This is a genomic window from Paraburkholderia sp. BR10954, from assembly GCF_040965775.1.
GTDB lineage: Bacteria > Pseudomonadota > Gammaproteobacteria > Burkholderiales > Burkholderiaceae > Paraburkholderia > Paraburkholderia youngii.
Genome location: NZ_JBFRCK010000042.1, coordinates 1 through 53,900, shown reverse-complemented (window position 1 = coordinate 53,900; position 53,900 = coordinate 1). Strand labels below are relative to the sequence as shown.

General features: G+C 56.8%; 46 protein-coding genes and 1 pseudogene. 29 read left to right on the top strand and 18 right to left on the bottom strand.

Annotated elements, in window-relative coordinates; translation table 11 throughout:
- Positions 1-121: 121 nt before the first annotated feature.
- From AB4Y34_RS35875 to nifB, 7 genes are all read right to left on the bottom strand, one after another.
- Positions 122-1,285 carry a DegT/DnrJ/EryC1/StrS family aminotransferase gene (locus AB4Y34_RS35875; RefSeq protein WP_368718712.1) on the bottom strand — a complete coding sequence of 388 codons (1,164 nt, stop codon included), beginning with the start codon at positions 1,283-1,285 and terminating at the stop codon, positions 122-124.
- The gene (locus tag AB4Y34_RS35870; RefSeq protein WP_176369819.1) at positions 1,275-1,553 is read right to left on the bottom strand and encodes a hypothetical protein; all 279 of its coding nucleotides are present in this window, start codon (positions 1,551-1,553) and stop codon (positions 1,275-1,277) included. The genes AB4Y34_RS35875 and AB4Y34_RS35870 overlap by 11 nt, the downstream gene beginning before the upstream one ends.
- Before the next feature lies 1 nt (position 1,554).
- Positions 1,555-1,773 (bottom strand): putative nitrogen fixation protein NifT, encoded by a 219-nt coding sequence (nifT, locus tag AB4Y34_RS35865; protein WP_176112430.1) that lies wholly within the window; start codon positions 1,771-1,773, stop codon positions 1,555-1,557.
- Positions 1,774-2,100: 327 nt separating this feature from the next.
- On the bottom strand, positions 2,101-2,586 hold the full coding sequence (locus AB4Y34_RS35860) for a nitrogen fixation protein NifZ (protein ID WP_368718711.1): 486 nt from the start codon (positions 2,584-2,586) through the stop codon (positions 2,101-2,103).
- A 60-nt stretch (positions 2,587-2,646) separates the two neighbouring features.
- Entirely contained in the window at positions 2,647-3,009 is a 363-nt protein-coding gene (locus tag AB4Y34_RS35855; protein ID WP_176369817.1) for an iron-sulfur cluster assembly accessory protein, read from the bottom strand.
- A 68-nt stretch (positions 3,010-3,077) separates the two neighbouring features.
- The gene (locus AB4Y34_RS35850; protein WP_084598351.1) at positions 3,078-3,272 is read right to left on the bottom strand and encodes a 4Fe-4S binding protein; all 195 of its coding nucleotides are present in this window, start codon (positions 3,270-3,272) and stop codon (positions 3,078-3,080) included.
- Between the two features lie 67 nt (positions 3,273-3,339).
- Positions 3,340-4,938 (bottom strand): nitrogenase cofactor biosynthesis protein NifB, encoded by a 1,599-nt coding sequence (gene nifB / locus AB4Y34_RS35845; RefSeq protein ID WP_368718714.1) that lies wholly within the window; start codon positions 4,936-4,938, stop codon positions 3,340-3,342.
- A 403-nt stretch (positions 4,939-5,341) separates the two neighbouring features.
- Here nifB and nifV point away from each other — a divergent pair, with 403 nt between their 5' ends.
- From nifV to AB4Y34_RS35805, 8 genes are all read left to right on the top strand, one after another.
- On the top strand, positions 5,342-6,478 hold the full coding sequence (nifV, locus tag AB4Y34_RS35840; RefSeq protein ID WP_368718710.1) for a homocitrate synthase: 1,137 nt from the start codon (positions 5,342-5,344) through the stop codon (positions 6,476-6,478).
- A 41-nt stretch (positions 6,479-6,519) separates the two neighbouring features.
- Positions 6,520-6,858, top strand: coding sequence for a nitrogenase stabilizing/protective protein NifW (nifW, locus tag AB4Y34_RS35835; protein WP_176369815.1), 339 nt, complete (start codon positions 6,520-6,522; stop codon positions 6,856-6,858).
- Positions 6,859-6,872: 14 nt separating this feature from the next.
- Positions 6,873-7,721: an electron transfer flavoprotein subunit beta/FixA family protein gene (locus AB4Y34_RS35830; RefSeq protein ID WP_176369814.1), complete on the top strand. Its 849-nt coding sequence runs from the start codon at positions 6,873-6,875 to the stop codon at positions 7,719-7,721.
- Positions 7,718-8,836: an electron transfer flavoprotein subunit alpha/FixB family protein gene (locus tag AB4Y34_RS35825; RefSeq protein ID WP_176369813.1), complete on the top strand. Its 1,119-nt coding sequence runs from the start codon at positions 7,718-7,720 to the stop codon at positions 8,834-8,836. Before AB4Y34_RS35830 ends, AB4Y34_RS35825 begins: the two co-directional genes overlap by 4 nt.
- Complete coding sequence (locus AB4Y34_RS35820) at positions 8,833-10,146, top strand: FAD-dependent monooxygenase (RefSeq protein WP_368718709.1); 1,314 nt, start codon at positions 8,833-8,835, stop codon at positions 10,144-10,146. Before AB4Y34_RS35825 ends, AB4Y34_RS35820 begins: the two co-directional genes overlap by 4 nt.
- Entirely contained in the window at positions 10,143-10,445 is a 303-nt protein-coding gene (locus tag AB4Y34_RS35815) for a ferredoxin family protein (RefSeq protein WP_176369811.1), read from the top strand. The genes AB4Y34_RS35820 and AB4Y34_RS35815 overlap by 4 nt, the downstream gene beginning before the upstream one ends.
- A 60-nt stretch (positions 10,446-10,505) precedes the next feature.
- A complete protein-coding gene (locus AB4Y34_RS35810) occupies positions 10,506-11,009 on the top strand; it encodes a hypothetical protein (protein WP_368718708.1) in 504 nt (167 codons plus the stop codon).
- A gap of 1,030 nt (positions 11,010-12,039) precedes the next feature.
- On the top strand, positions 12,040-12,489 hold the full coding sequence (locus AB4Y34_RS35805; protein ID WP_309235198.1) for a CocE/NonD family hydrolase: 450 nt from the start codon (positions 12,040-12,042) through the stop codon (positions 12,487-12,489).
- Between the two features lie 611 nt (positions 12,490-13,100).
- Here AB4Y34_RS35805 and AB4Y34_RS35800 read toward each other — a convergent pair.
- Both AB4Y34_RS35800 and AB4Y34_RS35795 read right to left on the bottom strand, forming a co-directional pair.
- Positions 13,101-13,349: a hypothetical protein gene (locus AB4Y34_RS35800; protein ID WP_176369808.1), complete on the bottom strand. Its 249-nt coding sequence runs from the start codon at positions 13,347-13,349 to the stop codon at positions 13,101-13,103.
- Between the two features lie 286 nt (positions 13,350-13,635).
- A complete protein-coding gene (locus tag AB4Y34_RS35795; RefSeq protein ID WP_368718707.1) occupies positions 13,636-14,064 on the bottom strand; it encodes a hypothetical protein in 429 nt (142 codons plus the stop codon).
- A 1,498-nt stretch (positions 14,065-15,562) separates the two neighbouring features.
- On the opposite strand from AB4Y34_RS35795, the pseudogene AB4Y34_RS35790 reads away from it, so the two are divergent.
- A pseudogene (locus AB4Y34_RS35790) lies at positions 15,563-17,454 on the top strand (SAM-dependent methyltransferase).
- A 425-nt stretch (positions 17,455-17,879) separates the two neighbouring features.
- Here AB4Y34_RS35790 and AB4Y34_RS35785 read toward each other — a convergent pair.
- The 8 genes from AB4Y34_RS35785 to AB4Y34_RS35750 form a co-directional block, all read right to left on the bottom strand.
- The gene (locus AB4Y34_RS35785) at positions 17,880-18,449 is read right to left on the bottom strand and encodes a nitrogen fixation protein NifQ (RefSeq protein ID WP_176369853.1); all 570 of its coding nucleotides are present in this window, start codon (positions 18,447-18,449) and stop codon (positions 17,880-17,882) included.
- Between the two features lie 16 nt (positions 18,450-18,465).
- Positions 18,466-18,768, bottom strand: a complete 303-nt coding sequence (gene fdxB / locus AB4Y34_RS35780; RefSeq protein WP_368718706.1) for a ferredoxin III, nif-specific — start codon at positions 18,766-18,768, stop codon at positions 18,466-18,468.
- Positions 18,765-18,995 carry a CCE_0567 family metalloprotein gene (locus AB4Y34_RS35775; protein ID WP_368718705.1) on the bottom strand — a complete coding sequence of 77 codons (231 nt, stop codon included), beginning with the start codon at positions 18,993-18,995 and terminating at the stop codon, positions 18,765-18,767. Before AB4Y34_RS35775 ends, fdxB begins: the two co-directional genes overlap by 4 nt.
- 62 nt (positions 18,996-19,057) lie before the next feature.
- Positions 19,058-19,486, bottom strand: coding sequence for a nitrogen fixation protein NifX (gene nifX, locus AB4Y34_RS35770; protein ID WP_176369851.1), 429 nt, complete (start codon positions 19,484-19,486; stop codon positions 19,058-19,060).
- A gap of 51 nt (positions 19,487-19,537) precedes the next feature.
- Positions 19,538-20,899: a nitrogenase iron-molybdenum cofactor biosynthesis protein NifN gene (gene nifN, locus AB4Y34_RS35765; protein WP_368718704.1), complete on the bottom strand. Its 1,362-nt coding sequence runs from the start codon at positions 20,897-20,899 to the stop codon at positions 19,538-19,540.
- A complete protein-coding gene (gene nifE, locus AB4Y34_RS35760; protein ID WP_368718703.1) occupies positions 20,878-22,404 on the bottom strand; it encodes a nitrogenase iron-molybdenum cofactor biosynthesis protein NifE in 1,527 nt (508 codons plus the stop codon). Before nifE ends, nifN begins: the two co-directional genes overlap by 22 nt.
- A gap of 270 nt (positions 22,405-22,674) precedes the next feature.
- On the bottom strand, positions 22,675-24,321 hold the full coding sequence (nifA, locus tag AB4Y34_RS35755) for a nif-specific transcriptional activator NifA (RefSeq protein WP_368718702.1): 1,647 nt from the start codon (positions 24,319-24,321) through the stop codon (positions 22,675-22,677).
- A 730-nt stretch (positions 24,322-25,051) separates the two neighbouring features.
- On the bottom strand, positions 25,052-25,984 hold the full coding sequence (locus tag AB4Y34_RS35750) for a LysR family transcriptional regulator (RefSeq protein WP_176369847.1): 933 nt from the start codon (positions 25,982-25,984) through the stop codon (positions 25,052-25,054).
- Between the two features lie 657 nt (positions 25,985-26,641).
- Between AB4Y34_RS35750 and AB4Y34_RS35745 the strand changes: the two genes are divergently transcribed.
- The 3 genes from AB4Y34_RS35745 (at position 26,642) to AB4Y34_RS35735 (ending at position 29,301) form a co-directional block, all read left to right on the top strand.
- On the top strand, positions 26,642-27,355 hold the full coding sequence (locus AB4Y34_RS35745; protein ID WP_176369846.1) for a hypothetical protein: 714 nt from the start codon (positions 26,642-26,644) through the stop codon (positions 27,353-27,355).
- A gap of 297 nt (positions 27,356-27,652) precedes the next feature.
- Entirely contained in the window at positions 27,653-27,985 is a 333-nt protein-coding gene (locus AB4Y34_RS35740) for a hypothetical protein (RefSeq protein ID WP_368718701.1), read from the top strand.
- Positions 27,982-29,301 carry an acetyl-CoA carboxylase biotin carboxylase subunit family protein gene (locus tag AB4Y34_RS35735; RefSeq protein WP_176369730.1) on the top strand — a complete coding sequence of 440 codons (1,320 nt, stop codon included), beginning with the start codon at positions 27,982-27,984 and terminating at the stop codon, positions 29,299-29,301. Before AB4Y34_RS35740 ends, AB4Y34_RS35735 begins: the two co-directional genes overlap by 4 nt.
- On the opposite strand, the gene AB4Y34_RS35730 is transcribed toward AB4Y34_RS35735, so the two are convergent.
- Entirely contained in the window at positions 29,298-30,206 is a 909-nt protein-coding gene (locus AB4Y34_RS35730; RefSeq protein ID WP_176369729.1) for a LysR family transcriptional regulator, read from the bottom strand. The genes AB4Y34_RS35735 and AB4Y34_RS35730 overlap by 4 nt on opposite strands.
- 229 nt (positions 30,207-30,435) lie before the next feature.
- Here AB4Y34_RS35730 and nodB point away from each other — a divergent pair, with 229 nt between their 5' ends.
- The 17 genes from nodB (at position 30,436) to AB4Y34_RS35645 (ending at position 53,807) form a co-directional block, all read left to right on the top strand.
- Positions 30,436-31,113, top strand: coding sequence for a chitooligosaccharide deacetylase NodB (nodB, locus tag AB4Y34_RS35725; protein ID WP_368718700.1), 678 nt, complete (start codon positions 30,436-30,438; stop codon positions 31,111-31,113).
- Positions 31,114-31,543: 430 nt separating this feature from the next.
- On the top strand, positions 31,544-32,887 hold the full coding sequence (nodC, locus tag AB4Y34_RS35720) for a chitooligosaccharide synthase NodC (protein ID WP_368718699.1): 1,344 nt from the start codon (positions 31,544-31,546) through the stop codon (positions 32,885-32,887).
- On the top strand, positions 32,865-33,857 hold the full coding sequence (gene nodI, locus AB4Y34_RS35715) for a nodulation factor ABC transporter ATP-binding protein NodI (protein ID WP_368718698.1): 993 nt from the start codon (positions 32,865-32,867) through the stop codon (positions 33,855-33,857). Before nodC ends, nodI begins: the two co-directional genes overlap by 23 nt.
- 2 nt (positions 33,858-33,859) lie before the next feature.
- Positions 33,860-34,648, top strand: coding sequence for an ABC transporter permease (locus AB4Y34_RS35710; RefSeq protein WP_176369726.1), 789 nt, complete (start codon positions 33,860-33,862; stop codon positions 34,646-34,648).
- A 102-nt stretch (positions 34,649-34,750) separates the two neighbouring features.
- Positions 34,751-35,491, top strand: a complete 741-nt coding sequence (locus tag AB4Y34_RS35705) for a sulfotransferase (RefSeq protein ID WP_368718697.1) — start codon at positions 34,751-34,753, stop codon at positions 35,489-35,491.
- Between the two features lie 222 nt (positions 35,492-35,713).
- Entirely contained in the window at positions 35,714-36,304 is a 591-nt protein-coding gene (locus AB4Y34_RS35700; protein WP_368718696.1) for a NodA family N-acyltransferase, read from the top strand.
- Between the two features lie 80 nt (positions 36,305-36,384).
- Positions 36,385-37,020: a nodulation methyltransferase NodS gene (gene nodS / locus AB4Y34_RS35695; RefSeq protein WP_309235192.1), complete on the top strand. Its 636-nt coding sequence runs from the start codon at positions 36,385-36,387 to the stop codon at positions 37,018-37,020.
- 13 nt (positions 37,021-37,033) lie between these two features.
- A complete protein-coding gene (gene nodU / locus AB4Y34_RS35690; protein WP_176369723.1) occupies positions 37,034-38,779 on the top strand; it encodes a nodulation protein NodU in 1,746 nt (581 codons plus the stop codon).
- A 180-nt stretch (positions 38,780-38,959) separates the two neighbouring features.
- A complete protein-coding gene (gene cysC / locus AB4Y34_RS35685; RefSeq protein WP_176369722.1) occupies positions 38,960-39,556 on the top strand; it encodes an adenylyl-sulfate kinase in 597 nt (198 codons plus the stop codon).
- 215 nt (positions 39,557-39,771) lie between these two features.
- Positions 39,772-41,364 carry an efflux transporter outer membrane subunit gene (locus tag AB4Y34_RS35680; RefSeq protein ID WP_368718695.1) on the top strand — a complete coding sequence of 531 codons (1,593 nt, stop codon included), beginning with the start codon at positions 39,772-39,774 and terminating at the stop codon, positions 41,362-41,364.
- A 93-nt stretch (positions 41,365-41,457) separates the two neighbouring features.
- Positions 41,458-42,609, top strand: a complete 1,152-nt coding sequence (locus tag AB4Y34_RS35675) for an efflux RND transporter periplasmic adaptor subunit (protein WP_368718713.1) — start codon at positions 41,458-41,460, stop codon at positions 42,607-42,609.
- A gap of 11 nt (positions 42,610-42,620) precedes the next feature.
- Complete coding sequence (locus AB4Y34_RS35670; RefSeq protein ID WP_176369719.1) at positions 42,621-45,668, top strand: efflux RND transporter permease subunit; 3,048 nt, start codon at positions 42,621-42,623, stop codon at positions 45,666-45,668.
- A gap of 1,524 nt (positions 45,669-47,192) precedes the next feature.
- On the top strand, positions 47,193-48,146 hold the full coding sequence (locus AB4Y34_RS35665) for an IS5 family transposase (RefSeq protein WP_368718694.1): 954 nt from the start codon (positions 47,193-47,195) through the stop codon (positions 48,144-48,146).
- A gap of 219 nt (positions 48,147-48,365) precedes the next feature.
- Positions 48,366-50,054, top strand: coding sequence for an NAD(P)/FAD-dependent oxidoreductase (locus tag AB4Y34_RS35660; RefSeq protein WP_176369958.1), 1,689 nt, complete (start codon positions 48,366-48,368; stop codon positions 50,052-50,054).
- Between the two features lie 36 nt (positions 50,055-50,090).
- Positions 50,091-51,434: an amidase family protein gene (locus tag AB4Y34_RS35655; protein ID WP_176369957.1), complete on the top strand. Its 1,344-nt coding sequence runs from the start codon at positions 50,091-50,093 to the stop codon at positions 51,432-51,434.
- Between the two features lie 82 nt (positions 51,435-51,516).
- On the top strand, positions 51,517-52,884 hold the full coding sequence (locus AB4Y34_RS35650) for a carboxyl transferase domain-containing protein (protein ID WP_368718693.1): 1,368 nt from the start codon (positions 51,517-51,519) through the stop codon (positions 52,882-52,884).
- 578 nt (positions 52,885-53,462) lie between these two features.
- Positions 53,463-53,807, top strand: coding sequence for an SDR family NAD(P)-dependent oxidoreductase (locus tag AB4Y34_RS35645; protein ID WP_368718692.1), 345 nt, complete (start codon positions 53,463-53,465; stop codon positions 53,805-53,807).
- The last annotated feature ends 93 nt before the right edge of the window (positions 53,808-53,900 follow it).

Genomic DNA, 53,900 nt, shown 5'->3' with positions numbered 1-53,900 from the left:
GCATGCGTGCGCATGCCCCGCGCGGATCGCGCGGCAAACCGGTAATTCAGCGGGAAATTGCACGCGCAAGTCTCCTGAACGTAGCTTCGGTCGTCATGACGGGGCGCTTTTCAACAGCCTGCTAGAGATAGATCGGGGCCCCCGCACCGACGTTGGTCGCCGTGTCCTTCAAAGTTTTGACGATGTACTTCACATCCTGAACAGTAAGCTGAGTGTGCAGCGGCAACGCGAGTGCTCGATCCCCAATCCGCTCGGTATCGGGCAGGCAGCCTCGTCGACCTCCAATAGCATCGGCGGCCTTCATGTAATGAAACTGCTCATGCAACGGATGGCTGTAGGGTGCCGTTTCTACCCCGCACGCCAGCATGTCGTCAATCATTTGAGCACGCGCGCTGTGAGTAAACCGCTTGCCCAGATGCACAACGTAAAGCATCCAATTCACTTCGTCCACGTCCTCCGCCTGATACGGTGGTTTGATGCCTTCGAAGCTCTCCATCGCTTCATGATACCAGGCTTCGACCCGCTTCCGTTGGGCGAGCCGCTCCTCGAGCCCTGCCAGTTGTGCCAGGCCGAGCGCGGCGGTGATTTCGCTCATACCCGCCTGCAGCGGCACCTGGGCACCGAGGGAGACCGACTTTCGATCGGCGCTCAGACATCGCCTCAAGTAACGCAGTTCGTGCGCCAAGCTGTCGTCGTCAGTGACGAGCATTCCGCCCTCTCCCGCACACAACGCGGAGGGTGGCGAAAAGTCAAAAACCGTCACTTTACCGAACGACCCCACGCAGCGCCCACGGTAGCGTGATCCGAGCGCCTCAGTGCTATCCTCGATCAGGCTCAGACCATTCACATCGGCAAGCTCGAGCAACGATTGCCAGGCGGCAGGATGCCCGTTAGTATTTCCCGCAAGGATTGCACGCGTCCGATCTCCAATCTTCTCTTGTGCCTTCATCGCGTCGAGGCAGCCGCTCCAGTAGTCGATATCGGCAAACACCGGTGTCGCCCCAGCGAGGGAGATCGCATGCGCGATCTGATGCCATGTATGCGATGCGCAGATGACTTCATGGCCTTGACCGATGCCGAGCGCACGCAGCGCAATCCAAGTGCCGAGCGTCCCGCTCGCCACTGCGACCGCGTGGACACGGCCGCTCCATCCTGCGAATGCAGTTTCAAAGGAATCGAGCATTGGTCCGTCGCTCCAGCACGACGACTGCAGGACCGCGTGAACCAGCTCGATCTCCCGCGGCCCGCACGCTGGCTCAGTAAGTGAAATTGCCTCAGTTTCCATCGCAGACTCCGTCTTCGGCAAGGATGAGCATATTGGCCTCACTTGCGTCTGTTGTCACGGAGACACAGACACCTGTCGACGTCGCGAGATAAACGCGGCGGCCCCGAAACTGGATGAGGGGTTTCTCATCGACAAGCTCGACGGCGCTAACCCGAATGACTCGCACATCGGGATACAACTTCCGCCAGGTTGCCGCAGCCTCCGGCAGCGTCGGTTCGCTCAGAATTAACTCGGCGATAGCACTGATCTGATCTGCTGTAAGTGCCATGTCAGTCGCGCTCACCCGCGACGCGACGCGCTTCTACGGTGACAGGAAGCGTTGTATCGGCCGCCATCTCCGGCAGCTGGAATCGCCAGCCGTTCGCAAGCGTTATCACTCCGCCCCACATCTTCTTGCCATCGATGCAGACGATCTGCTCCTCGAGATCCTTCTTCGGCACGTAGGCGCTGAGTATGCCTTTCCTGTCCATGCGGATCATTAGTTTCACGTTGAGACTTCCAAGGTCGGTTAAAAGATTCGCACTGCAACAAGTAAATCCAATAAATCTAACGATCGGTCGACAGGCACAGCGCTCGTCGTAGGTGGATCTTGTTCTGCGACGAGCACCTCCCAGCTCTGATAGGCCGATATCGTCCTTCCGCTCTTACGACGGTCCAGCCGGGTGCGATCTCCCCCTCAGTGCCGCGACCGCCTGCCCGTCAAAATTAACTGATGGACCGCATCGCCAGACTCGCCAACACCACGTGTTCTGGCCATTTCGGCAAGCCGCCAAGCCTTAACCAGAAAGCGACTTTCGCACCGGCCTCAATAGACGTCACCGTTGCAAAGTTCCCGCAACTCCTTGACGCGGATTACCGACGACTAGACGGGCTCCGTCGACTTGCGAACCGTCCGGTGCGTCGTCACCATGCGCGTTACCCGAGCCGCGTCCGACGGTTCCATTGCGGTCAGTTCCCTCGGGGCTACGAAGACCTATCCAGCCGAGATTGGCCGCATGCTCGCCCAAACGGGCGAGCATGTCATGTGGAAGGTGGTCGAGCGTGCATAGCTCCTTGGCGCGCATGCCGACGCGATGGTCGATTTCGACGAAGTGAACTGCATAGATGTAGAACCGTTGCAGGAAGGTTTGGATTCCGATCACATACCCCACGTCGCCTTTGCTGACGAGCGATTCACCCATAGCCTTACCGGCGTAGGTGCCGTCGTTACGGATGGAGAAGCGCGAAATGACGCGCTCACCAATGCTGAAGCGAGGCGCAAATGTGACCTCAATGAGGTCATCGTCGTCAATTCCAGTCATGCTTTTCCTCCTTGTCATACCGAACTGCTAGTTCAAGACAACTGCTGTGGAGGAACGGGGTCACCCGCGTCCGATCGCACTCACATCAATCCGAACGACATCCGCACTGACCGCAACGGCAGACCGTTGGTCCTCCTTGATAAATGCGAAACCTGACCGATCTGGTGTTTCGATAAAGTCGATCTTCAGACCATCTAGCAAAACGCGGCTTTCTGCCGGCAAGAAAAGCCGCAGTCCATGGAGCTCGATGGTCTCGTCGCCGGTCCGAGCCTCTACTTCGGCACTGAATTCGGCGTCGTATCCAGAGCATCCGCCGGACCTGACAAGAAGACGAAAACCAGCACTCGATGGCAAGCCGGAAAAACGCACCACACGGCGCATAAACTTTTCCGCGGCAGCGGTAACAGAAAATTTGGTCAACATGATATTGGCATGGTACCAGTTAGCAATCCTTGGAACATTCCTCAATGTGCTGCCCGTGACTAGCGATGCTAGCTCACCACAATGCACCCGTCCACGGGACAAACGGCCAAGCACTGCGGAGTATCAAACTGTCCTTCGCATACGGTACATTTCTTCGGATCGATCGCGAAGACGCCACCTTTCTCGCTTATGGCGACATTCGGGCACTGCGGCTCGCAGGCCGAGCAGCCGGTACAGGTCGAGGCAATGATCTTCAGAGGCATAATGGCACTCCTTGTAATGATGGTTTGTATAGCGCGCGGGCAGCCGTTCCCTTTGTCCGTCTGCCGCTCAATCAGCAGCAGCCGTCGCAGTGATCGACGTCTTCTGCCGGATCCCAGGGGCGCCACGCTCCACGTGCACGGTCACGCCTTTCGTGATGCGGCTGCAATATTCGATGAACCATATCAGCGCGGCTTTCTCGATTGCTTCGTACGCGTACTGGTCCACCGGCTCAATGCCCGCCTGCGACAGTTCCTTGCGCGGACACAAACCGACCTTCGCAACCAGTACAGCGTGGCAATCGCTGATCGCGTGTATGAGCGGTGGCAGGCGATCTTCATCATCATGGCCGCCACGACAATACGACTCCACGCGGCGGCGTCCCACAAAGATCGCTCCGCCAGCGCTGACCTCGAAAATCTGGAACTCGGAGACATGCCCGAAATGTGCGTTCACGCGGCCGTCTCCCTTCGTCGCGACAGCGATCAGCACCTTCAGGTCGGCCGGCACTTCGCTCGCCTTCACCAAAGCCATTGCAGTCTGTTTCGCGTCGCGCTGCACATTGCGTTGCACTTCCACTCGGCGCTGATGTTCCCGACGGTAATTCGCGTCGGACCTAGTTTCCAAGTCGTTGATCCCGTCCAGCTTGAACTCTTCGCGACGGTCCTCACTCAGTAGACCTACTGCGTCCGCACGGCACTGACGGCAATGGCGCATTAACGTAGCGCCTCCCTTGCAACGGTCCTGCACGGCCATTAACTCGCTAGCAGTAGGGCCACGCTGTCCGTGCAGTCCGAAATACGTGCCATGCTCAGCGTCCGAGATGAGTGGCATGATGTTGTGCAGGAAAGCACCGCGCCTCTTCACTTCGCTGTTCACCTCGATCAGGTGTTCGTCATTTATGCCTGGAATCAACACCGAGTTGATCTTCGTCAACACGCCGCGCGCCGTGAGCATTTCGAGCCCTCGCATTTGCCGCTCGTGAAGGATCTGCGAGGCCTCCTTGCCCCTGACGCGCCGGTGGTCCCAAAAAATCCACGGGTAGATCAATTCACCGACGTTGGGGTCCACCATATTGATGGTGATCGTCACATGCTCAACAGCGTTGCTGCAAATCTCATCGACAAAGTCCGGCAACGCTAGTCCGTTCGTGGACAGACATAGCTTGATGTCCGGAGCGCGCTCGCGGAGCATACGGAAAGTGTCAAAAGTCCTCTTCGGATTGGCGAGCGAGTCACCGGGACCCGCAACGCCCAACACCGTCAACTGCGGAATCTTGGCCGCGACGGCCATAACCTTATTCACGGCCTGCTCCGGCGTCAGCTTCTCCGACACGACGCCGGGTCGCGACTCATTGGAACAGTCATATTTACGATTGCAGTAGTTGCATTGGATGTTGCAGGCGGGCGCCACCGCCACGTGCATTCGCGCGTAATGGCGATGCGCTTCTTCCGAAAAACAAGGATGCTTGTTTATCCTTTCCCATACTTCTGCCGGCTCGCGCTCAGGCACGTCCGATGAACCGCAGCCCGACTTGTCTGCGCGGCCGTGGGTGTCGCAGCCGTCGATCTGAACAAGCGCATGTCCGGTCACCCTCAGGGTTAGTGTCTTTTGGATGCCGACAGGCGCAGTCGAGGACAGCGTGCTGGCATTCGCGCAATCTTGCATGGATGTTCTCTCCAAAGCCTTCCGTGGTTCTCCGGCTTTATTAGCGAAATCCATGCCACTCACTCGAACTCCATTGGTATCGGTACGTGAGTTTGTCAACCAACTCAGTGTTCTTGTTACGCGTCTTGACCAAAACCCGACAACCAGGCCGTATTCTGTCGCTGTCACGACAAAAATAACGCACTGATCGTGAGCACAAGTTGCTTTTGGTAGGCCACTATCCGCTCTCAATCACAGGCACTGCCGCATTGCGCGTGCGGGGCATCCGCGATCTTCCGCGTGAAGGGCAAGCTTCGGCCGTTCGTGTGGCGCCGACAGGGTACAGCAAAGCGTTGTTTTGACCTGTAGGCCTGCACCTGGCACAACGCTTGCGATCGATGGCCGACAACTGAAGAGATCCGACATGAGCAACCCAATCATCAATGACACGACACTTCGCGACGGCGAGCAAACCGCTGGCGTCGCATTTCGCACGGAGGAAAAGTGCGCGATTGCCGCCGCACTGTCGCAAGCTGGCGTCGCCGAACTCGAAATCGGCATTCCAGCCATGGGCGAAGACGAAATGGCGTGCATTGATGCGATTGTCGACATGAACCTCGACGCTCGTCTAATGGTTTGGGGGCGACTCACCGACGAGGACCTCAGCGCGGCGTTACGCTGCGATGCCGACATGATTCATCTTTCGGTCCCGGTATCGGATATTCACTTGCAACACAAGCTACGGCAGCCGCGTAGTTGGGTGTTAGCGCGCATCGCACGCGTCATTGGTAAGGCTGCGAAAAGCCACCCCAAGATCTCCCTCGGTATGGAAGACGCCTCGCGTGCGGACCCTTCGTTCGTCTTTGAAGTTGTGCGATGCGCAGAGCAGCATGGGGCCCAGCGCGTACGATTTGCGGACACCGTAGGCATATTGGACCCTTTCAAGACATTCCACGCTATCGCAGCAATTCGCGCCGCCGTGGACCTGGAGATCGAAATCCATTCGCACGACGACCTCGGACTCGCCACCGCCAACACGCTAGCGGCCCTCTCGGCAGGGGCGACCCACGCCAGCACTACCGTCAACGGCCTGGGTGAGCGGGCCGGCAATGCAGCGCTTGAGGAAGTCGTCATGGGCACGCGACATCTGCTCCGACGAGACACCGGCATTGACGCAACTGCGTTACCCGACATCTCATCGCTGGTCGAACGGGCGTCTGGCCGCGCTATTTCCTCCAACAAGAGCATTGTTGGTAGGGACGTCTTTACGCACGAGTCAGGCATTCATACCGACGGCCTTTCGAAGCACCCCACGACCTACGAGGGATTCGATCCCGCAGAACTAGGCCGGCAACGGTCGACGATACTCGGCAAACATTCTGGATCCCAAAGTGTGCGTGACGCCTACGACGCTCTTGGCGTCACAGTGTCCGAGCGGCTTGTGCCCCAGTTGCTTGCACGTATCCGGTCATTTGCCACACAGTACAAACAGGCGCCGGGGACAGCCGATCTGCATCGCTTCCTGACGCAAGCACGTGGCACCCGAGTTAAGGTGTCTTGAGGCCGTCATCGGGTGCGCATTGGTCCAATAGGAGAAACGACGTGCAAGAGGTTATCGAACAACTGCATCGCCTGTCGTCCGCGGAAGACTTCCTGCGATTCTTTGACATTTCATTCGACGAGAAGGTAGTGAACGTCAGCCGCCTGCACATTCTCAAGCGTTTTTTTCAGTACATCGAGCAACAGAAGGCGCTACCGCGTAATAACACGGCGGCTGTCTTCTCTATCTATCGATGTTTACTCAATAAGGCCTACAACGACTTCGTCTTGTCCACGCCCGCAGAGCAAAAGGTTTTCAGAGTCTTTCAGGAAGCGGACGGACGGCGGGTCGTCTCAATTGACCAGCTGCGCGCGTCGCTGCCAGCACGCCACGACGCCTGACCCCGGAGTACCCAATGCATATTGTCGTTTGCATCAAGCAGGTACCGGACTCGGCACAGATCCGCGTTCACCCTGTCACCAACACCATCATGCGTCAAGGCGTCCCCGCCATCGTAAATCCGTACGATCTGTTCTCGCTGGAGGAAGCATTGAGGCTAAAGGACCGCTTTGGCGGTACTGTAACCACACTCTGCATGGGGCCGCCGCAGGCTGAAGACGCACTTCGCAAATGCGTCAGCTATGGGGCCGACGACGCTGTACTCGTCACCGATCGCGCTTTCGCTGGCGCCGACACGCTGGCAACGTCATATGCGCTGGCTGCCGCGATCCGACAAATCGCCAAGGAACAGCCGGTCGATATGATCTTTACTGGCAAGCAGACTATCGACGGCGACACTGCTCAGGTCGGCCCCGGCATCGCTACACGCATGGGCTTCCAGTTGCTCACTTACGTGTCCAGGATCGTGGAAATCGACCTCACCGCACGCTCGATCGTCGTCGAGCGTCGCGCAGAAGGCGGCGTACACGTACTCAAAACTCGATTGCCATGCTTGGTGACGATGCTTGAGAACACCAACGAACTTCGCTTCGCGACCCTGCCCAGAATGATCCAAGCGGCAGCTTTTCCGGTACGGAAATGGAATCGCGAGCAGGCCGGCATCGAGGACGTTAGCAAAATTGGGCTGAAAGGCTCACATACCGTAGTGAGCAAAGTGTTCGGCCCAACACCGCGCGAGCAAAAAGCCGAGATGCTCACACTGGATATGGCGAGCCTGCGCGGCGTCTCGTTGGATCTGGTGCATAGGATGTTCGCTCGCCATCCGACTTTGGAGGCAGACGTGCTAATGAAGAGGACCTTATGAACTCGACCGTTGCCGCGAAAAAGCAGCCGGCCTTGAACGCCAGAGGCCGCAACCTAGAGCTACCCGAACATCTGAAAAACTACACCGGTGTCTGGGTCTTCCTTGAGCACGACCGCGGCCACGTGCATAACGTGTCGTGGGAGCTGCTCGGCGAGGCGCGCAAGCTTGCAGACAAACTTGGCAGCAACGTCTGCGTGGTGGTGCTCGGCGGCACGGATGAGCCCCTCGAAAAGTTTTCAACTGAGGCGTTCAGCCTTGGAGCAGACAAAGCCTATGTCATTCACGACCCAGTGTTGCGTGGCTATCGCAATGAGCCATTCACGAAGGGGCTGACCGATCTGGTCAACAAATACCGCCCTGAAATTCTACTGCTCGGCGCGACCTCGATGGGCCGGGATCTCGCCGGCTCCGTTGCGACAACCCTGCTCACCGGGCTCACCGCCGACTGCACCGAACTGAACATCGATCCGACCTCCCGGGCACTGGCGGCCACCCGTCCGACGTTTGGCGGCTCGTTGCTCTGCACGATCATGACGCTTGCATATCGCCCGCAGATGGCGACGGTACGCCCACGGGTCATGGCGATGCCCTCAGCGCAAGAAGGCCGCGTCGGCGAGATCGTGCAGGAAACACTGGGGCTCGTCGAAGCCGACATTGCCACCAAATTGCTCGACTTTGTCGCCGATGCGACGACTTCTCAGATCAACCTTCCGTATGCGGATGTGATCGTCAGCGGCGGCAAGGGTCTCAAAACTCCGGAGAATTTTCAACTGGCGTTTGATCTGGCGCGCGTACTTCGTGGTGAAGTCGGCGCTACGCGCCCCTGCGTGCAGGCAGGTTGGGTCGAGGCGGATCGACAGGTCGGGCAAACTGGCAAAACCGTGCGGCCAAAACTTTATATCGCAGCCGGCATCTCGGGGGCAATCCAGCATCGCGTCGGCATGGAAAGCTCGGACGTGATTGTCGCAATCAACACCGATCCCAACGCACCTATTTTCGATTACGCGCATTACGGCATCGTCGGGGACGCACTTCAGTTGCTGCCCGCGCTAACGCACGCCTGCAAGGAACACTTGGCATTTCGGCAAATGCGAGACACCAGGAGAGTTAGATGAGAGAATCGTCGCAATTCGACGCGATCGTCGTGGGTGCCGGACCGTCGGGCAACGCTGCGGCCTATGTTATGGCTAAAGGTGGACTGAAAGTACTTCAAATCGAACGCGGCGAATATCCCGGTAGCAAGAACGTTCAAGGTGCGATTCTATACGCCAATGCACTTCAAGAAATTATCCCAGACTTCCGTGACGACGCGCCACTTGAGCGCCACATCATTGAACAGCGCATGTGGATGCTCGACGATACTTCGTTTGTAGGCACACACGCGCGTAGCGACGACTATAACAAGCCACCGTATAACCGCTACACGATCATACGGGCGCAATTCGACAAGTGGTTTTCGTCGAAGGTCCGTGAGGCCGGTGCCTTACTGATCTGCGAGACTACGGTGAATGACCTGATTCTGGACGGAGACCAAGTTGTCGGCGTCCAGTGCGACCGCGAACACGGCGAAGTTTATGCGGATGTCGTGATTCTCGCGGACGGCGTCAACTCAACTTTGGCCCGCAAAGCGGGCTTTCATGGTGAGATCGAAGCGCGCAACGTCGCACTAGCTGTGAAAGAGATCCTCTTCATGCCCGAGGAAACAATTCGCGAGAGGTTTAACGTTGCCGATCAAGAAGGCGTTGTAATAGAGATGGTTGGACGAATCACAGATGGCATGGCAGGGACTGGGTTTCTTTACACGAACAAGGAGTCGCTGACGATCGGCGTCGGCTGTATGCTGAGCGACTTGAAGAAGAACTCTAATCGCACAACCCCGTATCTGCTTCTCGAGAAAATGAAGCGTCACCCGTCCATCGCTCCTCTTATCGCGGGCGGCGAGATGAAGGAGTACTGCGCGCACCTCATTCCCGAAGGAGGGTTTAATGCGATCCCGCAAGTATACGGTAACGGCTGGATGATCGTCGGTGACTCGGGCGGCTTCGTCAATGCCGCGCACCGAGAAGGCTCCAATCTCGCGATGACGACGGGGCGCCTCGCCGCCGAGACAGCAATAGCCGCCAAAGCGGCCGGCCGCCACGGCTACCGTGCCAGCACGCTGTCAGCGTATAAGGACGCGCTAGACAAGAGTTTCGTGATGAAGGACTTGCACAAGTACCGCGATATGCCGAAGGTCTTACACCATAATCCCCAGTTCTTTACCACATACCCTGATCTCGTCGCGAAAGCGGCCCGCACGATGATGACGGTCGATGGCATCGACAAGAAGACCAAGAAACGCGAGGTCATAACCAGCTTCCGTAAAAGTCGCTCGGTGACAGGGCTGATCGGCGACGCATACAAATTCTGGAGGGTTTTCCGATGAATAATACGATCACTGCCAACATCGACGAAAAGCTGTTTCAAAATCGCTACCGAGTGGACGTCGGGCGGCCGCACGTCCGCATAAAAGACGTGGACATTTGCACCAACGATTGCACAGAAAAGAGCTGTACATTCGTGTGTCCCGCCTCCTGTTATAGGAACGAGAACGACGGCTCAATCACGTTGGTCACCGACGGCTGCCTCGAATGCGGTAGTTGCCGCATTTTGTGCACCGAACACCATAATGTTGAATGGGCCTATCCGCGCGGGGGATATGGCATACAGTTCAAGTTCGGTTAAACGAACAAGCTCAGTATCGCTCCCGCGGCTGAGCGCCTTATCACATCCGGAGAAACTTTGATGAATCTCATTACTGGTATCGAGTCGACGGATCTGTTCGGCGGTGAAGTTCCGTCCGGCGTACTACAGCTGCTCGAGAGAACCCGCCGCGGCAGCGATGACGATGTGGCCGCCGCGTTGTGGACCGCCATCCTGTCCTATCCGCGCTGCCTGCCACCCTACTATCTGCTATATAAGTTCCATGCAAACCGGGGAGAACTTGGCGAGGCGCATAGAGTCGCAACGAGGGCTTTGGCGGTAGCTGCCTGGGAAGCGTCGATCAGCAGTGATTGGTGCGCAGTGCAGCCGGACGACGCGGACTTCTCCATTCCCGGGCCGGCGCGCTTTTGGCTCTTTACGCTGAAGGCGCTTGCATTCATCAGCGTACGGCGTGGCGAACGGGCCCTTGCACTGAAGCTGATTGCCAAACTACGCTGGCTGGACCCGATTGATTGCATCGGTTTCGAGGTCGTCGAAGCCTTACTCGCGCAGTCAGAACACGGCAATCGCAAACTGACGAATTGACAGACAGCAATTCGTCACTAGAAGGGGAACTCCCACGATTCATTAGAGCTTTTCCGCTGCCCAATCGAAATGCGCGGTCAGCTTTGTGATGCTCAATCCTTCCGGCATGTTGCATAGCACCTCCTCAACAACATGCAGATCATGGCTTCGTGCGTGTTCGGTGCGGAAGGCAATCCCGGTATCGTCAATGTCGCGTCTACCTTCATGCAGGGGTGCGCATCAATCTGGCCGAAGGTTGCGAGCGAATTCCGGACCTCGCCGCTGACGGCGTCGCAATCCCCGAACAGCTAATGCAATTCTAGTTCGAAAAGCATGAGAACAACGGGCCGCCAGCGGAATTGAGCATCCTTTCGTGCGATGTGGGGGCGGCTGTTCTGCTCGTATCAGTAGCAATCCAGTTGGCCGGAAGCAATTGAGACGATGCGGCAACCATTCGCATCCGGCCAGTCGACACCGCCCGGTACCGTTACTCCATCGACCGCACCATCGCGGCCACCCCCGACGCCGACGACCGAAGTGGGCGCAAAGTAGACGCGCTCGGGTGGCCACGCGTGGGTAGTGCGAACCGGTCACCCGACAGCTACAGATCAGCCGTCGTTGACGCTCGGGCCGTCATGCCCCGGATAAAGCGATGCGCGCGCCATTGAAGCAAAGCCTGATGCAGACGCTTGGACACCGATCAGGACGGCAAGACCGACTCAATGCCTGCGCGTCGTGCAACCTGCCGAAGTGGCGGAGGGACTCAGGACGCCGACAGTCGTGCGGGCGTCGATTTATTACGCAGATCCGCCCCCTTTACTATCTTCCCGCCTCAATAATTGAGGCTTTGGCCAGCCAGCCCCGGCATGATTCTCGCCCCCAAGTCGCAGTCATGATCCGGGCGGTGTTGTCACCGGGCCTGGTGGGTGGCTGGTGATCCGCTAATAGGAGCTCGGCTGGGATATTCCAAGGCCGTCCGTAACGAGTGTTTTGCAGGTTGAGCGGTTTGGCCTGCAACAACGGTGACAAGTCTCGGCATCCACGCGCTTGATTGCGGCGCTTGCCCTGCTGGACCTTACGAGCCAGTCGGACTGGTTGCTGCTCTGTCATGGATCGTGCCGAACACGAGGCAACCGTGAGCGTCACGCGATGGCTAACTAGCGATCCCGTCGCGCGTGGTTTCGATAAATTGCGCAAACCGGTCGCGGCGACCAAGCCAACCGGGCATCTCGCCCTAGAGGGCATCTCGTACAATGGCACCTTGCCGATGATGATCGCGGCGACCGACGTGCCGAACCTTGACGCGATCGTGCCGGTGCAGGGTATGAGCAACGGCTACGACCATTTCCTTACAGCGGCGTCGATGCGGATATTGATCCGGTTGGGTCCGTACATGGACCAGCAAGAGGCGGCCGCCCGCACGCCGATCTGCGAACTGACGCGATTCAAGGCGGTGGCTGACTCTGATGACGTCACTTACACCTACAACGACTTCTGGTAGGCGCGCAATGGTTGTCGCTCGTCGACTAGATCGAAGCGGCCAAGCTAATCACGCAGGCTGGTTAGGGCTACACCGGATGCCGCAGGCGTGAACGATGAGACAATCGCCACATTCGGACAGAACCTGCCGGGCAATCGGTACAAGCTGATACGCTTCACACAGTGCTCTTCGCAATGCGGTTTTTGTTAAGGCCGTGTCACTTATCCCTAGCTGGCAGGTTGACGACCATCGTCAACCGGATAACGCCCCGTTCGCGCCGGCCTCATCGCAAGGGCTTCCACACCACTACGGACGGCTCCCCCTCGTTGCGGCATCGGAGTTTTTCGTCATGGTGTTTGTCCCTTGTTTTTTTCCGGCCATCAGGTCCGTAAGTCGGACCGGTTCGCAACTAACGATAACCCTTACTTGAACAGCAGCGCTTCAATATCACACAGACTGAGCCGAAACCTGAAGCATAGGACATCGCGCAACTGATGACCGCCGCTGGGAAGCGATGACCGTGGGTCACGGCGATGTCGCATCCTAAGCACGCGATCGTACTCGGTCAATTCAGCAATGTCACAACGCCTCTCTGAGTGCTCAGAGCCCAACTGATAGATTAGGCTCCATTCTCATTCTCCTTCGCGAATACGGGTGGATACTTCTGCGATTGTCATTTCACCAATATGACGCGAAAGCGAATGAAAGAACATTTCATCAAAGAGCTCTTCCGATTCTCTGAAAGCTCTTGCTGGATTCTCCTCAACGAAAGAGTAGGCTTCTTCGTGAGCAAGGTCGAGAAGTTTAAGAATCTGTCTTTTATGCATCGTGAACAGCGTATCAACTAAAAATAAAGGCGCACACTGATTAAATGGCTGCACTTCTTCGTTCTAGTACGTCCGAGCATTACCACCAGCCGCTTCGCTGGTAGTTTGAGCGCCCCGTTTCTTCGGTACGTATATGAGCAATTTCTGTATGGTTTGCAACGCAATTCACCGCCGAAGCGACGCAGCAGCGTGGCCTCGCGATTCAGCGTCAAGCCCTATTGGCGCATGCGCGACCTTGCAAAGGTTGCAGAACGGGCAAGCGTGTCTAACCGGCTCGCGCTGCGCGACAGGCACATGCTCGGGGTCAAGTCCACTTGTTCTCTTGTCCCGATTTGCGAATCTACTCCGTACCGGCACTACAGCAGTAGGCGAGGAGGAATACATGGTTTCCGGTGTCGGTCCTGACGATTGAGCGGATATCCGCGTTGAGCTTCGCCATTGCCGCAGACACGTAGTCGGGGGCCGGCAGCTTGTCGGTATTGAAGTCGTGGACAACCACGGCAACGGCGTTGTTGTCCTTCGTCATTGGATGAGCGAGAACTCGATCTTCTTCCGCGAACCTCTGCTCCCGCGTCGCTACTGCACCAACCCGTCCGCTGCAGCATCCGTGAGTACCTGACATCACATGAATCGTATTACCATCACCGCTCAGCCCCGCAGCGATCGTGTTGAGAGCGGCCGCGACGTCGTCCACGCCACACAGATCATGGAATCCCCAAATTTGCACGGCATCGGGAGTACTGCTGGTAATGTTTACAAGTGTTGCCACGATGTTCTCCAAGGTTTCGAAAAGGACCCATTTGATGATCAACCAACAATGACGACTAAAGTGAGATGTCACTGCTCCGCCATTCCGCGCACGGCGACTACGCACGAGCCGCGAAAGTAAGAGGCCAGTTCAAGAAGCTTGCTCTGCGTGACTTAACGTTTTCCAGTCGTCAAAAGAGTAACCGAATTCATAGTGCTTCATGAATGCCGGCGGGACGCTTGAAGCGGAGGACAACGGGCGACGGCACCCCCAAAAACGAGTTCGCCCCCACCGCAATCTTTAGAAGCTAGGCCGACGATACATATAGTCCCGCGCCCGGACCGACGGCCATTCTCCAAAAGTTTGTCAAACGCGAAGTCACCTTGACGAGCATGTGCCTGATATCAACGAGTTTTGCTGCTTTGGCCGTTTCGCACCTGTGCCGTTGATCAGTACAGCAACAATCATGCTCGTCACCGGTTAAAAGTAACGCCCACTGACCCTCCGTCAAACGTTGCGCAGCAGTAAATCCCGGAAGGATCTTGCGAGACTGACAGGCCGCCGCGTACTCAGCAGGCGACCAGCGGCGCTTTCCGGCTAGCACTGCGGCCAGCCCCATCCACACACGCCCCCCTTGATTTTAGGCATGGACTCCTTATCGGTAGCAGATGGCCATCGAACCCGCGGTTCATAGCACTGCTGCCACGATAACGAAACTAACGTCATGGGTGCCGCCGCCCACCTCAACGCTGAACGCGCTCGAACTCTGCCACGTTTTAGCTAGAGCTCCGAAGGCTAGCAGACTCTAGAACAAATTGGCATTCAAAATTTCTTATACCGCTAGCCGCAAATTCTTATCGACCGCTTTCGACGAGACATATCCTTCGCGTGCGAGCCGATATCGAAGTCCGATACTGATGGGGCCACGCAAACCGTGCCAGAGCAGCACATTCCTGTGGCAATTCGTTGGGACAACGGCTGACAATCGTCCCACCGCGCATGCTCGATGACATAGCGAGACGGATGAGACGCTTGTGCGCCGTGAGCGTACCACTGGCGAGCTATGGAGGCCTGGATTGCAGCAAAGCCGCCCGGGTGGAATAGCCCGGCTCAGATCCAATCTATGACGGCGAGGCCGGGTTGCAGTTGCGCAAAGAATCGGAGCAGCGACTACCAAAAAGTAGCTAAATTTTGGCGACCGCGCGGACCACCACTTGATTGTTCCATTTACGCGGCGCGCAAACCAGCCAAAGATTTCTATCGCAGCCAAAGTGATTCAGAATTCAATCGGGGCTGCGTTGCATCGTCCTTCCAGACATCACAACATCGCGGCGCTTGGCGTTTCCTTGATAGCACGGGCAAGCTATTGACAATGCTTTCAAGATCAGGCTAGATGCCGATCGGCGTGACACCTGATATTCATCTAGCTTGAAAATGCGGCGCAGCGCCGGCGCATCAATTCACCTTGCACCTAACGCTACGTCAGGCTTTAGCGTTGATGTACGCAACCGGAGACGCAATGCAGTTAAAGATCGGTGAACTGGCAAAAAGAGCGGGCCTGAGCGTTCGTGCTTTACATCACTACGACGCGATCGGCTTGCTGTCTCCGTCGCAACGCACTGATGGGGGAGCACGCCTGTACAGGCGTGGCGACCTGATCCGGCTGCATCGTATCGAGGCACTGAAACGGTTCGGTTATTCGCTTCCCGATATCAAAGCCAGCCTTGACGACCAACCGGCCAGTGCCCCGATAAATATTCTTCATCGCCAGATCGCCGAACTGGACGCGCAGGCTTCGCGGGCGCAGCGGCTCAGTCGCCACCTGCGACGCCTCGCCAAGATGCTGGCCGCCGGCAGCGAAACGCTCGCAATTGATTGGCTGAACACCTTGGAGTTGATGAGTATGTATCAAAAGCACCTGAACGAAAACGAACTCGACACGCTGTTTGCAACGGGCCCGGACGCGATTGCGCCGATGGATCCAATATGGGACGAGCTCGTCGTTGAGGTTCATAGCGCCATGCGGGAAGGGCTGTCTAGTGAAAGCAGTGTTGCCCAAGAGTTGGCTTGGCGCTGGGTTCGGCTCATGACCCGCACGACGAACAACGACCCGGCGCTCGCTTACAAGTTGATGAAGATTCAGACCGCGGAGCCACGCGCACAGCAGATTGTCGGCATTACGGCGGAGATGCTGGTTTGGATAGACGAATCGTTTGCTCACGCGCGCTGCACACTTCTCGCCAAACACTTGAACCCGGCGCAGATGGAAGAAGTTCGGCGCCGCCAGCTTAACGAAAAGAACAGGCGCGAATGGCCAACGTTGGCGCTTGAGTTGCGGGCACACATGCAGGCCGGCGTCGAGGCCGACGCTGCGCCGGTACAGGCTCTCGTCGAGCGCTGGCAACAGCTTTTCCGTGAAAGCTTCTGTGGCGATGACGTGGTCTTGGAAGTGCATGTTCGAGACGCCTTGAACCAAGAGCCGGACCTGCAACTTGGGGTGGGGCTCGACGAGGCATTGTTGGCCTATCTGCATAAGGCACACATCGTTGGGCACGATCTGACGCCAATCGACGCCGGGCCGAAGCCTAGCGCCTTGATCGTGGCTAGACAACGGGCGGCGCACCAACTACTGGATCGCCCGCTGGTGCTTGATGATCCGCTCGCATTGGCCGTGCTAGGCAAAGCCGAGGCACAGGACCTACGCAATGGCCTCGATCGGTTCCGCCACCCGATGTCGAAGTGTAGGCGCAGCGCGCTGGTCGCACGCAGTAGGCTAGCTGACGACATTTGGACCGAGGCCGCCGAGCGGGGCGTGCGACAATACGTCGTGCTCGGGGCAGGACTCGACACCACCGCCTATCGGCAGCACGACACGCCCGGGAGCATCTTCGAGGTTGACTTGCCGGCCACGCAGGAATGGAAACGAGCGCACCTAAATGAGGCGGACATCCGCTTGCCGCAATCGTTGCGGTTCGTACCGGTCGACTTCGAGCGCGTCAGCCTTGCCGAGGGCTTGACGCGTGCCGGATTCGATCCACTCGAACCGGCCTTTTTCAGCTGGCTCGGGGTAACCATGTACCTCGACGAGGCTGCGGTCGCTGATACTTTGCGGTTCATCGCGCGCTGCGCCAGGGGCAGCGCCGTGCTGCTGGAATACGCATTGCCAGTGTCCAGCTTGCCGCCGATGATGCGTGTCTTCGTCGAACAGTTGATGGCGCAATTCGCCGAGGGCGGCGAGCCGTGGAAAAGCGCGTTCGATCCGGCTGAGTTGGCTCAAATGCTGGTTACACTGGGCTTCAGCAGTTCCCACACTTGGACTATAGACCAGTTAATCAAAGGTACTTTGCGAACCGCTCAGACGGACTGCAAATCGGAACAACACCGTCACGTCTAACTCTAGCCACGGTCTAATCGTCAGACTATGCCTCGCAATTAGTTGTTTATCCGCCCCAGTCCGCGCAATGGTCAGCGCTACAAACGGCAAGGGCATCCCACAATCGCAAGCATATACGAGTACGAATGCGCCAGCGCAGCGATGCGACCGAGCTAAGTCCGGGTCACAGCGTGCGCCGGGGAGCCGAGCAGGAAATCCTCGGGTGCGAGATGCACCGAGGATTTTGGGTTGTTTGCAGCCTCGGTACAGTCGTGTGCGACGAGACACCCGGAGGCGATGACGCATAGGAAGACATGATGATGACATCCACGCTTAACACCTTGATCCACGCTCAACGCAGTCAGCTGGCAATCGTTAAAGTATCTCCAGAGCATTTGTAGCGCACCGTCACGGCGAATATGCCAAGGCCTCGCATGGCCACGTATCGTCGGTAGCCAGACCATCAATCTGGTCCGAAACAATCCGCGAAATCGCCACACTCCGCGCAGTTTGAAGACTTGCAGACAATCAACGCCTCACGCTCGCACAGTTGCTTGTAGAGGAATTTCTTCCACTTCATACCGTGAACGTTTTTTTGCGCCAGCCGCGGAAACCAATAGCCCAACAGCACCGGCAATTCACTACGCGAGCGAAGGCGCAACTCCTGCCACAGGTGTTTTTCCCCCGTACAGGCGCAGGCGAGCGCATGCGAAACACAATGGATTTCAATCGTTGTGCCTGCGAGCGGATCAGCATGTGCCTTCAACAGGTTTGCGAGGTCTCCGACCTCATCGTCGCACGATCGCTGGCGCCACGCCTCAGGCGAGGCGCCCGGTTGCAAGAAAAGGGCGCGGTCGACGCCGGGAAACCAATGCGCGAGCAGCCAGTGGGTTTCATCCAGATTCAACCCGCGGATGGGCAGTGTGTGCACGCCGGCTTGGCCGAACGCCGTCGAGAGTACCCCAGCGAGGGCAAGAACCGTGGAATCGTTGGTGTCCACAGCGTGACGCATCAACGTCGCGTGGAAGTCCATCACCGTCCTTTGTGGCTCAGACCATGGCCACCGCGTGCGTGTAGCACTTTTTTGGGCATATCCTCGCGCATGCCGTGCAACCGATACACAACTCCCGGCGCGCAATAGTCATAACCTTCTTTTCGTACTCGTCGTCGTCATCCTCGCCTACCGGAGTAAGGCCCCCCCCCTCGTCTACACCGACGAGCTGCAGGACCCCGCGAGAACACACCCGGAAGCATCGTCCGCAGCCGATACACTTCTCATCATCAAGGGCGGAGACAAAGGTAGGCGTCCACATCTCCCCGCTAGGTAGCTTTACGCAAAAAATCTCGCTCATCTCCGGCTCCCAGGCGCTTCGTCGAGAGCCGCTGCCGCTGCCGCTGCCGCGGCCTTGCGCGCGTCCATCAGCGCGGCGTGAGCTTCGTGACAGAGCTGCGCAACCGTCAATATCTCTTCCCACCTAGTAGGAAGATCCTCCGAAAGGTCGTGCAGATCCATCTTGGCCTGAATGGCCCGTGTATTGAGTGTCTTCAAGCGCACCTTCAGTTCATTCGGGTCACTCATGATCCCCTCCCGTGGCAAAAGGACGCGCCTCAGTTGTCGCTGTCCGCAAAGTGGCGATCTTGTCAACAGTGGCTTTCGCCATGAGATACCTCGTCATTCTCTGCAAAGTCGAATGAGCAGCGCACATTTCTGGTTAGCGCCTTGCGCAACCACGGCGGTGGCGTACCTTTCAGGACATCCCTAAGCTTGATAAGGATGTCCTGAATTGGCTCCGGCTGTGGTACCTTGACTGGATGCACCTTCAGCGCTACGACGCGCGCCGCTCCTGAACCACCGATTGCGGCAACGTACAGGATCGCGCAACCGCGGATCGCTTCCAGCTTCGGTGCAAGCTTATCTTCGTCGCCGTCCTCCTCTAACTTGCCGCCAAAATCGAAGGCTTCCACGAACGCGTAGCCCTCCGCCGTCACATCGAAGATAACAATGCTTTTCGCCCAGCCAAAGTGCGCGTCGACATGCAGTTTGTCCTGCGTGGCAAATGCGATTTTCATGCAATGGTTCCCTCATGATTTGATTGCAATGGGCGCGACGACCGGAATTCCTTACTCCGCGTTAGCGACTGGCGCAGCGAGGTCGAGCGACGACTGCGGCAGAGCCCAGTCGGCCGGGCGGTGGTGCGTAACCCGATCGATTAATAGATTCGCGACTTCGAAGACGAAGTTCATCGTTCCGCGATAGCCGACCTGGCATCGATGGGCATTGCCGACCCGGTCGAATACGGGAAAGCCTGTGCGCAACAGAGGCTTGCCGAGACGCGCGGCCATCTGCCGGCCGTGCGAATGCGTAATAAGCAGGTCGCAATCCCCCGCGCCTCGTTCCATGTCCTCAAGGTCACCGAGCACGACCTCGCTCGTCGGCAATAGCGCATGCGACGCCGATGTAGTCGTGCTGACGCAGACTGGCAACTCGGCGCCGATTTCGTGCAACAGCGAACCGATTGCAAGCAGCAAATCCGGTTCTGCGCCCAAGGCCACCTTGATGCCACCTATGTAAAAATGGCTGTCGAGCATTGCATCCAGCAGTTGGCTGCGCTGCCTCCGGTATTTGATCGGGACCTCCCGGTCTGACAATCGCGCGAGGCGATGCAAGAGCCGGTCGTTCGGTTCGAGCCCTGTGAGCCGCTCAAAAATTTCGAACGGGATGCCTGCAATAGTCTCCAGTGCCTGCGCACCGTCGCGCGTTTGCTCGCCCACGCCGATGGTGAATGTCGACGCACCTGCGGCGCGTATCTGGTCGAGAGAAGTTCCGCCCAGCGTGGTCCCGCGCCAGTCGGGAGCAATGTGGCCATCGAGCGAACCGGAGACGTCTGGCAATATGATCGGAACTAACCGGAATGCCTCAACGATCTCTCGCAACTCGTCGATATCGCTGGGTGACAGATGACTGCCGGGCAGCACGTTGACCTGTCGCTGCACGGTTGGCAGCGGCTTGACAAGCGCCTTCACAATTGCAACGATGGCGCGCCTGTAGCCGTCCTCGAATGCGCCAACGTAGTCTGGCGTCGATACGTACACGAGTTCGGTATTGCTCAACTCTGGCTTACGTTTGCGCACCATCGCGAGATGACCGGCGACATCTTCCCCGTTGGCCTCAGTCAGCCCTGTCGAGCAAAGCACGATGATTTTCGGCGCCGCGCGCTTGCAGATGTTCAGTAGCGCCGTTTCGACGTTTTCAAATCCGCCCAGAATGGTAGTGACCTCATTCATTGCAGTGGTCTGCAACGGGATGGCCTCCTTGAAATGGCGCGCCAACAGGACGAGGCCGAACGACGTGCAGCCCTGCGAACCGTGCATCACCGGCATGCACGCATCGAGTCCCATGGCGGCATAACTCGCGCCAAGCGGCTGGCTCATTTTTAGCGGGTTGACCGTACAGGCTTTCCCTAGTTCGACGACTTTTGCCATTGTGTCTGCACTCCGCTATGCTCAGGCCGCGACGCTGGGTCGAAGGCCCTTCGGGCGCTTGCACGCGGCGACTGTTCTGTCATGCGCTCTGTGAACTCCATTCGCTCGCCACAGAGCCCTTCGCCTTTGTCGTCCCACGGAGCTGGAATGCGCACCTGCTGCCAGACCGGGTTGCTGATTGCGCGGTCAATCTCGTGCACCAGCTCGACGATTCCCTCATACCCGGCATATGGATGATGGCGTTCCTGATTGACATCAAGCCAAGGCACCCGCGCCTTTAGCGCGACAAACTGCGAGCGCCCGCCGGACAGCATGATGTCGGCCTGCGACTCGCGGAGCGTGCCGTACATTTCGCTTGCCGTCATATTGTCGACTATGCGCGCGTCATCGCCCATGATCTCCTTGATCCTTTCCTTGTCTTTCTCGGTGCTTTTCTTCACACTGGTGCCAACGATCTCGAGCCCCACCTCTTGCAACGCCGCAACAAGCGACCAAGATTTCACACCGCCTGTAATCAGCAGCACGCGCTTTCCATCGAGGCGCGCCCGGTATGGCGCAATGCGCGCCCACGCGCGCTCCTCTTCTGCTTCAATCAAGCGATCGGCGCGTTTGATCAGATTGTCGGGCGCACCCCTTTGCACCAGCAGCTTGGCGACTTGGCGCAACGCATCGCTCACATCGCCGATTCCGTAGAAAGAGCCCTCGAAATAGGGAATGTCGTATCGACGCTGCATCTTTGTTGCAATGTTAATCATCGACTTTGAGCACACCACCATATTTACCTTCGCGCGGTGAGCGCTCGCGATGTCACTGTAGCGAGCATCACCAGAGATGCAAGCCAAGATACGGATACCCAGCGCGTCGAAGAGCGGCTTCGTCTGCCACAACTCCCCCGAGAGGTTGTATTCGCCGATGATATTGATGTCGAACGGCGTTGTGTGAGCGGGCTCACGCGAGCCGATTACATGATCGAAAATCGCCTCCCCACCGAGTTTATTGCCGAAGTTTTTCGACCCGGCGAAACCGGGCGCGTTGACCGGTATCACAGGTTTGCCGAATTTCTTTGACGCTTGCTTACACACTGCCTCTATGTTGTCACCGATCAGCGCGGTGACGCACGTCTGATAGACAAACACGGCAGGGGGATCATATTTTTGGATAATCTCGCGAATACTTCTGAACAGCCGTCTCTCGCCGCCATAGATTACATCGATCTCACTTAGATCAGTCGTGAACGCGGTCCGATAGAGCATCGACCCGGAGGATGCCGCAGGACGGTTATCCCACGAGTTGCCCTCGCACGCAATCGGCCCGTGCACAAGGTGCGCTACGTCAACCACGGGCTGAAGTGCAATCCGAGCTCCATCGAATGCACAACCGCCAGCAGTCGCTCCTGGCGGAAGTTGCTTGGCGCAGCCTTGCCTGCGCTCCGTCTCACTTTTCGCCCTATTCTTCGCGCAACCGGGTTCGTCGAAAATGTCTGCAGTCCTAGCCTTGAACCACATTGGAGAATCCTGACAATATGAGGTCCACAACTAATTGCAAGTTCCATACCACCGCTCGAACCCGCAGGCATCCGCAGTGTGGGTATCGGGCACTGTAGTAACAGCGTCAACTAACCAGTGCTTTGTCGGAGTTGAACGGATTGCGACACAACATACTTATCGACCTTCTTTCAGACCATGCGCGTGCGGTGTTCCACGCGCGCTTCGCTTTGCATACCGAGCAGACGAAATATCGGAGCCGTACAGGGCGTGACCTCAAGCTTCGCTTTCCTAGAAGCGGCGTAGTTTGATTCCGTGCTTGCGCAGTGCATAGCCGATCTGCCGCGCCGTAATGCCGAGCAGGCGTGCCGCCTTTGCCTGCACCCAACCGCAGCGCTCCATGGCCCAGAGCAGCCGCTCACGCTCGTCCTCAGGGATGTGCTCACCAGAGTGCATGCCGAGACCGCCGGCATCGCGCTCCGGGGCGCCGAATTTCGCGGGAACGTTCAGCGCGTTGCTGACTGTAACGTCCGACGAGCGTGCCGGACGTACTGCGTCTTCTCGCTCCATATGATGCAACACCTTCGTGAGGCACCGGTCGATCTCGCAGAGAAACGAAGAACGACCAATCGTGTCATGATGCGCCATTGTCGCAGTCCGCTCAATGCAGTTTTCGAGTTCGCGCACGTTTCCGGGCCAGTAACAACTCGACAGCACGCGCAACGCTTCCTCGTTGAAATGCAGAGCGCGACCGTTCTCACGATTAAAGCGGTTAAGGAAGTATTGCGCCATCTCGGGGATGTCTTCCCGGCGCTCGCGCAGCGGCGGCAACACGATGCTCACCACGTTGATGCGGTAGTAAAGATCCGCTCGGAATTCGCCCTCTCTCACCATTTGTTCCAGATTGCGATTAGTTGCAACGATGAGCCTCACGTCAACTCTCACGGGCGTTGTCCCCCCTACCCGCTCGAACTCCCGCTCCTGCAGAACGCGCAGGAGTTTCGCTTGGAACGACGGCGATATATCACCTATCTCGTCGAGGAAAAGTGTTCCGCCGTGCGCCAATTCGAAGCGCCCCTTTCGCTGAGTTTGCGCGCCCGTGAACGCCCCCTTCTCGTGGCCAAACAGCTCGCTTTCCAGCAGTGTTTCCGTGAGCGCCGCACAGTTCACCGAGACGAATGGCTGGTCCTTGCGCGGGGACAAACGATAGATTGCACGCGCGATCAACTCCTTGCCGGTGCCGCTCTCGCCGCGCAAGAGCACCGTCGTTCTCGCAGGTGCGACCTGATGGACCTGCGTGAATACGTGCTGCATCGACGCAGATCGGCCGATTGCCCAATCGACTTGATATATAGGAGGGGCCGCGTTCCGTCGGCGACTAATCTCCTCCTGCACGCTTTTTCGGTTCGGATTCGCCTCACGGTCAAGCAGAAGTGCCCTGCCCATTGGCGAAGCAACAACTTCCAAAAGTTGGAGATCGTCTACGAAAACACGCTTCCCGTCCGGATTCTCACAAAGTGCTACGAGCACCCCGAGCGGCCGTCCTTCGTGCCGGATCGGTGTCCCAAGTAGAGCGACACGCTCGGCATTGGAAACACGAACAGCCCCCGTGCGGTCGTCGAACATTGGGTCACCATCCAACTCAGACACAACCACGGCGGACTCGCTTTCCTGTATCCGCCCTACGATCCCTTCACCGGAGGGAAAACGCATACCTTCTCGCCAGCCGTCTGACAGTCCCGTGCTACACAGGCCGCCAAGCTTTCCATCCGGCTGCTCGACGGCGATGAACGCGGACCGCCAGCCTCTCGCACGCGACAGAAACCACAGCGACCTCTTCAACGCGTGCTCCGCATTTCCGGATGAGGCCAGCGTTTTTAGCACTTCTGTCACTACATCGAAATCGGGAGGGCTCTCGTTGATAAGAGAATGCGACATAGATTCGGGCTCCAGCGACAACTCGCCAACGCAGTGAGGAGACGGCTCGGCACAACGGCAGATCCATAGTCGCGTTGGTGGCAGCCGAATTCGGGATGCCGCTGTGCTCAGGCATCGCCAAACTCGACAAAAATGACAAAATCGCAGCAATGGCGTCGGGAAGCTGCAAACAGAGGCAACGAGGCCCCTCCGCTCGCGCCTAGCATACTAACCAAAAAAAACGTAGGTTTCACGACAAATTCGGGTCAACGGCAACCCGCACAGTCAGTCGAGGTTCCTAGTCTCGGTCGAACGCTGCCAGCGTTGAAGGAAGGCAGAAGCGGTTTCGTTATATGAAATTCAAATCGTAAGTGCCGTAGGCCCTCAAATGGCAGCTCAGGTTGCATTGCACGACACAGACGCAACTCCGCGCGAGTCCTTCCAAAATGCTATGAGTGCTGTTCAGCAGCTTGCTCGAGTGCATCCGCCCAATTGTTCGTCGTTTCTTTTTTAGCGCGCGATCCAATGCAACGTTACACGCCTGCAACCGGTCGACACCTATGTCATTCCGCATCGAGGCCCGATGTTTCTCGTTGACATAAGTCAAACGTCACTCAGTGGGCTCCTGAATTCCCAAAGCAACGCTGCCTGCCCGCGTCAGCGTCGGGGCTGTTCATCGAAAATACCCGGCAGCAACCGTTTTGACGCGCCGAAATATCATCTCTTCGACGCGACCACGGCGCGACGTCACCTAAACCTGACCACGCGTTGGCATCGCCGGCTGCTCTACCTTGAATATTCCGTGCTCTGCCGAGTTCAGCTGCAGCGAGCGAAAGAGAAACCGTTGAAGTGCGGTAGCTGCGGATGTTCGGTCGTTCCAGTTCTCTTGAGTGAACAGACCGAATTCCGCCACTGGCGGCATCGGCAACCCGACAGCTTGCGGATCGATCGCGTGCATGGTATCGCGGCGCACGTGCCAGTCGAGCAGCACTGCAATACCGAGTCCTGCCTCAACGGCCGACTGCACCGCCGACAGGCTTGTGCTCGTACACGCAACACGCCACGCGATGCCGGCGTCGAGTAACGTCGCGAAAAAAATCTCCTGCCACCGGCATGCGCCGCCGAATGCAACAATCGGAAGCGGGCCCTCGCCAAGGTCCGTGTTCCGGGTACGTGCGACTGCCCAGCGAAGCGGATGCCGCCATGTAACTATCGGCTCCGAGTGAATCAGCGCAGGGTCGCCGATCGCGAAATCTAGTGTGTTGCTTGCGAGCCGCTGCGATAACGCCGGGCTCGCATCGACAACAATCTCCAGCGCTACGTCCGGGTAGAGAGCAGAGAACTGCCGCAACGCATGGCGAAGGTGGCTCATTGCGATGTCTTCCGGAATGCCGACCCTCACCGTGCCAGAAACGTCGCCCTCAGTCAGGGCGGAGCGAGCCGCGAGGCCAATGTCGAGGAGCTTGTGCGCATATGGCAGTAGCACGTTGCCCGCGGTGGTCGGCTTTACGCCGCGCGGTGAACGTTCGAGCAAGCGTTGGCCAACCTCATCTTCGAGCCGCCGAAGGGCCATGCTGACAGCAGCCTGTGTCCGATGGAGAGCCATCGCAGCATTGCTCACGCTGCCGGCTTCTACAACCGTCACGAACGTACGCAGCAGCGTGCTGTCGAGATCGCGAATCATCAATTTCCCTCATGCAGACATAAAGATTATCAGCTTATACCACGCATACCCCTGCGGTTAATATCCTACCGTCACGAGTCAGGGAACATGGATGCGAAAAAAGTTGCACGAGAAACACGCCGAAGACGCCCTGCAGGGAATACCCGAGTCGCTGGCGCACCCGGCCCTTCGAGCTTCGCAGTGTACCTGATCGAACAGCCGCCACCGAACTGGCCAATGCTCCTTCCAGTGAAGGTGCAATACTGCAGAAAAGCACAGCTTGACGTTGTGGCCTCCAGTCATCTCGTGCCCACGTCATGGCGCTCCTCGATGAGGAGTTCTAGGCACGCCGGGCCATCTGAGCCCGGATACGTCCACTTAACTGCAATTAGCAAACAATAGGTTGAAGCATTGCGTTCAGCAGGTTGCACGAACCCTCTCTCGCTATGCTAGCCGAAAAAAATGCCCAAGAATGGTTGACAGTGCTGCCCTCTCATCGCACGACGACCGCAGTCGCGGTTCGAGTCTAGAAGCTCGCGGGACTCCCGCGAGCCTGATGTACGCATCGAAGTTTCCCGCAGGAACGCGTCAAGGTGCCCCGGCTGATCTCCTCGACGCGTTTATAGCAGCCCGGTTCGCTCGTTTCTTTGCGTTTTTCAATTTCCAACCGGAGGTCACATGAGTACAGCCAACGATCGCATATATTTTGAGCAAGTCGCTCAACAAGCTGTGGAACAGATGTTCGCAACTTCGCCCGAAACCGCAGCGTTCCACCGTGGCGATTGGATCGACAGTGAGTACTATCGCCGCCACCTCGTAGAAACCGTATTGCGAATCCGACTCAATAACGAGGTCGACGCGTTCGCACTCTACAAAATCGGCTGCAAGGACAATACGCTCGCACAGATCCTCGCGCAATACTTGGCAGAAGGATACGGGCATGAGGGGAAATTCCTCCACGACCTTAAGAAATTCGGTGTATCTGCCAATGACGTCGACCGGATTGCCCCCCTCCACAGCACCGACAAACTGATCGGCTACCTCTATCTGAGCATTGGTCGCAACGGTCCGCTGCCGACGATGGTCTGGAACTGGCTGCTCGAATGGTATACCAATCGCTACAGCAAGAGCATTACAGAAGCCGCCGCGCGGGCGTTCGGCCACGATCACGTTAAAGGTTCGCTCGACCACATTCAGTACGCAGAATCGCACAAGCACTATGACATCATCTGGATTGCCCTTCAACGGGCAATAGGCGGCTGGGGCAGCATTGAGAGCGCGGAAATGTATCTCCGCAACTTCGTCGGCCTGATCCACGAATATTTCGATGAGTTGCGTGTGGCGACCGTGCCCCGAACGGAAAGCTTAACGTCGCGGGAAGCAGCCACATGACCGCCGTCATCTTGGTTGCGCCAGCGTCATCCGGTACGGCAGTTGTCGCCGCCACAGCTCGTCAAGGTATCGTCGCCCTTGCATTTTCGCGTGCCGCGCCCCTTCGACTGCGAGCGTCTGTTGCGCCCTTCGCGGTGGTGGGCGCTGCGCTCGGCGTCTTCCCATGCACACACGAGTCACCGTGGACAGTTCAGCGCTCGCGGAGATTGCCGGGCAGCAGCGTAATGGGCACAAGTAACCACTGGTTAAACTGAACAAGTCGATCTTGTTGTCGAAACTGATGATACGCAGCCATATTTGCAATCCAAACTTACGCAGCTCCGGCAATGCGAACGTGGCGATGCGACGTGCCTGACCATCGTACGGTTCGTCAAATCCATATCAGCGGACTTCGCCGGCAGCGCCGAAGTGGCGAGTGTGCGCCACAATCCGCTCTCAAAGGAGACGAAGCTCCCACGCCCACCCGCCCTCCACTATCGCGAGACTGACTGTTCTCTTAAACCCCTACCAGACATGTCCGGTTCACCGCCGCAGATCGCCCCGACGCCGGGCCCGGACATCGCCAAAACGCTCTGTGCGCTCAAATTTGATCAAGCCGAAAAAATATCTGAACAAGTTGCTTCCACATGAAAGCCAATCCTCCTGCTAAGGGTAACCGCATAGTCGTGCTTAACCGGTGGTCCGACGGCTTCGCTGCCTATCAGCGCTACATTGATCATGCGGCGAACAAGATCGCATACGTCTGCACGCCCAACAGTGTCGCCGCGCTTGACACCTCTCGCGTTGCACACGTCGAACAGCTATCTGACATCCTCGATGAAGAAGCGCTTCATGCGGCCGTGCGCGCATGTAGTTCAGCGCTCGGCGGCATCGACAGGCTAGTCGCCTTATCCGAATTCGACCTTATAGCGGCCGCGCGACTGCGCAACTCGTTCAATATCCCCGGCGACCTTCCCGAGACAGTCGTGCGCTTTCGAAATAAGGCCGTTACGAAGAATACTATCGCCGCAGCTGGCCTGCGTGTACCGCGGTTTGCAGCCCTGGAAGATCTGGCCGTTGCCAAGGCGGCGACTACCACCGTAATGCGTTTTCCGATAATCGTGAAACCGCGATCAGGTACGGCGAACATAGGGTCACGGCGCATCGAGACCCGTCCTGAGTTCGATGCACTGTGGCCAACACTACCGCTTGCCGAGTACGATTGCGAGGAGTACATCGACGGTCCGGTTTATCACGTTGACGGCTTCCTTCTGAATGGCACATTGGTTATCGCGCGCGCGTCTCGCTATATCAACACTTATGTCCAGTTCGCTCAAGGTAAACCACTCGGCTCGGTGATGCTCGACCCTGGTCCTCTAAATGAGGCGCTGACCGCATTCTCAGGAAAATGTCTGCGCGCCCTGGATTTCAGAAATGGGCCATTCCATCTTGAGATAATCAGGGGCTGCGATGGATTGTATTTCCTCGAGGTTGGCGCCCGCGTCGGTGAAGGAGAAATCCCATTCCTCTTTCACGATCTGTACGGCGTTGACCTGTTTGCCCTCTGGGCCGCGCAGCAGTCAGGTGACAAGGCGCGGTTAGCCACTCAGCTGCAAGCAGCGCTAGACGCGTCGGCATCGTCCGCCCGCGGTGGATTCCTCATGTTGCCGGAACCAGTGGGCAAAGTATTCGTCGATGCAAAATTGCTACGAGAGATCCCCGCGCTTTACGAGGCGGTTTTCCCCAAGCCACATCATTTCTTCGACGGCACCGGCGGCTACGCCACCCTCCTCGCGCGCTTCCGCTACCGCGCTGCATCGGAGCACGAAATCGCCACAGGAATTCACACGACATTAGACAATTTCCAATACACGCTCGCCGAGATTGCCGCGCGCCCCTTCACTGCAGAGCCAGCGGCTCCAATGGTTCATGCCGGAAGGCATTCCCCGCCGCTTCTGCCTTGCTAGACGTAGTTTCGCGCCTCCTCCAGCAGGAGCTCCCGCATCCAGATACTCGCAGGATCACCGTTATGCAGGGAAGGCCATTGGATCGCTTCAGTGAAGCAGGAAAGTGGCAACGGGACGTCGACGATCCGCAGCGGGGTGACTTCCGCGAAATACTTTGCCAACCTCAGAGGAATCGTAGCGATACGGTTAGTATGAAGCAGGACTCGCGGGATCAAGTCGAAGGTAGGCACGATAACCTCTTCGCGCCTCTTGAGACCGAGATCGAGTAAGAAGAACTCCTCGATCGAGGGTCTCCGTGCACGCCCAAACCTCACTGTTACGTGTCCCATCGACATGTACTTCTCGAGCGCCAGCCGGCGGGACAACTGTTTGTTCGTCGGACAGCCCACACACACGAGCTTCTCCTCAAACAGCGGTGCTTTAGGATGAGCATCAGCCAACAACAGCTCCGGCAAGATCAAAAAATCGGCGTCCCCACGCCGAAGCAGCTCACCCGGCTCGTCATCTGGGAAAAGCAATTCGAAACCAACCGAAGGAGCCTCGCGCGCTACACGCTTAATGACATTCTGGAAATAGACCAGCGTCATAAAGTCGGACAGGCACACCCTGAAGCGGCGATTCGACTTGTCCGGTCGAAACACGTCCCGCGAAATGATCGAAAGCTGGATGTGCGATAAGGCTTCCCGAACAGGTCCAGCGAGCTCCGTCGCTCGCGCAGTGGGGACGAACTCACGACCTCTCATTACAAACAGGTCGTCGCCGAAATAATCGCGTAGTCGAGCGACGGCGGCGCTCATGGCAGGCTGGCTCAGATTGACGCTCTGCGCCGCAGCCGTCAAGTTGCGCTGCGTCATCAGCGCATCCAGCGCGACGAGAAGATTCAGATCAAGCCCTTTGAATCGCATGTTCCGGTATCCGCCTTATGGATGAGACATATCGAAACAATCGATTGTACAAATTATTTGCGATAACGCAAAGTTGCGACAATTCAAATTGAATAGGAAACGTCGAAGCCCGTCTGTCGTAGTACTGATTGATCATCCGCAAAATCCCGCATAGTGATCGACAGTTGGCGATCGAACCTATCGGCAGATCGAACGATACAGGGCATGCGTCGGACGCGATAGAAAGGCTATGAACCACCCAGACTATTTGACAGAAGTGCGCAGCAACAGTGATTGTGCCGATCTTCGCCCTAAGGTTTACCTTACATTTGATGACGGACCTCATCCAGTATGGACGCCGAAAATACTTGACATATTGGCATATGAGCAAGCGGCGGCAACTTTCTGTGTCATTGGCGCGTACGCAGCGGAGTATCCAGAACTGATCAAACGGATCGCGGCAGAAGGTCATGAACTCGCTAACCACACCATGACACATCCAGACCTTTCGAAATGTGAGCCGGACCTAGTTCGCCGTGAAATATGGGAGGCGGATGCGCTTATCAAGGAGACGTGTCCTGCGGCGAAAGTGACGTATATCCGCGCGCCATACGGAATCTGGACGAAAGACGCGATCGGGGAAACGGGGAAGGCTGGACTGATCGCGCTTCACTGGTCAGTAGACCCGCGGGATTGGTCTCAACCGGGTGTCAATGCGATTGTTGATGCCGTGATGGCATCAGTCCGGCCAGGCTCGATTGTGCTGTTGCATGATGGAAGCCCCCCCGGAGAGTCGAACTCCGATGTTCACACGACATCCCGCAGACAGACGGCCGAGGCTCTCTCACGTCTAATTCCTGCATTGAAGGCGCGCAGGTTCGTGATTAGCCGACTTCCTGATCGTCGATCCCAAACACTGGCCGAATGAGCGCACATCTGTAACCACTAGCCTGCTTGGACAATTGGCTAGCCACTCATTGCAAACGGTTCCCTATAGTCACATCGAGAGATCGTGCACGATTCTGGCGGACAATCAAATGAAGATGTCAGGAAAAACTGACCCGTGAAAAAGGATCCACTGATATAACTTTCCGTGTCCGCCGATGGAGGTGTTGTTGCCTACCTCGATACCATGGAACACATTGAAGGAGGTTATTAGTCGGTCGAAAGCGACAGATTGATACGATTGCATCAACAAGGCGGTACACGACAGCACGCAGTCAACTCTTCCTGTCTACGGTATCGCAGTTTCACGCAGGGTCTGTCGTCGATGTGATCGCGCCAAGCAGGCTATTGACGGATCCTAGCAGGCCTGTAATCAGATCATTTTTTGACACCCACTTAGCAAACTGACCTCGATGAACATCCCTGCCGCAATCAATACGACCTCCGTTTTATTGTACGCACTTCTTTCGGCCGTTTATAAAACAGCGCAGGTTCTACATACCCTACCGGCTCCAGCTAAGCATAGCAATCAATCTGCCACGAATTTTCTTCCCGACGTCGACGTCATCGTTCCGTGCTTCAACGAAAACCCCAATACGCTGCGCGCGTGTCTCGCCTCCATCGCAACGCAGGAATACTCAGGGGCTTTAAAAATCCACGTAGTCGATGACGGATCCGCCAACCGCGATGCGCTGGGACCCGTGTATCGCGACTACGAGCACGATCCGAGATTCAATTTTGTTCTTCTTCCCAAAAACGTGGGAAAACGCAAGGCGCAGATCGCCGCAATACGGGCTTCATCCGCAGAACTCATACTCAACGTCGATTCTGACACGACCTTGGCGCCGGACGTTATAAGCCAACTCATACTGACAATGAGCGATGCAGAGGTCGGCGCCGCCATGGGTCAATTGACCGCCAGCAATCGCAGCGATACGTGGTTGACCCGTCTGATTGATATGGAATACTGGCTCGCGTGTAACGAGGAGCGCGCAGCTCAGGCCCGGTTCGGCGCCGTGATGTGCTGCTGCGGGCCGTGCGCGATATATCGCCGCTCCGCGCTTCTCTTGCTGCTTGACCAGTACGAGACACAGATGTTCCGGGGAAAGCGAAGCGATTTCGGGGAAGATCGTCATCTAACAATTCTCATGCTGGCCGCGGGCTACCGAACAGAGTACGTTCCAAATGCGATCGCTTCGACCGTGGTTCCAGACAGACTGGGGCCGTATCTTCGCCAACAATTGCGCTGGGCGCGAAGCACGTATCGCGACACGCTGTTGGCGCTACGCCTTTTGCCCCGCCTAGATCGGTATCTTACGCTGGACGTCATTGCGCAGAATGCAGGCTCCCTATTGCTCGCGATCGCAATGCTCTCCGGCTTTTTACAGATCGCATTGACAGAGACGGCCCCATGGAAGGCGTGCTTCGTGATTGCGTCAATGAGCGTGCTCCGCTGCTCCGTGGCAGCTGTGCGCTCTCGTGAGCTTCGATTTCTTGGGTTTTCCGCGCACACGCTGGTCAACCTACTGTTCCTACTACCTGTTAAGGCGTACGCCTTGTGTACACTCAGCAACAGCAACTGGCTGTCCCGCGGCGTGGCCGCCGGCGGTTGTAGCGCACACGTCGACCCGCCGAGGCACGACACTGAAACGGACACCACTATATCCACAAATGGCGCGGCTCAGCGTGACAAGCACCGTCGACACTGGGATGAGCAGGCATTAACGGAATCTGATGACGTTTTCCGAAACAAATGATCGTGTCCGTCACGAGATCTTCCTGAAGAGAACAACGATTTGGATTTCCATGTCAATGCCAACTGCAGCAATCACGTTTACAGGTGTCAACAAGTCCTACGGCGGGAAACTCGCTGTCAATGGACTGTCGTTCCACGTAGAGTCGGGCGAGTGTTTCGGCCTTTTGGGGCCCAACGGCGCAGGCAAGAGCACGACCGCGCGGATGGTCCTCGGGATGGCGCTACCTGACGCGGGTACGATCACAGTCCTCGGAGAGCCAGTGCCCGGACGCGCGCGACGGGCACGTGCACGAATTGGCGTCGTTCCACAATTCGATAATCTTGAACCCGGGTTCACAGTGCGCGAGAACCTAGAGATATTCGGGACCTACTTTGGCATGAGCGCAGGTGAGATTTCGGTTGTGATTCCCTCTTTGCTCGAATTCGCGCGTCTGGAAAGCAAGGCTGATGCGCGCGTTATCGAATTATCAGGAGGCATGAAACGGCGTCTGACGCTCGCTCGCGCGCTCATCAACGACCCCCAACTACTTGTAATGGACGAGCCCGCGACGGGCCTTGATCCGCATGCGCGCCACCTCATCTGGGAACGCCTGCGCTTGCTGCTCGCGCGCGGCAAAACAATTCTTCTCACCACTCATTTCATGGAAGAAGCGGAGCGACTGTGCAACCGTCTCTGTGTGATTGACGAAGGGCGCAGCATTGCCGAAGGTACTCCTAATGCGCTGATCGAAGAGCAGATTGGGAGCCAAGTGATTGAGATATATGGCGGCAATTCACATGAACTGCGCCCGTTACTCGAGCCCTACACACAGCGAACCGAAGTGAGCGGCGAAGCATTGTTTTGCTACGCCGCTGATCCTGAGCAGGTGCGTTTGCAGTTGCGGGCGCATGCGGGTCTGCGTATTCTCCAACGCCCCGCCAACCTGGAAGACGTGTTTTTGCGGTTAACCGGCCGCGAAATGAAGGATTAGTGATGCGTGATGTATTCATGTTAACTCTGCCCGGCAACGCGCTGAACTGGCACACGGTATGGCACCGCAACTACCTTGCATGGAGGAAATCTGCGCTTGTTTCGCTCCTCGGGAACCTTGCGGATCCAATGATGTACCTGTTTGGTCTTGGCTTAGGTGTGGGAATAATGATAGGCCGTGTCGACGGCACGTCATACATCGCGTTCTTGGCCGCTGGAATGGTTGCGACGAGCGCAATGACTTCTGCCACCTTTGAGACGATTTATGCGGCTTTCTCGCGAATGCATACTCAGCGCATGTGGGAAGCGGTGTTATGCACTCAACTCACGATTGGCGACGTCGTTCTAGGTGAACTTTCATGGGCGGCCACAAAAGCCCTTCTTGCCGGCGCTGCGGTGATGGTGGTTGCTGCGGTCCTAGGCTATGCGGCGCTGTCGAGTATCATCTATGTCATGCCCGTCGTCGTTCTCACTGGACTCGCCTTCGCGAGTCTGGCTATGGTGCTCGTCGCCATCGCGCCCAGTTACGACTATTTTATTTTTTACCAAACCCTTGTTCTGACGCCCATGTTGTTCCTGAGCGGCGTCGTCTTCCCGGTCGGTCATCTCCCCGGTGCTTTTCGGCAAATTGCGAGATTCCTTCCGCTGACACATTCCGTTGAGTTGATCCGCCCAGCGATGCTGGCACGGCCTGTCGCTAGTATCAGCCTTCATGTGGCTGCGCTTTGCGTCTACGCAGTATTGCCGTTCTTTATATCGGCGGTTCTACTTCGCCGCCGCCTAATGTCGTGACGATTTTGGCAATCAATCCGAGCCCACGAGCTTCACAACGGACTATCTGCGCACCGCTCACACCCTCTTTCAACCCGTTAGATGAACGCCATGACATACCCCATGCAGACAACTGAGCCATTTGTGATCGTGGGGATGCCGAGGACCGGCACTCACTACTTGGAAGAATTGCTGAATGCGCATCCGAACGTGTCAAGCAATGGCGAGTTGCTCAATCCGTATGACCCGATGTGGCCCGATCGCGCCCGGCTTTTGCGTAGCGATCGCGAACTGCTCGAGCTAGCCTATCTGCACCATCCGACCATGACCGGGAATCCGCATTTGACACACGTCGGTTGCAAGATCAACCAGCCTCAGTTTAACGAACGTCCCGGGTTTTTCGAGACGCTGGCCGCGTGGCCACGTTTGAAGGTACTGCTCGTGATTCGACGAAACACGTTGGAATCGTTTCGTTCTTTGGTGCAAGCAAGACAAAGCGGTCAGTGGCTAAAATACGGTCCGGACAACGACGACTCACGCCCGCCTCCGCAAGTCATATTGAAAATTGAAGACTGTGAGGCTTACTTTAAAGCCGCGGACGACTTCCACCACTTAATTCTGAACTCGTTTTCACCGTCGAGCGTGCTCACTATCGACTATGAAACTCTTCGGGACGATCCGGCCCCAACCCTGAAGGCGGTCTCGGCATTTCTCGGCATCTCGAATCACCCTTGCTCTGACAACACATCTCTTAGACGTCAGGAAGTTCGATCGCTGCAGCAGACGGTACTTAACTTCGAAGAGTTGAGGCGTCACTTCGAGGGCGGTCGATACGAGAGATTTTTCGAAGCTCAAGGGGGCTGATCGGTCCGCCAGACATCAAGATTGCCCCGATAGCTTTCAATTGTCTAGCTTTTGAAGAGTATTGGCTTTATCGACTCGCAAACTCGGGTTTCGTGGTCCGCAGCCTAGCTAAACTAATTCTTGCGTGCCGAGCAGCAGATGAACTCCGATGTGTATGGCCCACTGTTCCGGTTCAGTGTTCAGCGAGTGGCGTATGACCGTATTGTTATAAGGTGACTTCAAATGGCCTCAACTGTGCAATGGAGACTCTGTTGGGAAAATGAGCTAGGGCTCTCGGACCACATAGAATTGTCCGAGTTCTTTCGGGCAACGTATGGCCCAACTGGATCTTTTAACGCAAAACCTTTCGAGGGCAGCCGGAGTTGGGCTGGTGCGCGGCCCGAACTCCGTGCGATTGCCTACGATTCGCAAGGGGTGGCGGCTCACATGGGCTCGCTGCGCCGGTTCATCAAGGTTGGCACGGTCGATGTTCTGGTAGCCGAGCTGGGACTTTACGGAGTTCGTCCGGATCTCGAAGGACTCGGCATCAGCCATTCGATCCGCGCGATGTATCCGGCACTGCAGGGCCTTCGGGTCCCATTCGCATTCGGCACGGTGCGCCATGAGTTGAAGAACCATATCGCGAGGTTGTGTCGGCATGGATTGGGAACGGTCGTCTCGGGCGTGCGGGTGCGGTCAACTCTGGCCGACGTTCGTCTAGATTTGCCCCCGACACGCACTGAAGACGTCCTTGCGGTAGTCATGCCGATTGGTAGCTCGATGAGCCAGTGGCCTGAGGGGAGTGCAATCGAGCGCAATGGTCCGGAGCTCTGAAGGCTGGCGCTTCACCACAGAAGGCGGTGGAGCCGACGCCCCCATGCAATTGTCCTTATAGTAAACCGCTATCGAGGTATGTGAACTTGACACATGTAGCGAATTTCGACTTGCTGCTTCGGGAATTGAACTCCAACGATCCGTGGCGGCTGGACAGTAACCCGTTCGAATTCGAGCGCCACAGGCAAATGCTTCGATTGTCACTTGCCGAGGGCATCGTCACGAATGCACTCGAAGTCGGATGTGCGGGCGGGGCGTTCACGGAAAAGCTGGCGCCTCACTGTCGAAGGCTCACCGTCATCGATGTAGTTCCAGAGGCGATCGCGCGAACGCGCGCACGGCTAATGGAACCGGCCAATATTACTTGGATCGTATCAGACATCCAGCGCTTTTCGGCTCCGGAAAAGTTCGATCTGATCGTTGTCGCGGAGGTTCTTTATTACCTCGGAAGCATCGCCGAGGTACGGGCCACTGTGCAGAGCTTGGCGCGCATGCTTGCACCCAACGGGCAGTTGGTATTCGGATCGGCTGTTGACGCCAATTGCCGGCGTTGGGGGCACATCGCCGGGGCGGAAACGGTGCTCGAAATGCTACGGGAAGAGCTGACCGAAGTCGAGCGCGTGCAGTGCATCGGGCGGTCGTCCAATGAGGATTGCATGCTCGCGCGCTTCCGGAGCCCGAAGGATTTTCCAAATCAACCGAATTGCCTCCGTTAGAGCGGGAGATACTATGCGCATCTGCGGCATCAAACTGACACACGATGGAGCCATCGCTGTTGTCGAGGATGGAAAGCTCCTTTTTTGCATCGAACAGGAGAAGCGGGACAATAACCCGCGATATCAGGAAATCGGGAATCTCGACGTAGTTGAAATAGTGCTGAGCGAGCACGGGTTGAGTGTCGACGACATCGATCAGTTTGTAATTGATGGCTGGGACGGCGAGATAGAGTCAGAATTTCGCACTCTCAGCGGCCGTACGCCTGTGATCTTGAAAGGCGCTCCCTATATCGAACGGGCCGACGATCTCCTCCATCCGCTCGAACGCACCGGCCTGTTAATCGGCGATCAATCGTATTCGTATCAGAGCTACCCTCATGTTTCGGGCCATGTCGCGTCCGCGTACTGCACCAGTCCGTTCGCGATAAGCGGGGAGCCTGCATACTGCCTAGTCTGGGATGGCGGCATGGTCCCAAGACTGTACTATGTGCGACCGGACGAAGCACGCCTCGTCAATTGTCTGTTCCCAGTTATCGGCCAAATGTACGCGGCGGCTGGACATCATTTCGGGCCCTATAAGAAGGCGAGCGGCGCTGACTGGGACCTGGGCGTGGCCGGTAAGCTTATGGCATACATCGCGCTCGGGTCGGTCGACGAAGGCATCATTGCAGTCTTTCGGGAGCTTTATGAGCAACGCTTTGCCGGCGACACCGAACTTGCGCAAGACTACCGCGAGAATGTCCGCATACCAGAAAGATCTCTCGCAGCTATACGCGACTTTTTCCAAGAATGCGTTCCACAATTGGAGGCCAAGCCTCAAGAAGACATACTTGCATCCTTTCATGTATTCCTCGAGCGTCTTCTGGTTCAAGGAATGGAGGCAGCGCTCTCACGCCATCCGATTTTCGAGCCGCGGAACTTGTGCATCTCTGGCGGATGCGCTCTTAACATCAAATGGAACAGCGCACTACGTGAAAGTCGTCTTTTTGACGCAATCTGGATTCCGCCTTTTCCGAACGATAGTGGGTCTGCGATTGGCGCCGCTTGCTGCTCGATGGCAGCGAACAAAGGCTTCCTGCCGTTGGAATGGTCGATCTATAGCGGGCCAGCAGTGAAAACTGGTGACGTGCCGCCCGGATGGACAGCGTCCCCTTGCTCCATTGCACAACTCGCCGGCGTACTTGCTGAAAATAAACCCGTCGTCTTCCTAGCCGGCAGGGCAGAACTGGGTCCCCGAGCGTTGGGTGCCCGAAGCATTCTCGCTGCTGCGACGTCCCCTGCGATGAAGGACTTCCTCAACGCGGTGAAGCAACGGGAGCATTTTCGTCCGGTAGCACCAATATGTCTTGAAGATCGGGCGGTTGCCGTCTTTTGTCCCGGTACTCCAGACCCCTACATGCTGTTCGATCATCAGACGCGCGAGGAATGGCGGGAGAGGATCCCCGCCGTAGTGCATCTCGACGGATCGGCTCGGTTGCAAACCATTGCGAGAACTTCCGCGCATCCCGTGGCGCAACTCCTGATTCAATACGAAAGACTCACTGGCGTTCCTTTGCTATGTAACACCAGTGCCAACTATCATGGACGTGGCTTCTTTCCGGACGCTGCTTCAGCCTGCGAGTGGGGAGGTGTCGAACATGTATGGTGCGACGGTCTTTTATTGAGCAAGGCATGTAGCACTGGCCTGCCATCGTCAATCGACGAACCAGGTTCTGGCGGCCGGGTTGAGCGGGCCGTAGCCGCACCGCTCGGGGCGTGACTTGAATGAGTGCGTCAGGGACTCTCTTTCACGGACGAACTGCACAGTCAGCGGCAGCATTCCTCAATGTCAAGATTTTCTAAGTTGCCGTACCGATGCCCCACCACACTGCTCCAACGCCGTGATGCAGAGCGGACGCCTTTGCTTCCAACAGCGGTTTCACCCCTATCGTAGGCAAGTATGAAGAAGACCTCCGTTTCAGATCTTCATGTCCACGGCTTCCGGATTCAGCCGGAGTCGAGAGGACGATTGCTCCGGCAAACGCCCGCCATCCTGTGGTTCACGGGGCTGTCAGCAGCTGGAAAGTCGGCGATTGCCGACAAGGTCGAGGCACTACTGCATGCGTCCGGCCAACTCACCTACATTCTCGATGGAGACTCCATCAGGCTCGGTCTATGCAAGGATCTCGGCTTTGCGGATGCGGATCGCCACGAGAACGTGCGGCGCGTGGCCGAAGTTGCAAAATTGATGGCTGACGCGGGGCTCGTAGTGCTGGTGTGCCTCATTTCGCCGTTCCGTCGCGATCGGGAACTCGCCAGATCCACTGCGGGTAGGCACCGTTTCGCCGAAATCCACGTTCACGCTAGTTTGGCCGTAGCCGAATCTCGCGATCCTAAGGGACTGTATCGGCTTGCGAGAACTGGCGCCATACAGCATTTCACCGGCATCGACTCGCCGTATGAACAGCCGACGGTCCCGGACGTATTCATCGACACATGTTCGAAGTCCATCGATGAAGGCGCGGACCTTGTGGTGAACTGGCTCAATAGCCGCTAGTTGGAGCGAGACGAGTGTGGGCACACCGCAGAACTGGATTCGATAACCCGATGTCCATGGCGGACGAGCGGCTCGATCGATGACAGTTGCCGGAGCGGGCGAAACGTCGACACTCTGTTGCATACCCTCCTTCCAGCGAACCCGGTGCCAGGGAGGTGAGTTTGTTCAGCCACCCATTTTGATTGCACTGCGCTCACGCGGACCAAGGTAGACAGATGATTGATTACGGCAATCTCAATTGCTATCGCGGACGATCGCAGCCGCGGTCGCGCGACCCAGCGTTGCTTCCGGCAGCAAATCGGCCTTTCGGCCGTGCCGCATCGATCACTGTCCTGCTTTCACTAGTCTATTCACTTTCCGGCTGCACAGTCGGCCCCGAATATCGCACTCCCGCGCCGCCCGCGACCGACAACTATACACCGACGGCCCTACCCGAACACACGGTTTCGTCGCCCGGTGCGACGGGTCTTGCGCAGCAGTTCAAGGCTGGCGGCGAGCTGCCTGCACAATGGTGGACCCTTTACCGTTGCGAGCCCCTCGACGCGCTGATACGCGAGGCCCTCTCAAATAGCCCGAATATCGCTGCAGCCAGCGCGGCGCTGCGCCAAGCAAGCGAAAATCTGCGCGCGCAAACTGGGATCGATCTATATCCCGCCATCGATGTCAAGCTCAATGCTACTCGCGAAAAGCTCAATGGCGCGACGCTAGGCCAGCCCAGCCTGAAAAGAATACTAAGTCTGTACAACGCATCAGTGAACGTTTCCTACAACCTGGATCTCTTCGGGGCTGCACGGCACGAACTCGAGGTGCTGGGCGCGCAGGTCGACTTCCAGAGTTTGCAGCTACAGAGCACATACCTGGCGCTGTCAGCGAACATCGTCACCGCTGCAGTCAGCGAAGCTTCCCTCCGCGAGCAGATTGACGCGACCGAGCGTATCGCCGCGGATGAGGAGACTCAGCTCGGTGTATTGCGTAAGCAGCTTGAGTTCGGCGGTGTGGGTCGCGTGGCCGTGCTCTCGCAGGAAACGTTGCTCGCACAAACGCGCGCTACCCTGCCGCCACTGCGGCAGTCTCTCGATCGGGCGCGACATCAGCTTGCCGTGCTCGCGGGTAAACCGCCTAGCGATAACAGCGTTCCCGAGTTCAGGCTGTCGATGTTCACCCTACCGCAGACCTTACCCGTCGCCCTCCCTTCGTCGCTCGTCCGTCAACGTCCGGACATCCTAGCTGCGGAAGCCCTGCTGCGTCAGGCGAGCGCCCAGGTCGGCGTCGCAACCGCGAACATGTATCCGCAGCTTACGCTGTCCGCAAACTACGGCCCGCAATCATTAACGCCAGCGGGCATGCTGAAGTACGCGGACATGATCTGGAACATCGGCGCGGGGCTCACGCAGCCGATCTTTAACGGAGGCCAACTGAGCGCTAAAAAGCGCGCGGCGGAAGCTGCCTTCGATGAGGCCAACGGGCAATACAGGCAAACGATACTGCTTGCATTCGAAGATGTCGCGGATACGCTCCGCGCACTCGATCACGATGCAACCGCACTCGCCGCGCAAACCGAAGCGTGGCGTGCAGCCAGCAGCTCGCTCGAGCTGACGCGTGGCCAGTTTCGTGCCGGCGGTGTCAGTTATCTAGCTCTGCTCGATGCGCAGCGTCAATACCAGCAGACAATCGTCAATCTCACCCAGGCCCGCGCTGCACGCTACGCAGACACGGCCGCATTGTTCGAAGCACTGGGCGGCGGCTGGTGGAGTGACACTGCGAGGATCCAGACAGGACAGGTGGACTCCGATATCAACCCGCAGTGAACTCTCTTTCTGCTTGCCGCGCCCCGCATCGTTTCAATGCTGCGCGTCCAACGGGATCTGTTCCATATCAGTTTGCCGTGCAAGGACACGACGATGACGACAAATAAACCAACAGCGAAACGGATGATCACCACGCTGATCTGCATAGGCACTCTGCTTGGCGCGCTGATCGGTTTCAACCTGTACAAGGCGCATATGATCCGGAAATTCATGGCGCACAACGCGGTGCCGGCTGCTACCGTCACGTCCGCCGTCGTGAGCTATCAGACATGGCAGCCACAGCTTGCCGCTGTGGGCAGCCTGCGTGCCGTGCGCGGTGTCGACGTGACGACTGAAGTGGCTGGACTCGTTCGCGAGATCGCATTCAAGTCCGGCGAGGAAGTCAAGGCCGGACAGGTGCTCGTGCGTCTGAACGACCGCTCGGACCGCGCGCAGCTCGCCTCGCTAAGAGCTGCCGCCGACCTATCGCAAACCGTCTATAACCGCGACACGGCACAGTACGACATTCAGGCGATCGCCAGGGCGCAAGTCGATGCTGATGCCGCCGACCTGAGAAGCAAACGAGCACAAGTCGAACAGCAGGCCGCACTGGTCGAGAAAAAAACGATTCGCGCGCCTTTCGCGGGACGCGTGGGCATCACGACAGTCAATCCGGGCCAGTACGTCAATCCGGGCGACGCCATCGTTACGTTGCAAGCTATCGATCCCATCTACGTCGACTTTCATCTGCCCCAGCAGGAACTCGGTCAATTGCAGGTGGGACAGAGCGTCGCCGTAAATACAAGTGCATTCGTGAGCCGCGGCTTCGTGGGCAAGATCCGCGCTATCAACCCGCGCCTCGACAGCACGACGCGCAACGTGGAGGTCGAAGCGGCCCTGGACAACCGCGAGCGCAAACTGTTGCCGGGGATGTACGCTAGCGTAAAAGTCGATGTTGGTCACGAGCAGCGCTACCTGACACTGCCGCAAACAGCAATCACTTACAATCCCTACGGGGCAACAGTTTTCGTCATCAAACCGGGCGAGCATAAGGACGCACGCGGCAAAACGATGCCCGTTGCGCAACAAATCTTCGTAACGCCAGGGCCCACGCGCGGCGATCAGGTTGCGATCCTGAAGGGCTTAGACGAAGGCGCACTAGTGGTAACGAGCGGCCAGCTCAAGCTGAAGAACGGCACACCGCTCGTAATCGACAATCGCGTGTTGCCGGCAGACAGTCCTGCTCCGACGCCCCAAGAACAATAAGAGTTCCTCAGATGGATTTCACCGATATCTTTATCAAACGGCCGGTCCTCGCGTCCGTGGTAAGCCTGTTCATCCTCGTGCTGGGCTTACGTTCCCTGTCGACACTCAAGGTTAGCGAATATCCCCAGACTGGCACTGGCGTCGTTACCATCACCACCTCGTACTATGGCGCTAGCGCCGAGACTATGGCCGGCTTCGTTACTCAGCCGCTCGAAGCCGCGATCGCACAGGTGCAAGGCATCGATTACATGTCGTCGAAGAGTAGCACGGGTGTCTCAAGTATCACCGCGACTCTGCGCCTGAACTACGATCCGAACCGCGCGTTAACAGAGATCAACACCCAAATCGCGTCTATGCGCAACCAGTTGCCACCCCAAGCGCAACAGCCAGTGTTGACGATTCAGGTCGGCCAGACTACTGACACGATGTATATGGGCTTCTACAGCGATGTGCTGCCAAGCAACAACGTCACTGACTATCTGCTGCGCGTTGTCAAGCCGAAGCTCGATTCAATTGAGGGCGTGCAAACCGCAGAGGTTCTCGGCGGCCGTCAGTTCGCGTTGCGCGCATGGCTTGATTCGACCAGGCTCGCAGCGCACAACGTCACGGCTTCTGACGTCTACACGGCACTCGGCAACAACAACTATCTGGCGACGCTCGGAACAACCAAAGGCCAGATGACCAGCGTCAGTCTAAACGCTGGTACCGATCTGCATTCCGTCGAAGACTTCAGGAAGCTGGTTGTCAAGCAGAAGAACGGCGCGATCGTGCGCCTAGAGGATGTCGCCAATGTCGTGTTGGGTGCGGACAACTACGATTCCAATGTCGCTTTTAGTGGAAAACGCTCGGTGTTCATCGGGATCAAGGTAGCACCCGACGCAAACCTGCTCGACGTAGCGAACCGTGTCAAAGCTGTGTTCCCTGATCTGCAGAAGCAGCTCCCCACGGGTGTGTCGGGCGGCATAGTCTATGATGCCACGGACTTTATCGAGACTGCCATCGACGAAGTGGTGAAGACGCTCGTCGAGGCACTACTGATCGTGACGCTCGTGATTTACCTGTTCTTCGGCAGCTTCCGCGCGGTGATAGTGCCCTTGTTCGCGATGCCACTGTCTCTGATCGGCACATTCTTCATGATGCAGTTGCTCGGCTACTCCATTAATCTACTGACGCTGCTCGCGCTGGTGCTCGCGGTCGGACTCGTGGTCGATGACGCGATCATCGTGGTTGAGAATTTCGACCGGCACCTGACGACCGAGGGCAAGCGTCCCTTCGATGCCGCGCTCATCGCCGCGCGGGAACTCAGTGGCCCGATACTCGCAATGACTGTTGTCTTAATTGCCGTCTATCTCCCCATTGGCTTCCAGGGCGGACTGACGGGCGCACTGTTCACGGAGTTCGCATTTACACTGGCAAGCGCGGTCACTATATCGGGCGTGGTCGCGCTAAGCCTATCGCCGATGATGTGCTCACGACTCTTTCACAACGAGCAGCAACCCGGACGCTTCAACCGTTTCGTCCATCAGCAGTTTGAGAAAGTGCATCGGGGTTATATGCGGCTCCTGCGCTCGATACTGGACACATGGACCGTATTCGTCGTGATGGGTGCAATGCTGTTATGCGGAACCATCTATTTATTTGCGACGTCACAGTCCGAACTCGCCCCCCAGGAGGACCAAGGCATCGTACTGTCGCTGATCCAGGGACCACCCAATGCGACGATCCAACAGATGCAGATGTATGCCGACCAGGTGTTCCAGATATCTAAGCAATTGCCCGAGTATGCGCAGATGTTTCAGTTGACAGGTGCGCCGACACTGAATCAGGGCTTCGGCGGCGTGCTCTTCACGACATGGGACAGGCGAAAGAGAGGTACCTCCGAGTTGCAACAGGAGCTTCAACAGAAGTGGAACGGCATCGCGGGCGCGCGAGTTGCCGCGTTCCAGTTTCCACCCCTGCCCGGTGCGCAAGGCTTCCCGGTACAGTTCGTGATCAACACGACTGAGCCTTTCGATAACCTCAACGAGGTGACTCAAGCGGTTTTGCAACAGGCGCGCGAAAGCGGCATGTTCCTCTTTGTCGACAGTGACCTAAAGATCGACAAGCCCGAGACCGTTCTGATGGTCGACCGCGACAAGGTCGCCTCGCTCGGCCTTACGCAAAGCGACATGGGACAGGCGCTCGGAGCTGCGCTCGGTGGTAACTACGCGAATTATTTCTCGGTCGCCGGCCGTTCGTACAAGGTGATTCCACAACTTCAGCAGGTCGACCGAATGAACCCATCGCAGCTACTAGACTACAACCTGCGCACTTCCGACGGCAGTATGATTCCTGCTTCGACTGTCTCGCATCTGAAGTCGACGGTTGTGCCCGAATCCATCAACCATTTTCAGCAAATGAATTCGGCAACGATCTCGGCCGTAGTCGCACCCCGCGTTTCGCAGGGCGAAGTACTCGAGTTCCTGCGCAACGCCACAACCCGCGTCGCTCCCTCAGGATACAACATGGACTATTCCGGACTTTCGCGCCAATTCATGCAGGAGTCCGGCGGCTTCGTAATCACTCTGATGTTCGCGGCGGTCATTGTGTTCCTTGCACTCGCGGCGCAGTTTGAAAGCTTCCGCGATCCCATCGTCATTCTGGTATCAGTGCCGTTGGCGTTGTTCGGTGCGCTGATCTTCATTAACATCGGCGTTTCTACGCTCAACATCTACACGCAAGTCGGACTGGTCACACTCATGGGGCTTATCAGCAAGCATGGCATTCTCATCGTGCAGTTCGCGAATGAGTTACAGCGTTCAGGCCGCAGCAAGCGCGAAGCTCTTGAAGAAGCGGCAGGCGCGCGCCTGCGCCCGATCGTCATGACTACAGCCGCCATGGTGCTTGGTGTTCTGCCGCTAGTGATTGCGTCCGGCGCCGGCGCGGCAGGGCGCAACGCGATCGGCCTGGTAATATTCACAGGACTGTCTATCGGCACTCTGTTCACACTGTTCGTTGTCCCGTCGATGTACATGTTGTTAGGTGCAGAACATCACGAGAAGACAACAGCAATGACGTGACCGCCATCCATTGTGCAGTTTTTCGCGCACTCCTCGCGCCGCGGTGTGGCTGGAGCAAACAGCTTGCGATGACTGCAAGGACTGCCTTCATGCGGGTCTTTGTGTCTCGCCATTGATCAGCCCCACGTATCTGAGGACACGAAGACTCGCCTAAGATCAGGGATAGCCTAGGCTAGCGGTAAGCCTGGACATTATGTGAAACCGTTGAATTTATGAGTGAACCGGAGCGCCGTCGGCGAGGCGTTTACCCGAACCAGGCGTCCGGTCGGACCGAGCGGGGTGGCGGCGATGAAAGCTGACGACACGTCGTACCGTCATCAGAGCACCAGGACGACCGGTGTCGGAACCTTATAGGAAGGCCTGGAATGGGGCGCACAAAGACGTGTTTGCGCGCCCGCCTTGGTGCGGGGGGCGACGATTGAAAGCGGTCTGCGAAGTTCTCGGCGCGGCCCACTATGACGTAGCAGTGACAAGGGGCTCGCTTGTCCGATTGGCAAGCGGTCGTAGCGCCACACCGTCCGATGACTCAGAATGTCTCGAAGAAATGCTGGTCCATGTAGCGCATTTTCTTCCGACTTCAGGCGTTTGGGCGCTCCGGCATTCCGGTCGAGAACAGACCGCCCCGTAGCTAACCACAAGCGCGTGTATCGGGTTATCCGAGAGCATCATCTGCTGCTGCGCCGTCTCGGCGCGCTGCGATACACGCGGCAGCACGACGATCGTGTTGTTGCCGTGGACAACAACAATACCATTCGTGGTCCGATGGCTTCAAGTTCCGGTGCGACGATGGCTCCCTCCCTATGTGTAACCTTCGAGCTGCCTGTCGCAACCGGAGGCGATTAGCTGGATTGCCACACCTCGAAGTCATACCGGCAGCGTGGCGCACGACGTGATGCTGATTGCCGTCTAGCAGCGCAACTCATCGAATGGATGACGTACAACGCTCTACCTACATCGACCATCGCACGAGTATCTTCGGGCGCGAGCTGCCACCTGCATCCGCTGACCACTGGCCCCACAGCAATGGTATGGCTCACTCGTTCGTGAAGACGATGTACGTTTCCTCGGGGTTATAGGGCAACTCCACGCCACCAACCCGCAATTGAGTCCGGTCCGAAAGTTTTATGCCCATGGCGCCTCGTCGTCAAGTTAGTCGATATCGTGCACGAGGTAATCTTTTCCAGTCGACACCCTGACGCTCGCCTCGTTGCGACATTGCCTTGATGTCTTCGCAAGCGATGTTTAGGCAACTCGGCGGCGACAAAAAATAGACGACTGGTTGGGACCTCACGATATCTTTTCACAAGCATCAATTTTATTTGTTTGATCCTGAGGTAGACGATTTGCTATCGTGGCATTCATGGATATTAAAGATAAATATCGCTTTGCGCTGACAGACAACGCAGTTGTTGGCAACGAAATATGCAATCTTTACCTCTCTTATCTAAGGAAGGTCTGCAAAAGTCATGGCGTTGACGTCTCGGTGGACTACCCTGGGAGAATGCAGGTTTAAGGGGTACCTCGATGACACAGCTTGGTCTTGGTCTGGATCTTTTAACGAAACGCACGCGCAAGCGGGAATTTCTCGATGAGATGAGGCACGTTGTGCCATGGTCGAGGTTGATTGCGTTGATCGAACCGCACTATCCAAGGGGTAAGACTGGAAGGCCGCCGTTTCCTATTGCGACGATGCTGCAGATCCACTTCATGCAGCAGTGGTTTGGTCTGTCAGACCCGGCGATGGAAGAGGCGCTTTATGACGTGCCGCTGTATCGTGAATTTGCTGGGCTGGACGAGGGTATGACGCGTTTGCCGGACGAGAGCACGATTCTCCGGTTCCGTCACCTTCTCGAAACGCACGGCCTGGCTGCGCAGATGCTCACGCTGGTCAATGAGATCCTGAGCGAGAAAGGCTTGATGCTGAAGGTGGGGTCGGCGGTCGACGCTACCTTGATTTCCGCACCCACTTCGACGAAGAACGGCTCTGGTACACGGGAGCCGGAAATGCACCAGACGAAGAAGGGAAATCAATGGTACTTCGGGATGAAAGCGCACGTCGGCGTGGACGCAGAGTCGGGCCCGGTCCACACGGTCATCGGCACAGCCGCCAACGTTCATGACATCAATGCGGCCGAAGCGCTGTTGCACGGCCAGGAAATGGATGTGTACGCTGACGCCGGATATCAGGGTATCGAAAAGCGCTGCCAGGTAAGCGCGGTTCGCTGGCATGTGGCGATGCGACCAGGCAGGCGCAGACAACTGGACCTAACCGATCGGCTGGACGCGATATTCGATCAGATTGAACGCCTGAAGGCCGGCATCCGCGCCAAGGTTGAACATCCGTTCCGCGTCCTCAAACAGCAGTTTGGCTATACAAAGGCCCGGTACCAAGGGTTGATCAAGAACACCGCCCAGATCACGACACTATTTGCTCTGGGCAACCTGTGGATGGCACGCAAGGCTTTGTGGAACGCTTGAAACGCTCGCAGATTCAGGCCGCCAATCTCGGCAAACAGCGGTCGTCACGCTTCAAAAGCCAGACGACCAACCTGCCAGCAGACTCTCATGGCTGATACGACGCAAGTGGCAAAACGGCCAACTCTCTGAAAACGAGTTGTGCAGCCTTCCCTAAATCGTAGCGTTACTCTCAGCGATCGTCTTTTCGACGGGTAGAGGTACTCCAAAGGGAGATAATTCATGAAAAACTGCGCCGCATCTTCACACATTGCATCACCGACTATTGACCTATTGTATGACTATGCTCCTTTCCTCGAGATTTGCAAATCAGAAGGAGCAATTGGCTCGTTTTCCCCCAGTGCACAGACGCCGCGGGTTGCAATCGTGGGGGCTGGCATTAGCGGGCTTCTGGCCGCGGCAGAATTGATGCGAGCAGGTGTCACCGATGTCACCGTGTTTGAAGCCCGCGATCGCATCGGAGGCAGAGTATGGTCACAACCTTTTGATCCACGGTACCCGCATCTCATTGCTGAAATGGGTGCAATGAGATTTCCTCCGAGTGCGACCGGCCTTTTTCATTACCTTGACAGGTACGGCATTTCGACGACAGCCTCTTTCCCGGATCCAGGAATGGTCGATACCGAATTGCACTATCGCGGTACTCGCCATATCTGGCGCGCGGGAGACCCGCCGCCCCCATTATTCAGTGTCGTTTACGAAGGCTGGAGAGCCTTTTTGCAGGAAGGATGCGTGATCAACGGTACGTCTCTAGTTGCTCCCGCAAAAATCACCGCAATGTTGAGGTCAGGCCGGTTTGAGGAAGCCCGAGCAGAATGGCAAACGTGGCTCGACGTGTTTCGTGACAGTTCTTTCTATGCAGCCATCGTGGCCATCTTCACTGGATCTCGCCCGCCCGGAGGCATCCGCTGGGAACGGCCTGACGACTTTGAACTATTCGGTTCTTTGGGCATAGGCTCTGGAGGCTTCCTTCCTGTTTATCAGGCGGCATTCACCGAAATACTGAGGCTCGTCATCAATGGCTACATGGACGATCAACGCTTGGTCTCTTGCGGAATTGCTACACTGGCTGAGCGCCTCGCAGCAGAGAAGATCGGAGAATGCACCGTTGCTGACCGGGTTCGCTTCAATGGCGTGGGCCGTATCTACAAAGAAGACGGAAAGATAAGGCTGATGACTGACGCGGACGAAATCATGACCTTTGACCGAGTTATCGTTACCAGCAACACAAGGACAATGCAGATGGTTCACGGCCTGACTGACGACGAGACGTTTCTCAGCCGAGACGTCTCACGGGCCGTTAGAGAAACGCATCTCACTGGGTCATCAAAACTATTCATGCTTACACATGGTAAATTTTGGATCGGTAACGATTTGCCAGTCACAATTCAATCTGACAGTTTTGCGCGCGGGGTATATTGCCTTGACTACGAGCCCGATAGGCCAGACGGTCCAGGTGTAGTTTTGCTTAGCTACACGTGGGAGGACGACGCGCACAAGCTACTAAGTGTCCCCGACAAAAAGCAGCGCTGCGAGCGTTTTGTCGACGCCCTTGCTACATTCAACCCTGAGCTTGCGCGCCACCTGACTCCCGTGGATGACGACTACGAGCATGCCATCCTTCACCATGACTGGTTGACTGATCCCCATTCTTCCGGTGCGTTTAAACTCAACTATCCCGGTGAAGATGTGTACTCACAGCGGCTTTTTTTTCAATTTCAGACGGCAAACGACCTCGCAACGGATACCGGCCTATATCTGGCTGGATGTGGTTGTTCATTCACCGGTGGTTGGATCGAGGGGGCGGTCCAGACAGCTATCAATAGCGCCTGTGCCGTTATACGCAGTACAGGCGGAGACCTTCTACGGGGCAATCCTCTCGACGAAATACGCAGTGCCTATCACTACTGATATCGCATGCACTGACACCCTATTTTTGGACTCTTTATGTATTCGGAAGACACTCTGGAATCGCTTTGTGATGGTATACGCGATGGTGAAATCTCTGCGGATGACATGCGGAAGCACGCAATTAGCGCCAATGCTAGCCAGCAGAAGCTCAATTGTTTCATTGGTAGTCGCGACCTCGACGCACATTTCGCAAGGCCGAATGATGTGCTGAAATGTGCACCACTCTACGGCATCCCCTTCTCATTGAAAGACAATATTTGTGCTAGCGGGTTTCCAGTAACTGCCGGTACGCCAGGGATGGAAGGATGCATAGCGACACGCGATGCCATTATCGTCCGAAAACTGAAATCCTTGGGCGCTGTCGTCGCCGGTAAGAACAATATGCATGAACTTAGTTTTGGTATCACATCGGTCAATCCGAGGTGGGGAACGGTGGGCAACCCGACGGCTCCGGGATATCTGGCGGGCGGAAGCAGTGGCGGTTGCGCGGCCGCGGTGGCTGCCGGGATTGTTCCGATCGCGATCGGAACTGACACTGGCGGCTCGGTGCGGATACCGGCCGCCTTCTGTGGAATTATCGGCTTCAGGCCCACAAGCGGTCACTGGTCTTCGGCTGGAATCATTCCAGTTTCTCGCACTAAAGATTCACCTGGGCTTTTGACGCGAACGGCGAAGGACGCGTTGATGATATATGAGCTGCTGTCCACCGGTACCCGCCCTCCGGCAAAACAGATGAGTACTCCTTGCCGCATAGGACTTCCGGCGTCCATGTGGAGTAACCTCAATGAAGATGTCCGAAAGCATTGTTGGCATGCGATCACGCGTCTCATCCGCGCGGGGTTCGAGTGCGTTGATCTGGACGACTCGGCTGTTGCTGACTTAAATAGGATTGGAACTTTCACCATTCCCGTTTACGAATTCTTCATGGACTTTCCACGCACATTGCTTTCCTTCGGTTGGGCGAACAGGATAAATGCGATATTCGATAACATCCGTGATGAAGCTGTCCGCAACATCGTCCACAGCAACCTCAGTGCACAGCTGATCTCTGCGGCGGATTATTCTTTTGCGATCCAGAATGTGGGCCTTTTGCGTCAACAAATGAAAAACCTGTTCACCACCCAAGGTGTCGATTTTCTCGCATACCCGACGGTTCCGCGCAGCGTTCCCCACTGTAGCGATGCCGGGCGGCCCGAACTTTTCTCGGAGGTGATACGTAATACCGACTTGGCCAGCAATGCCGCGATGCCCTCGGTTACCCTTCCTGTTGCTCCGGATGGTGCATTGCCCGTTGGTTTGAGCCTTGACGCACCACGAGGTCAGGACCGCCGCCTCTTGACTATGGCAACGTCTGTAGAAGACGTTCTGAATTCGTCGTAACACGACTGCGATCTTCACTGCGAAAGGTTTCATCCGCAGGCAGCAGCAAACGATTCGCACACCGTTTTGGAGGCGGTAGCCAATGCAGATTTCATTGCAAAGAATAAACACTCTCTTTGACGCCGGTAGTTTTGTCGACCATCACCCTGTCGAGAGAAGTCATTTCATCTGCGGCGAAGGGTCTATAAATTCCGTAAGAACGTTTCTGGTCATGAATCGGGGACGAGACTGTGAATTCAGAGGAAGCGGACAGTGGCGCACCGCCACGCAGATTACAAAGACCGTAACGATGGCCCGGGACAGTTGCGCCCCATTGATTTACGTTCAGGACCGTCCCGGAGGGACAGATAGTTTCGATACCACAAAAGTTCTTTCGTCGGACATGTCGAAACTGCTTTTGTCACCAACTGGAATGGGCAGAGTCAGTGCATCCCTCGCGGAGTTGGCCGAGAAGAATTTGCTAATTTCCGCCATACTCGGCCCGACCTCAGGCCCCTTGGCCCTACCATTGATGCTGGCTGACTTGGTGTTGATGACCGAAAAGGGCGCCTTGTGCATGGGTCGCCCCGATATGGTGAAGGCCATGCTGGCTCAGGATTCAGATCTCTATTCGCTAGGTGGAACGGACGTTCACAGCAAGCACTCAGGTTCAGTTCAATTGGTATTCGAAGATGAAACAGACCTATTCGGATGTGTAAGGCAGTTGCTTCACGTCAGCGCCAACCGCGGAGCGAACCGTGGTCTGGGATATGAAGAACCCGAAGCAGCTGATTTCAAGAGCTTGATTCCATCGGATCATCGTACGCCCTATGATATGCATCAGTTGCTGCATTCTTTCGTCGACAAGGACAGCTTCACCGAAATTAGCCCCGAATACGCAAAGGAAGTGTTGACAGGCTACGCGACCATTAAAGGAAGCGCGGTCGCTATCATTGCCAATAATCCCCGCTATAAGGGCGGCGCCATTCACAGGCAATCCGCTACCAAAATAGTCAAAATGGTTGGTGTGGCTGAGAAAGTCAGGATACCGATCATTTTTATTGCTGACATCCCTGGATTTATGATAGGCCGGGAGGCAGAAAATAGTGGGATTTTTTCTGCAGCGGCAGATTTGTTCAGGGCACACGTTCGAAGCAAAGTACCTAAGTTGCTGCTCATTGCAAGAAAAGCGTACACGGGAGGCGTGTATGCTATGTGCGGCCCGGGCTTTAACCCAGTAGCAGTCTTGGCTTATCCGCAGGCTCACATTGGTGTTTTCAGTCCCGATACGATGACAAAAGTCATGCCAGAATTTGATGAGACGACAAGAGACATAATACAGAAGCTGACCGACGAAATCGAAAATCCTGAACTGTTGAAGGCCAGTGGACTGATTACCGACGTCATTGAAGTAGAAGATACCAGGGAGCAGGTTTCGAGATATTTGTTCGCGGAAGCAGGCAGATCTTGAGTCGGATGTTCTGATCGGACAATGCGCGATTCGCCAGACTATTGTGCCCAGGTCGTAGCACTGCCGCGATCAAACTTCTTCCGACTGTTGCCGCGCCACGATCATCCGGCACTGCGTCATGATAACCGGCGATTCGGTGTACGCATGTCACGTTCATCGCGCTAGGCGGGGTCCACGCATTATCAACAAGATTGCGCTGCGTGTCAGGCTCAGCAGGACGATGCCGAGGAAAGATGCGTTTGGCACGCCGACCTGTAACCTCCATAGAGCGACTGCTTTTCTGCCAAGGATTGCAGTTCAGCTGTCAATGCAAAAACCGCTCGCTTTTGGACTGCTCCGATCGGATTGTGTGGCGTCTACACGCGCACGGACTTCACTGTGGCGCCTTTGCGCACGTCGGGCGTGCCTCCCGGATCAGTTCTATCTGAAAAAATGACGTGCACCAAGCCTGCCGCTGAACTAGGGCAGATGTAACCTATACACTATTGTCATTCGCGCTGTGGGACCAAAGTCCTGGACGAGGATGCCGGACGCGCCCGACTTCCGCGTCCGGCCCCGGTGACGAACTCGGCCTTGGTGTGGCAGCAGCAAGAAGTCTTAGAGGTGACAGCCAAGCGATCCGACTCGACGTAACCGATCAGTCCTCGATTATTGCGGCTACCAGGCAGATCGAGAATACTTGGGGACCTGCCAATGAAATGAGAGACGGGGATAAGGTGAGCCGCGCAACCGTTGACGATATCCGCTTGGTCTTCGAGACGAACGTGTTTGGGGTTGTCGCCGTTACGCAGGCGATGCTGCCGCTCCTTCGAAAAGCGCCGGTAGCTCGCATAGTCAACGTTTCGAGCGCAGGTGGTTCCCTCACGCTCAAGGACGGCCCGTCGGATTACTCTAGCAGGCTGTTGAAAAGCGCCCCGTCATGACGACCGAAGCTACGTTCAGGAGACTTGCGCGTGCAATTTCCCGCTGAATTACCGGTTTGCCGCGCGATCCGCGCGGGGCATGCGCACGCATGC

Excerpts from the sequence above, each read along its gene's own strand:
- nifE (WP_368718703.1), bottom strand. The coding sequence starts at position 22,404 with ATGTGGTTCAAGGCTAGGACTGCAGACATTTTCGACGAACCCGGTTGC.
- AB4Y34_RS35785 (WP_176369853.1), bottom strand. The coding sequence starts at position 18,449 with ATGGACTTCCACGCGACGTTGATGCGTCACGCTGTGGACACCAACGAT.
- cysC (WP_176369722.1), top strand. The coding sequence starts at position 38,960 with ATGAAGAAGACCTCCGTTTCAGATCTTCATGTCCACGGCTTCCGGATT.
- AB4Y34_RS35810 (WP_368718708.1), top strand. The coding sequence starts at position 10,506 with ATGAATCTCATTACTGGTATCGAGTCGACGGATCTGTTCGGCGGTGAA.
- nodC (WP_368718699.1), top strand. The coding sequence starts at position 31,544 with ATGAACATCCCTGCCGCAATCAATACGACCTCCGTTTTATTGTACGCA.
- nifX (WP_176369851.1), bottom strand. The coding sequence starts at position 19,486 with ATGAAAATCGCATTTGCCACGCAGGACAAACTGCATGTCGACGCGCAC.
- nodI (WP_368718698.1), top strand. The coding sequence starts at position 32,865 with ATGACGTTTTCCGAAACAAATGATCGTGTCCGTCACGAGATCTTCCTG.
- AB4Y34_RS35860 (WP_368718711.1), bottom strand. The coding sequence starts at position 2,586 with ATGACTGGAATTGACGACGATGACCTCATTGAGGTCACATTTGCGCCT.
- AB4Y34_RS35705 (WP_368718697.1), top strand. The coding sequence starts at position 34,751 with ATGCAGACAACTGAGCCATTTGTGATCGTGGGGATGCCGAGGACCGGC.
- nifN (WP_368718704.1), bottom strand. The coding sequence starts at position 20,899 with ATGGCAAAAGTCGTCGAACTAGGGAAAGCCTGTACGGTCAACCCGCTA.
- nifA (WP_368718702.1), bottom strand. The coding sequence starts at position 24,321 with ATGTCGCATTCTCTTATCAACGAGAGCCCTCCCGATTTCGATGTAGTG.
- AB4Y34_RS35730 (WP_176369729.1), bottom strand. The coding sequence starts at position 30,206 with ATGCGATTCAAAGGGCTTGATCTGAATCTTCTCGTCGCGCTGGATGCG.
- AB4Y34_RS35825 (WP_176369813.1), top strand. The coding sequence starts at position 7,718 with ATGAACTCGACCGTTGCCGCGAAAAAGCAGCCGGCCTTGAACGCCAGA.
- nifB (WP_368718714.1), bottom strand. The coding sequence starts at position 4,938 with ATGCAAGATTGCGCGAATGCCAGCACGCTGTCCTCGACTGCGCCTGTC.
- AB4Y34_RS35650 (WP_368718693.1), top strand. The coding sequence starts at position 51,517 with ATGCAGATTTCATTGCAAAGAATAAACACTCTCTTTGACGCCGGTAGT.
- fdxB (WP_368718706.1), bottom strand. The coding sequence starts at position 18,768 with ATGAGCGAGATTTTTTGCGTAAAGCTACCTAGCGGGGAGATGTGGACG.
- AB4Y34_RS35745 (WP_176369846.1), top strand. The coding sequence starts at position 26,642 with ATGAGTACAGCCAACGATCGCATATATTTTGAGCAAGTCGCTCAACAA.
- AB4Y34_RS35870 (WP_176369819.1), bottom strand. The coding sequence starts at position 1,553 with ATGGCACTTACAGCAGATCAGATCAGTGCTATCGCCGAGTTAATTCTG.
- AB4Y34_RS35820 (WP_368718709.1), top strand. The coding sequence starts at position 8,833 with ATGAGAGAATCGTCGCAATTCGACGCGATCGTCGTGGGTGCCGGACCG.
- AB4Y34_RS35710 (WP_176369726.1), top strand. The coding sequence starts at position 33,860 with ATGCGTGATGTATTCATGTTAACTCTGCCCGGCAACGCGCTGAACTGG.
- AB4Y34_RS35660 (WP_176369958.1), top strand. The coding sequence starts at position 48,366 with ATGAAAAACTGCGCCGCATCTTCACACATTGCATCACCGACTATTGAC.
- nifV (WP_368718710.1), top strand. The coding sequence starts at position 5,342 with ATGAGCAACCCAATCATCAATGACACGACACTTCGCGACGGCGAGCAA.
- AB4Y34_RS35815 (WP_176369811.1), top strand. The coding sequence starts at position 10,143 with ATGAATAATACGATCACTGCCAACATCGACGAAAAGCTGTTTCAAAAT.
- AB4Y34_RS35775 (WP_368718705.1), bottom strand. The coding sequence starts at position 18,995 with ATGAGTGACCCGAATGAACTGAAGGTGCGCTTGAAGACACTCAATACA.
- AB4Y34_RS35700 (WP_368718696.1), top strand. The coding sequence starts at position 35,714 with ATGGCCTCAACTGTGCAATGGAGACTCTGTTGGGAAAATGAGCTAGGG.
- AB4Y34_RS35875 (WP_368718712.1), bottom strand. The coding sequence starts at position 1,285 with ATGGAAACTGAGGCAATTTCACTTACTGAGCCAGCGTGCGGGCCGCGG.
- nodB (WP_368718700.1), top strand. The coding sequence starts at position 30,436 with ATGAACCACCCAGACTATTTGACAGAAGTGCGCAGCAACAGTGATTGT.
- AB4Y34_RS35665 (WP_368718694.1), top strand. The coding sequence starts at position 47,193 with ATGACACAGCTTGGTCTTGGTCTGGATCTTTTAACGAAACGCACGCGC.
- nodU (WP_176369723.1), top strand. The coding sequence starts at position 37,034 with ATGCGCATCTGCGGCATCAAACTGACACACGATGGAGCCATCGCTGTT.
- AB4Y34_RS35655 (WP_176369957.1), top strand. The coding sequence starts at position 50,091 with ATGTATTCGGAAGACACTCTGGAATCGCTTTGTGATGGTATACGCGAT.
- AB4Y34_RS35680 (WP_368718695.1), top strand. The coding sequence starts at position 39,772 with ATGATTGATTACGGCAATCTCAATTGCTATCGCGGACGATCGCAGCCG.
- AB4Y34_RS35675 (WP_368718713.1), top strand. The coding sequence starts at position 41,458 with ATGACGACAAATAAACCAACAGCGAAACGGATGATCACCACGCTGATC.
- AB4Y34_RS35850 (WP_084598351.1), bottom strand. The coding sequence starts at position 3,272 with ATGCCTCTGAAGATCATTGCCTCGACCTGTACCGGCTGCTCGGCCTGC.
- AB4Y34_RS35735 (WP_176369730.1), top strand. The coding sequence starts at position 27,982 with ATGAAAGCCAATCCTCCTGCTAAGGGTAACCGCATAGTCGTGCTTAAC.
- AB4Y34_RS35670 (WP_176369719.1), top strand. The coding sequence starts at position 42,621 with ATGGATTTCACCGATATCTTTATCAAACGGCCGGTCCTCGCGTCCGTG.
- AB4Y34_RS35855 (WP_176369817.1), bottom strand. The coding sequence starts at position 3,009 with ATGTTGACCAAATTTTCTGTTACCGCTGCCGCGGAAAAGTTTATGCGC.
- AB4Y34_RS35830 (WP_176369814.1), top strand. The coding sequence starts at position 6,873 with ATGCATATTGTCGTTTGCATCAAGCAGGTACCGGACTCGGCACAGATC.
- AB4Y34_RS35750 (WP_176369847.1), bottom strand. The coding sequence starts at position 25,984 with ATGATTCGCGATCTCGACAGCACGCTGCTGCGTACGTTCGTGACGGTT.